The sequence below is a fragment of the Actinomadura sp. KC06 genome, from assembly GCF_004348735.1.
GTDB lineage: Bacteria > Actinomycetota > Actinomycetes > Streptosporangiales > Streptosporangiaceae > Spirillospora.
This window is the reverse complement of sequence record NZ_SMKT01000031.1, coordinates 1-56,563: the sequence shown is the minus strand read 5'-3', so window position 1 is coordinate 56,563 and position 56,563 is coordinate 1. Positions and strand designations below refer to the sequence as shown.

The 56,563-nt window shown below is 71.8% G+C and carries 54 protein-coding genes and 1 pseudogene; 33 read left to right on the top strand and 22 right to left on the bottom strand.

The features are described 5' to 3' along the window. The first annotated feature begins 49 nt into the window (after positions 1-49). Positions 50-562 (top strand): DUF6328 family protein, encoded by a 513-nt coding sequence (locus E1287_RS13170; RefSeq protein WP_131965189.1) that lies wholly within the window; start codon positions 50-52, stop codon positions 560-562. A gap of 88 nt (positions 563-650) precedes the next feature. On the opposite strand, the gene proS is transcribed toward E1287_RS13170, so the two are convergent. Further along, entirely contained in the window at positions 651-2,105 is a 1,455-nt protein-coding gene (gene proS, locus E1287_RS13165; RefSeq protein WP_347813969.1) for a proline--tRNA ligase, read from the bottom strand. Positions 2,106-2,198: 93 nt separating this feature from the next. On the opposite strand from proS, the gene E1287_RS13160 reads away from it, so the two are divergent. The 4 genes from E1287_RS13160 (at position 2,199) to E1287_RS13145 (ending at position 7,432) form a co-directional block, all read left to right on the top strand. Next, positions 2,199-3,893, top strand: a complete 1,695-nt coding sequence (locus tag E1287_RS13160; protein ID WP_131965188.1) for a proline--tRNA ligase — start codon at positions 2,199-2,201, stop codon at positions 3,891-3,893. Between the two features lie 43 nt (positions 3,894-3,936). Next, on the top strand, positions 3,937-4,827 hold the full coding sequence (locus E1287_RS13155; RefSeq protein ID WP_131965187.1) for a DUF4429 domain-containing protein: 891 nt from the start codon (positions 3,937-3,939) through the stop codon (positions 4,825-4,827). Between the two features lie 67 nt (positions 4,828-4,894). Then, on the top strand, positions 4,895-6,544 hold the full coding sequence (locus E1287_RS13150) for an ATP-binding cassette domain-containing protein (RefSeq protein WP_131965186.1): 1,650 nt from the start codon (positions 4,895-4,897) through the stop codon (positions 6,542-6,544). Between the two features lie 39 nt (positions 6,545-6,583). Beyond that, a complete protein-coding gene (locus tag E1287_RS13145) occupies positions 6,584-7,432 on the top strand; it encodes an SAM-dependent methyltransferase (protein ID WP_131965185.1) in 849 nt (282 codons plus the stop codon). 25 nt (positions 7,433-7,457) lie between these two features. Here the strand turns inward: E1287_RS13145 and E1287_RS13140 are convergent, their stop codons facing one another. Continuing rightward, on the bottom strand, positions 7,458-7,925 hold the full coding sequence (locus tag E1287_RS13140) for a cupin domain-containing protein (RefSeq protein ID WP_131965184.1): 468 nt from the start codon (positions 7,923-7,925) through the stop codon (positions 7,458-7,460). Positions 7,926-8,035: 110 nt separating this feature from the next. Here E1287_RS13140 and E1287_RS13135 point away from each other — a divergent pair, with 110 nt between their 5' ends. The 7 genes from E1287_RS13135 (at position 8,036) to E1287_RS13105 (ending at position 13,988) form a co-directional block, all read left to right on the top strand. Further along, positions 8,036-8,698, top strand: a complete 663-nt coding sequence (locus tag E1287_RS13135; protein ID WP_131965183.1) for a TetR/AcrR family transcriptional regulator — start codon at positions 8,036-8,038, stop codon at positions 8,696-8,698. Between the two features lie 79 nt (positions 8,699-8,777). Further along, positions 8,778-9,788, top strand: coding sequence for an NAD-dependent epimerase/dehydratase family protein (locus tag E1287_RS13130; protein ID WP_243718940.1), 1,011 nt, complete (start codon positions 8,778-8,780; stop codon positions 9,786-9,788). Further along, the gene (locus E1287_RS13125) at positions 9,785-10,969 is read left to right on the top strand and encodes a glycosyltransferase (RefSeq protein ID WP_243718938.1); all 1,185 of its coding nucleotides are present in this window, start codon (positions 9,785-9,787) and stop codon (positions 10,967-10,969) included. The genes E1287_RS13130 and E1287_RS13125 overlap by 4 nt, the downstream gene beginning before the upstream one ends. Positions 10,970-10,979: 10 nt before the next feature. Next, positions 10,980-11,708: a hypothetical protein gene (locus tag E1287_RS13120; protein WP_131965182.1), complete on the top strand. Its 729-nt coding sequence runs from the start codon at positions 10,980-10,982 to the stop codon at positions 11,706-11,708. Further along, positions 11,705-12,058 (top strand): hypothetical protein, encoded by a 354-nt coding sequence (locus tag E1287_RS13115; RefSeq protein WP_131965181.1) that lies wholly within the window; start codon positions 11,705-11,707, stop codon positions 12,056-12,058. The genes E1287_RS13120 and E1287_RS13115 overlap by 4 nt, the downstream gene beginning before the upstream one ends. Next, positions 12,058-13,188 carry a glycosyltransferase family 4 protein gene (locus E1287_RS13110; RefSeq protein WP_131965180.1) on the top strand — a complete coding sequence of 377 codons (1,131 nt, stop codon included), beginning with the start codon at positions 12,058-12,060 and terminating at the stop codon, positions 13,186-13,188. Before E1287_RS13115 ends, E1287_RS13110 begins: the two co-directional genes overlap by 1 nt. Further along, positions 13,185-13,988, top strand: a complete 804-nt coding sequence (locus E1287_RS13105) for a hypothetical protein (RefSeq protein WP_131965179.1) — start codon at positions 13,185-13,187, stop codon at positions 13,986-13,988. Before E1287_RS13110 ends, E1287_RS13105 begins: the two co-directional genes overlap by 4 nt. On the opposite strand, the gene E1287_RS13100 is transcribed toward E1287_RS13105, so the two are convergent. The 4 genes from E1287_RS13100 to E1287_RS13085 all read right to left on the bottom strand — a co-directional run bounded on the left by E1287_RS13100 (position 13,985) and on the right by E1287_RS13085 (position 17,541). Beyond that, on the bottom strand, positions 13,985-14,515 hold the full coding sequence (locus tag E1287_RS13100; protein WP_131965178.1) for a YceI family protein: 531 nt from the start codon (positions 14,513-14,515) through the stop codon (positions 13,985-13,987). The genes E1287_RS13105 and E1287_RS13100 overlap by 4 nt on opposite strands. An 18-nt stretch (positions 14,516-14,533) precedes the next feature. Further along, positions 14,534-15,490 (bottom strand): VanW family protein, encoded by a 957-nt coding sequence (locus tag E1287_RS13095; RefSeq protein WP_131965177.1) that lies wholly within the window; start codon positions 15,488-15,490, stop codon positions 14,534-14,536. A 185-nt stretch (positions 15,491-15,675) separates the two neighbouring features. Beyond that, positions 15,676-15,912: a DUF6158 family protein gene (locus E1287_RS13090; protein WP_131965176.1), complete on the bottom strand. Its 237-nt coding sequence runs from the start codon at positions 15,910-15,912 to the stop codon at positions 15,676-15,678. Positions 15,913-15,984: 72 nt separating this feature from the next. Further along, on the bottom strand, positions 15,985-17,541 hold the full coding sequence (locus E1287_RS13085) for a bifunctional phosphatase PAP2/diacylglycerol kinase family protein (RefSeq protein ID WP_243718936.1): 1,557 nt from the start codon (positions 17,539-17,541) through the stop codon (positions 15,985-15,987). A gap of 224 nt (positions 17,542-17,765) precedes the next feature. Here E1287_RS13085 and E1287_RS13080 point away from each other — a divergent pair, with 224 nt between their 5' ends. The 7 genes from E1287_RS13080 (at position 17,766) to E1287_RS13050 (ending at position 24,549) form a co-directional block, all read left to right on the top strand. Next, positions 17,766-18,668, top strand: coding sequence for an ABC transporter permease (locus tag E1287_RS13080; RefSeq protein ID WP_243718934.1), 903 nt, complete (start codon positions 17,766-17,768; stop codon positions 18,666-18,668). Then, positions 18,661-19,458, top strand: coding sequence for an ABC transporter ATP-binding protein (locus E1287_RS13075; protein ID WP_243718932.1), 798 nt, complete (start codon positions 18,661-18,663; stop codon positions 19,456-19,458). The genes E1287_RS13080 and E1287_RS13075 overlap by 8 nt, the downstream gene beginning before the upstream one ends. 342 nt (positions 19,459-19,800) lie before the next feature. After that, positions 19,801-21,066 (top strand): extracellular solute-binding protein, encoded by a 1,266-nt coding sequence (locus E1287_RS13070; RefSeq protein WP_207934187.1) that lies wholly within the window; start codon positions 19,801-19,803, stop codon positions 21,064-21,066. A gap of 7 nt (positions 21,067-21,073) precedes the next feature. Then, positions 21,074-22,150 (top strand): ABC transporter ATP-binding protein, encoded by a 1,077-nt coding sequence (locus E1287_RS13065; protein WP_131965172.1) that lies wholly within the window; start codon positions 21,074-21,076, stop codon positions 22,148-22,150. Beyond that, on the top strand, positions 22,147-23,091 hold the full coding sequence (locus E1287_RS13060; protein ID WP_207934186.1) for a sugar ABC transporter permease: 945 nt from the start codon (positions 22,147-22,149) through the stop codon (positions 23,089-23,091). The genes E1287_RS13065 and E1287_RS13060 overlap by 4 nt, the downstream gene beginning before the upstream one ends. Further along, a complete protein-coding gene (locus tag E1287_RS13055; RefSeq protein ID WP_131965171.1) occupies positions 23,088-23,969 on the top strand; it encodes a carbohydrate ABC transporter permease in 882 nt (293 codons plus the stop codon). The genes E1287_RS13060 and E1287_RS13055 overlap by 4 nt, the downstream gene beginning before the upstream one ends. Positions 23,970-24,027: 58 nt before the next feature. Next, positions 24,028-24,549 (top strand): YbhB/YbcL family Raf kinase inhibitor-like protein, encoded by a 522-nt coding sequence (locus E1287_RS13050; protein WP_131965170.1) that lies wholly within the window; start codon positions 24,028-24,030, stop codon positions 24,547-24,549. On the opposite strand, the gene E1287_RS13045 is transcribed toward E1287_RS13050, so the two are convergent. The 5 genes from E1287_RS13045 to E1287_RS13025 are packed head-to-tail and all read right to left on the bottom strand — an operon-like array spanning position 24,550 to position 29,269. After that, positions 24,550-25,326, bottom strand: a complete 777-nt coding sequence (locus E1287_RS13045) for an ABC transporter ATP-binding protein (protein ID WP_131965169.1) — start codon at positions 25,324-25,326, stop codon at positions 24,550-24,552. Continuing rightward, entirely contained in the window at positions 25,323-26,342 is a 1,020-nt protein-coding gene (locus E1287_RS13040) for an iron chelate uptake ABC transporter family permease subunit (protein ID WP_243718929.1), read from the bottom strand. The genes E1287_RS13045 and E1287_RS13040 overlap by 4 nt, the downstream gene beginning before the upstream one ends. Before the next feature lie 50 nt (positions 26,343-26,392). Beyond that, complete coding sequence (locus E1287_RS13035; protein ID WP_243718928.1) at positions 26,393-27,436, bottom strand: iron ABC transporter permease; 1,044 nt, start codon at positions 27,434-27,436, stop codon at positions 26,393-26,395. Next, positions 27,420-28,277: a siderophore-interacting protein gene (locus E1287_RS13030; protein ID WP_243718926.1), complete on the bottom strand. Its 858-nt coding sequence runs from the start codon at positions 28,275-28,277 to the stop codon at positions 27,420-27,422. The genes E1287_RS13035 and E1287_RS13030 overlap by 17 nt, the downstream gene beginning before the upstream one ends. Then, positions 28,274-29,269: an ABC transporter substrate-binding protein gene (locus E1287_RS13025; RefSeq protein WP_131965166.1), complete on the bottom strand. Its 996-nt coding sequence runs from the start codon at positions 29,267-29,269 to the stop codon at positions 28,274-28,276. The genes E1287_RS13030 and E1287_RS13025 overlap by 4 nt, the downstream gene beginning before the upstream one ends. 114 nt (positions 29,270-29,383) lie before the next feature. Between E1287_RS13025 and E1287_RS13020 the strand changes: the two genes are divergently transcribed. Continuing rightward, a complete protein-coding gene (locus tag E1287_RS13020) occupies positions 29,384-30,208 on the top strand; it encodes an AraC family transcriptional regulator (protein ID WP_207934185.1) in 825 nt (274 codons plus the stop codon). Here E1287_RS13020 and E1287_RS45580 read toward each other — a convergent pair. After that, entirely contained in the window at positions 30,163-30,501 is a 339-nt protein-coding gene (locus tag E1287_RS45580) for a winged helix-turn-helix domain-containing protein (protein ID WP_243718924.1), read from the bottom strand. The genes E1287_RS13020 and E1287_RS45580 overlap by 46 nt on opposite strands. Positions 30,502-30,682: 181 nt before the next feature. Between E1287_RS45580 and E1287_RS13010 the strand changes: the two genes are divergently transcribed. Continuing rightward, positions 30,683-31,873: an MFS transporter gene (locus E1287_RS13010; protein ID WP_131965164.1), complete on the top strand. Its 1,191-nt coding sequence runs from the start codon at positions 30,683-30,685 to the stop codon at positions 31,871-31,873. 42 nt (positions 31,874-31,915) lie between these two features. Here the strand turns inward: E1287_RS13010 and E1287_RS13005 are convergent, their stop codons facing one another. Next, positions 31,916-33,232: a lysine 2,3-aminomutase gene (locus tag E1287_RS13005; RefSeq protein WP_131965163.1), complete on the bottom strand. Its 1,317-nt coding sequence runs from the start codon at positions 33,230-33,232 to the stop codon at positions 31,916-31,918. A gap of 382 nt (positions 33,233-33,614) precedes the next feature. Between E1287_RS13005 and E1287_RS13000 the strand changes: the two genes are divergently transcribed. The 6 genes from E1287_RS13000 to argS all read left to right on the top strand — a co-directional run bounded on the left by E1287_RS13000 (position 33,615) and on the right by argS (position 39,184). Continuing rightward, on the top strand, positions 33,615-34,334 hold the full coding sequence (locus tag E1287_RS13000; protein WP_131965162.1) for a DUF998 domain-containing protein: 720 nt from the start codon (positions 33,615-33,617) through the stop codon (positions 34,332-34,334). Beyond that, positions 34,331-35,203 (top strand): alpha/beta hydrolase, encoded by an 873-nt coding sequence (locus E1287_RS12995; protein ID WP_131965161.1) that lies wholly within the window; start codon positions 34,331-34,333, stop codon positions 35,201-35,203. The genes E1287_RS13000 and E1287_RS12995 overlap by 4 nt, the downstream gene beginning before the upstream one ends. After that, complete coding sequence (locus tag E1287_RS12990; RefSeq protein WP_131965160.1) at positions 35,200-35,556, top strand: hypothetical protein; 357 nt, start codon at positions 35,200-35,202, stop codon at positions 35,554-35,556. The genes E1287_RS12995 and E1287_RS12990 overlap by 4 nt, the downstream gene beginning before the upstream one ends. A 134-nt stretch (positions 35,557-35,690) precedes the next feature. Next, positions 35,691-36,095, top strand: coding sequence for a hypothetical protein (locus E1287_RS12985; RefSeq protein ID WP_131965159.1), 405 nt, complete (start codon positions 35,691-35,693; stop codon positions 36,093-36,095). Between the two features lie 119 nt (positions 36,096-36,214). Further along, positions 36,215-37,363, top strand: coding sequence for a phosphate acyltransferase PlsX (gene plsX / locus E1287_RS12980; protein WP_243718921.1), 1,149 nt, complete (start codon positions 36,215-36,217; stop codon positions 37,361-37,363). Between the two features lie 75 nt (positions 37,364-37,438). Beyond that, positions 37,439-39,184: an arginine--tRNA ligase gene (gene argS / locus E1287_RS12975; protein WP_131965158.1), complete on the top strand. Its 1,746-nt coding sequence runs from the start codon at positions 37,439-37,441 to the stop codon at positions 39,182-39,184. Between the two features lie 3 nt (positions 39,185-39,187). Here the strand turns inward: argS and E1287_RS12970 are convergent, their stop codons facing one another. From E1287_RS12970 to deoC, 6 genes are all read right to left on the bottom strand, one after another. Further along, entirely contained in the window at positions 39,188-40,105 is a 918-nt protein-coding gene (locus E1287_RS12970; protein ID WP_131965157.1) for an LLM class flavin-dependent oxidoreductase, read from the bottom strand. Next, positions 40,102-40,350, bottom strand: a complete 249-nt coding sequence (locus E1287_RS12965) for a DUF2630 family protein (protein ID WP_207934183.1) — start codon at positions 40,348-40,350, stop codon at positions 40,102-40,104. Before E1287_RS12965 ends, E1287_RS12970 begins: the two co-directional genes overlap by 4 nt. 18 nt (positions 40,351-40,368) lie before the next feature. Beyond that, positions 40,369-41,295, bottom strand: a complete 927-nt coding sequence (locus E1287_RS12960) for a hypothetical protein (protein WP_131965155.1) — start codon at positions 41,293-41,295, stop codon at positions 40,369-40,371. 82 nt (positions 41,296-41,377) lie between these two features. Next, positions 41,378-42,232 carry an aldehyde dehydrogenase family protein gene (locus E1287_RS12955; protein WP_131965154.1) on the bottom strand — a complete coding sequence of 285 codons (855 nt, stop codon included), beginning with the start codon at positions 42,230-42,232 and terminating at the stop codon, positions 41,378-41,380. Beyond that, positions 42,225-43,655 (bottom strand): aldehyde dehydrogenase family protein, encoded by a 1,431-nt coding sequence (locus E1287_RS12950; RefSeq protein ID WP_131965153.1) that lies wholly within the window; start codon positions 43,653-43,655, stop codon positions 42,225-42,227. The genes E1287_RS12955 and E1287_RS12950 overlap by 8 nt, the downstream gene beginning before the upstream one ends. A gap of 2 nt (positions 43,656-43,657) precedes the next feature. Then, positions 43,658-44,581 carry a deoxyribose-phosphate aldolase gene (gene deoC / locus E1287_RS12945; protein ID WP_131965196.1) on the bottom strand — a complete coding sequence of 308 codons (924 nt, stop codon included), beginning with the start codon at positions 44,579-44,581 and terminating at the stop codon, positions 43,658-43,660. A gap of 116 nt (positions 44,582-44,697) precedes the next feature. Here deoC and E1287_RS12940 point away from each other — a divergent pair, with 116 nt between their 5' ends. From E1287_RS12940 to E1287_RS12930, 3 genes are read left to right on the top strand one after another with little or no spacing between them, the layout of a single operon-like run. After that, positions 44,698-45,102: a GntR family transcriptional regulator gene (locus tag E1287_RS12940; RefSeq protein ID WP_207934182.1), complete on the top strand. Its 405-nt coding sequence runs from the start codon at positions 44,698-44,700 to the stop codon at positions 45,100-45,102. Continuing rightward, positions 45,099-45,977, top strand: coding sequence for an ABC transporter ATP-binding protein (locus E1287_RS12935; protein ID WP_131965152.1), 879 nt, complete (start codon positions 45,099-45,101; stop codon positions 45,975-45,977). Before E1287_RS12940 ends, E1287_RS12935 begins: the two co-directional genes overlap by 4 nt. Next, complete coding sequence (locus E1287_RS12930) at positions 45,974-47,023, top strand: ABC transporter permease (protein ID WP_131965151.1); 1,050 nt, start codon at positions 45,974-45,976, stop codon at positions 47,021-47,023. Before E1287_RS12935 ends, E1287_RS12930 begins: the two co-directional genes overlap by 4 nt. A 39-nt stretch (positions 47,024-47,062) precedes the next feature. Here the strand turns inward: E1287_RS12930 and E1287_RS12925 are convergent, their stop codons facing one another. After that, positions 47,063-47,821 (bottom strand): IclR family transcriptional regulator C-terminal domain-containing protein, encoded by a 759-nt coding sequence (locus E1287_RS12925; RefSeq protein ID WP_131965150.1) that lies wholly within the window; start codon positions 47,819-47,821, stop codon positions 47,063-47,065. Between the two features lie 199 nt (positions 47,822-48,020). On the opposite strand from E1287_RS12925, the gene E1287_RS12920 reads away from it, so the two are divergent. Both E1287_RS12920 and E1287_RS12915 read left to right on the top strand, forming a co-directional pair. Next, on the top strand, positions 48,021-49,967 hold the full coding sequence (locus E1287_RS12920) for an acyl-CoA dehydrogenase family protein (RefSeq protein ID WP_131965149.1): 1,947 nt from the start codon (positions 48,021-48,023) through the stop codon (positions 49,965-49,967). A gap of 180 nt (positions 49,968-50,147) precedes the next feature. Beyond that, a complete protein-coding gene (locus E1287_RS12915; RefSeq protein WP_131965148.1) occupies positions 50,148-50,969 on the top strand; it encodes a class I SAM-dependent methyltransferase in 822 nt (273 codons plus the stop codon). A 272-nt stretch (positions 50,970-51,241) separates the two neighbouring features. Here E1287_RS12915 and E1287_RS46310 read toward each other — a convergent pair whose 3' ends face one another. Next, positions 51,242-54,154 (bottom strand): helix-turn-helix transcriptional regulator, encoded by a 2,913-nt coding sequence (locus E1287_RS46310; protein ID WP_279504514.1) that lies wholly within the window; start codon positions 54,152-54,154, stop codon positions 51,242-51,244. A gap of 122 nt (positions 54,155-54,276) precedes the next feature. Between E1287_RS46310 and E1287_RS12905 the strand changes: the two genes are divergently transcribed. Beyond that, positions 54,277-55,989, top strand: a complete 1,713-nt coding sequence (locus tag E1287_RS12905) for an LLM class flavin-dependent oxidoreductase (RefSeq protein WP_131965147.1) — start codon at positions 54,277-54,279, stop codon at positions 55,987-55,989. 106 nt (positions 55,990-56,095) lie between these two features. Here the strand turns inward: E1287_RS12905 and E1287_RS43665 are convergent. Continuing rightward, positions 56,096-56,563: pseudogene (locus E1287_RS43665) on the bottom strand (hypothetical protein); the annotation flags it as partial.

Sequence of the window (56,563 nt, the reverse complement as noted above, 5' to 3'; positions counted from 1 at the left end):
CAGGCCCCTTGCCGGACTGATGACCGTTTTGTGGGGTAAGTCGGGGTTCATGAGCGTCGACCCTTCGGACAAGCCTCGCAACGAGACCCGGCACGAACGGCTGGACCGGCAGCTGATGGAGCTCCTCCAGGGGTTCCGCGTCGCGGTCACCGGCGTGCAGGTCCTGTTCGCGTTCCTGCTGACGGTGCCGTTCGCGGCCGGATTCGACAAGGTGGACGGCCACGGCCTGCCGCTGTTCTACATCTCGCTGTTCGGTGCGGCGCTCGCGTCCATCTGCTTCATCGCGCCGGTGTTCCAGCACCGGATCCTGTTCCAGCTCGGGCAGAAGCCGCTGCTGATCAAGCGCGCGAACCGGTTCGGGATCCTCGGCGCGTTCGCGCTCGGCGTCTCGATCACCGCCGCGACGACACTGATCGTCGAGACGCTGGAGGAGGAGGCGGCGCTGACGGTCGTCACGGCCGTGATCGTCCTGATGCTGTGCGGGTGGGCGTGGTTCGTCCAGCCCTATCTGACGCGGCTGACCGCGAACAACCGGTCGGACGGCGACGACGACGATTCCTGATGCCCGGCCTATGAGCCCGCTAGGGCCCTGACCGCGCCCCGCGCGGCCAGGGCCCTGGCGTAGCTGCTCTCAGTAGGCGCGGCCGTGCTCAGTAGGCGCGGCCGAAGATGACTCGCTTGCCGTACTCGGACGGGCGCCCGCACTTCACGCACTCGCCCGTCTCCTCGGGCGCGTCGGCCGGGATGACCCGGGGCGTCGCGGCGGTCTCGGCCTTGATGTCGTCCTCGCAGGCCGTGTCGCCGCAGTGGAACGCCCGCGCCCAGCCGGTCGCGACCTGCGCGGTGAACGCGTCCCAGCCGTCCACGGCGGCGGTGTGGTCGTCGCGGAACTTCTCGGCCCTGGCCAGCAGGAACGACTGGAAGTCGGCGAGGATGCCGGGCAGCAGCTCGGGCAGCTTCTCCAGCGGGATCTGCTCCTTGCCCTGCCCCTCGACGGTCGGCAGCCGCCGGACGAGGGTGCCCACCCCGGCCTCGATGTCGCGCTTGCCCAGCTCGATGCGGACGGGGACGCCGCGCATCTCCCACTCGTTGTACTTGAACCCGGGCGAGAGCTGCGGACGGTTGTCGTCCACGTGCACGCGGATGCCCATCGACTTGATCGCCGCGCCGAGCCTGCGGGCCTCCGCCGCGGCCTCCTCGCCCTGCTCCTTGCGCCCGATCGGGACGATCACGACCTGGTACGGCGCGAGCCGCGGCGGCAGGACGAGCCCCTTGTCGTCCCCGTGCGTCATGATCACGCCGCCGATCATGCGGGTGCTCATCCCCCAGGACGTGGTGTGCGCGAGCGTCAGCTTGCCCGCCTCGTCCTGATACTGGATCTCGAACGCCTTGGCGAAGTTGGTGCCGAGGTAGTGCGACGTCCCGGACTGCAGGGCCCGGCCGTCCCGCATCATGACCTCGATCGTGTACGTGCGGACGGCGCCCGCGAACCGCTCGCCGGGCGTCTTCTCCCCCGCCACGACCGGCATCGCCGCGAGCTCCTGCGAGACGCCCGCGTAGGCGTCCAGCGCCCACATGGTCTCGCGCATCGCGTCGTCCTCGTCGATGTGCGCGGTGTGGCCCTCCTGCCAGAGGAACTCGGTCGTCCGCAGGAACAGCCGGGGCCGCATCTCCCAGCGGACGACGTTCGCCCACTGGTTCAGCAGCAGCGGCAGGTCACGGTGGGAGTCGATCCACTTGGCCATGTACTCGCCGATGACGGTCTCGGACGTCGGCCGCATGACCAGCGGCTCGTCCAGCTCCTTGCCGCCCGCGTGCGTCACGACCGCCAGCTCCGGGGAGAAGCCCTCGACGTGCTCGGCCTCGCGCTTGAGGTAGGACTCCGGGATGAGCATCGGGAAGCAGGCGTTGTCGTGCCCCGCGTCCTTGATGCGCCGGTCCAGGTCGGCCTGGAGCAGCTCCCACACCCGGTAGCCGTACGGCCGGATGACCATCGTGCCGCGAACCGGTCCGCGGTCGACGAGCTGAGCCTGCACGACCAGCTCGTTGTACCAGGCGGAGAAATCCTCGCTCTGCGGCGTCACACCTTCTCGACTCACGGCCATCAGGGTACTGACTGCCGCGACGGGGCACGAACGCTTTCACCCGCTCATGGCCGCTTCGCCACCCGCTCACGGGCGCTTCGCTACTCTCGCGTGATGCGCTGGTCCCAGATGTTCGCGCCCACGCTCCGCGACGATCCCGCCGAGGCGGACGCGCCGAGCCACCGGCTGCTGCTGCGGGCGGGTTACGTCCGGCAGCTCACCGCAGGTCACTACTCCCTGCTGCCACTGGCGGTCCGCGTCCGGGCAAAGATCATCGGGATCGTGCGGGAGGAGATGGCCGCGATCGGCGCGCAGGAGATGCTGCTGCCCGCCCTGCACCCGGCCGAGCCGTGGAAGCGCTCCGGCCGCTGGGAGCTGATGGGTCAGGAGATGTTCCGCCTCCAGGACCGGCGCGGCGCCGACCACGCGCTCGGCATGACGCACGAGGAGATCTTCGCGACGGTCGCCCGCGAGCTGAACTCCTACCGGCAGCTCCCGCAGCAGTGGTACCAGTTCCAGACGAAGTTCCGGGACGAGCCGCGCCCCAAGGGCGGCCTCATGCGGACCCGCGAGTTCACCATGAAGGACGCCTACAGCTTCGACATCGACCGTCCGGGACTGGACGCCTCGTTCGAGGCCTACCACGGCGCCTACACGCGGATCTTCGAGCGGCTCGGGATCCCGGCGCTGCCGTGCGAGGCGTCCAGCGGGACGATGGGCGGGTCGGGCTCGACCGAGTTCATGTGCCCGTCCGACGTCGGCGAGGACGTCGTCGTCCACTGCCCGGCCTGCGGTTACGCCGCCAACATCGAACGCGCGACGTCCGTCCTGCCCGCCGCGTCCGACGGCCCCGGCCTCCCCTCCCCCGAACGCTTCGACACCCCCGGCGTCCGCACCATCGAAGACCTGCTGGCCTATGACGCGCCGGCCGACCGCCAGATCAAGACGCTCGTCTACATTCTGGACGGCACCCTCACGCTCGTCCTGCTGCGCGGCGACCACCCGCTCAACGAGCAGAAGCTCATGGACGCGACGGGCGCCGCCGAGATCCGCGCCGCCGGGCCGGCCGAGATCCAGGACGCGCTCGGCGCGCTGCCCGGCAGCCTCGGCGCGGTCGGCGCGTCCCTGCCGGTGATCGCAGATCATGCACTGCGCGGCCGCCGCGACATGTTCACCGGCGCCAACACCGACGACGTCCACCTGCGCGGCGTCGACGTCGGCCGCGACATCGACGCCGGCCTGTGGGCGGACCTGCGCGAGGTCGAGGCGGGCCAGCCCTGCGTCCGCTGCGGCGGGCCGCTGGAGACCCGCCGCGCCATCGAGATCGGGCACATCTTCAAGCTCGGCGACCGCTACGCTCGCGCCCTCGGCGTCGAGGTGCTGGCCCCGGACGGCCGCCGCGTCCCGGTGATCATGGGCAGCTACGGCATCGGGATCGAGCGCGCGATGGCCGCGATCGTCGAGACGCACCACGACGACCGCGGCATCGTCTGGCCGCTGGCGGTGGCCCCGTTCCAGGTCGCCGTAGTCGCCGCGCAGTCGGACGACGCCGACGTGGCCAAGGCCGCCGAGGACGTCTACGCGGCGCTGTCGTCCGCCGGGGTCGAGGTCGTGATCGACGACCGTCCCGAGCGCGCGGGCGTGAAGTTCCGCGACGTGGAACTGACCGGCATCCCGTTCCGCGTCACGATCGGCCGCCGCGGCCTGGCCGAGGGCGTCGCCGAGGTCACGTCCCGCGCCACCGGCGAGACGGAGAAGCTGCCGCTGGACGCCGTCGCCTCCCACGTCCGGTCCCTCGCCGGTCGTTGACAATGGTGGGACCGCACCTGGGTCGATCCATCGGGAAGAGGCCATGGCAGAGATCATCGGGTCCGACGGGACCTGGACGTTCGACGGCGAGGTGCTGCGCATCGTGCCCGGCCACGGGCGCGGCGTGCACCGGCTGCGGCGCCTGCTCGGCGAGCTGACCGTCCCGCTGGCGGCCGTCGCCGGGATCGCGGTGGAGCCGGGGTCCAAGGGCGGTGTGCTGCGGGTGCGGCTGAGGCAGGGCGCCGACCCGCTGCTGCAGGCCGCCGCGGGCGCGCTGAACGACGTGTCCGACCCGTACCGCCTGAACGTGGAAGGCCGCCGGACGTCGGTGGCCGAGTACCTCGTGGACGAGGTGCGGAACGCGCTGCTGATCGAGGAGATCGGCGGCGGCCCGGTGGACCGCTATCTGCTTCCCGGGCCGGATGTACCGATTCGCGCGTCCGGGGGCGACGGATCGGCGGCGTTCGACGGCGAATCCGTCCGGCTGGAGTGGAACTGGATGGCCGAGGCCGTCAAGAAAGAGGCCGGGCCCCAGCATTTGCCGCTGCGGAATATCGCCAGCGTGGAACTGCATCCCGCGATCGGCCTGGACAACGGCCACCTGCGTTTCCGGGTGGACGACGGCGCCGAGCGGCCGGAGCCCATCCTCGATCCCCGCTGCGTGATGCTGTGGGGTTTCAAGAAGGAGGCGGCGGCCGCGATCGCGCTGGCCGCGGCCGTGGTGGCGCGGCTCCCGCATCCGAACGCGGTCGACGATCCGCCGCCGGACGCGGTGGACGCCCCGCCATCGCCGCCCGAACTCCAAGCTGCCCCCGCGGACGACCACGACGCGCTCTTGCGGCGGCTCCGGGAACTGGGCGATCTGCACAAGGAAGGCATCCTCACCGAGGAGGAATTCACCGCCGCGAAGCAGGCCGTTCTCCGGCGCATGTGAGCCGAAAACCGTTTGACGGGCACCCGGGGATTTCCCAGACTCGGCACGTATCGAAGGGGGGATCGCCGTGGGCCACGTCGAGGTGGGGCACGTCCGCCATACCCTGCCGGACGGGCGCGTCTTGCTCGATGACGTGTCGTTCCGGGTCGGGGACGGTGTGGTCGCCGCGCTGATCGGGCCGAACGGCGCTGGGAAGACGACGCTGCTGCGACTCATCGCCGGGGACGTCGCGCCGCAGGAGGGGACCGTCGCGCACAGCGGCGGGCTGGGCGTGATGCGGCAGTTCATCGGGGGGATCCGGGACGATTCGTCCGTCCACGATCTGCTCCTGTCGATCGCGCCGCCGAGGGTCCGGGAGGCCGCGGCGGCGGTCGAGGCGGCCGAGCTGGCGATGATGGAGCGCGAGGACGAGCCGACCCAGCTCCGCTACGCCACGGCCCTCGCCGGCTGGGGCGACGCGGGCGGCTACGAGATCGAGGTGCTCTGGGACGCATGCTGCGTCGCAGCCCTCGGTCACCCGTACGATTCGTGCCGTTGGCGCGAGGTCCGCACCCTTTCCGGCGGCGAGCAGAAACGCCTGGCGCTGGAAGCTCTGCTGCGCGGCCCCGACGAGGTTCTTCTTTTGGACGAGCCCGACAACTATCTGGACGTCCCCGCCAAGCGGTGGCTCGAAGAAAGATTGCGGGAAACGTCCAAAACAGTCCTGCTGGTGTCGCACGACCGTGAGTTGCTCGACCGTTCCGCCGACCGGATCGTCACCGTCGAAGCCGCCCAGGTCTGGATCCACGGCGGCCGTTTCTCGACCTATGCCGCCGCCCGCCGCGACCGCAACGAACGCCTGGAGGAGGTGCGCCGCCGCTGGGACGAGGAGCACGCGAAACTCAAAGAATTGGTCAGCACCCTCCGCAACAGGGCGTCGGTCTATGACTCGATGGCGGCCGGAGCCCGCTACCGCGCGGCCCTGACACGCCTTCGCAAGTTCGAGGAAGCGGGCCCGCCCGAGATCCCGCCCCGCGACCAGAACATCAAGATGCGCCTGCGTGGCGGACGCACCGGAAAACGCTCGGTGATCTGCGAGCGCGTGGAACTGACGGGCCTCATGAGGCCGTTCGACACCGAGATCTGGTACGGCGAGCGCGTCGCCGTTCTGGGCTCCAACGGCTCGGGCAAATCACATTTCCTGCGCCTGCTCTCCGCCGTCGCGGAGACCCTTCCGCGCGGCGCGACCCCGGCCGCCCCCGTCGCCCACACCGGCCGGGCCCGGCTGGGGGCACGCGTCGTCCCCGGCCTGTTCGCGCAGACGCACGCCCGTCCCGACCTGGCCGGACGCACTCCCTGCGAGATCGTCATGACCGAGCACGCCCGCCTCCGCAACGACGCGATGAACGCCCTGGCCCGCTACGAGCTCAACCGATGCGCGGAGCAGCCCTTCGAAACCCTTTCCGGCGGCCAGCAGGCCCGCCTGCAGATCCTCCTGCTGGAACTGGGCGGCGCCACGCTGCTCCTCCTGGACGAGCCCACCGACAACCTCGACCTGGCCAGCGCCGAGGCCCTCCAGGAGGGTCTGGAGACCTACGAGGGCACCGTCGTCTCCGTGACGCACGACCGCTGGTTCGCCCGTTCGTTCGATCGCTTCTTGGTCTTCGGTGCCGACGGCTCCGTCTACGAATCCTCTGAACCAATATGGGATGAGGCCCGCGTCACCCGCCCGTCGTAGGATCCTCGAAGGCGGCTACGACGAGGCGAGGAGTCGACGATGCCCCGACCCCCCGGCGGCACCCCACCGGCGGATCAGCCTCCCCGCCTGCCCGACGACGCCCAGGCCCGGTTCCGGACGGACGTCCCGTCCCCCGCACGGACGTGGAATTACTGGCTCGGCGGCAAGGACAACTACGAGGTCGACCGGGTGGTCGGTGACGCGACCGCGGCGGTGAACCCGGAGCTCATCCGGCAGGCCCGGGAGGGCCGCAAGTTCCTGATCCGCGCGGTGCGCTACCTGGCGGCCGAGGAGAAGATCCGCAATTTCCTGGACATCGGGGCCGGGCTGCCCACCGAGTCCAACACCCACCAGATCGCGCAGCAGACCGCGCCCGACGCCCGCATCGTCTATGTCGACAACGACCCGATGGTGCTCGTGCACGCACGTGCCCTGATGCGGGGCACGACGCCCGAGGGCGTCACCGGCTACTTGGACGCCGACTTCCACAATCCGGGGCGGATCCTCGACGAGGCCGCCAACGTCCTGAACTTCACGGAGCCGATCGCGGTGATGTTCATGGGCGTGCTCGGGTTCTGCCAGGACTACCCGACCGCGAGGCAGATCGTGGCCGACACCATGGCGGGCGTGCCCTCGGGCAGTTTCCTGGTCCTGTGGGACTGCACCGATACCTCTGAGGAGGCCAGGCGCAGCACCGAGAAGTACGCGGAGTCGGGCACCGTCCCCTACAACCTGCGCAGCGTCGAGCAGCTCGGCGCCTACTTCGACGGTCTGGAGATGGTCGAGCCGGGCCTGGTCACGATCTCGCGGTGGCGGCCCGACCAGGCCGAAGGCGAGGCCGAGCCCGAACACGTCCACGGGTACGGCGCCGTCGCGCGCAAACCGTGACCCGGAAGGCTCAGCGCGGCGGGGGTCAGCGCGGCGGGCCGACGACGACCTGGCCGTAGGCGTCGGCTGCGGCGGACAGGGCCTCCTTGGAGATCTCGAAGCCGTCCGGCCTGGGCGTGGACAGGTCGCGCCCGGCCTGGCGGAACATCCCCTCGATCCCGCCGGGCGTGGCGATCATGAGCAGGTCGGCCCGGTCGGACGTGATGCGGTAGCCGTGCGGGATGTTGCGCGGCAGGTAGACGATCCCGCCCTCGGACAGCTCCATCTCGTCGTCACCGGCCCACAGCAGCGCGGTGCCCTTGATGAGCATGAAGATCTCGTCTTCGCGGGTGTGCATGTGGAACGGCGGCGCCTCGCCCTTGCCGACGTCGAAACGGCCCACGGTGAGCTGGCCGTCCGTCGCGGCGGAGTCCAGCAGGACGGAGAAGGTGCCGCCGTCCAGCCATTCGAGCTTCTGCTGCTGTTCGGGCTGCGCCAGATAGGGGATGGACATCGTTCTTCCTCCGAGATAAGCGGAACATTTCGTCCGCTTCAACGTGCGGCGGTGCGGTCTGATTCCCGGCGGCCGGGGCTACCGTTGATCGGGAAGGGAGGGCGCGTCCCATGAGCGACGAGGGGCAGGCGCGGCGGCGGCCGCGCCGCGACGCCGAGGCCAACCGGGAGCGGCTGCTCGCCGCCGCCGTCACCGTGATGCTGAGGGAGGGACGCGACGTCCCGCTCGCCGCCATCGCCGCCGAGGCCGGGGTCGGCATCGGGACGCTGTACCGGAGGTACGCCGACCGGCAGGCCCTCCTGCACGCCCTCGAACACCGCGCCTACGACCTGCTCGTCGGCATCCTGGAGGAGATCGGCGAGCTGCCGGGCACCGGCCTTGAGGCGATCGGCGAATACCTGACCCGCTGCTTCGCCGTCGGGGACCAGCTCGTCCTGCCGCTGCACGGCGCGCCTCCGCTGATGACCCCGGAGGCGGTCCACGCCCGCCGGACGATCGATCGCCGCCTCGACGGCCTCCTCGAACGAGGCCGCAAGGACGGCAGCGTCCGCGCGGACGCCAACGCGACCGACGTCATCGTCTTCGCCGCGCTCATCACCCAGCCCCTCTCCTACGGGCCGGACTGGCCGCGGCTGGCGCGGCGCCAGATCACGCACTTCCTGAACGCCCTGGCCGGTGACGGCCCGCTCGACGTTCCGGGCCCCCAGATCGGGCAGGGCGACATCGAGGACGCCTTCGCACGGACCGCCGCCGCGGCCAAGCGCCGGAGATGACCGCACCCGGCCTGTGTCCCGTGTGACCAGGGACGGGAGATGCTGTCCACATTGGTACGGCGGTGGGTAGGGTGCCCGGGTGCGGGTGGTTGTCACGGGTGCGGCGGGGTTCATCGGGAGCCATGTGGTCGATGCGTTCTCGGCCGCCGGGCATGAGGTGCTCGCCGTCGACGCGCCCGGGCGGTCGCCGACCCCGGACGTGGCGCGGCGGACGTGGGCCCGGGTGGCGGCCCGCCCAGGGGTCGTCGCGGCGGAGATCGACCTCGCGGCGCACGATCTGGGCACGGTGGCCGCCGCGGACGTCGTCGTCCACCTCGCGGGACGGCCCGGCGTCCGCGACTCGTGGGGCGCCGGACGGGCCGTAGCGGAACGGGACAACGTGCTGGCGACACGGCGGCTGCTCGCGTCCTGCATGGGACGCCCGGCGCGGCGCAGACCCCGGGTGATCATCGCGTCGAGCTCGTCGGTGTACGGGTCGGCCGGGCGGCGGCCGAACCGGGAGGACGACCCGCTGAGCCCGGCGAGCCCGTACGCGGTCAGCAAGGTCGAGGTGGAGCGGCTCGCGGGCCTGGCGGCGCGGGACGGGCTGCGCACCGTCCTGCTCAGGTACTTCTCGGTGTACGGGCCCCGGCAGCGGCCCGACATGGCGTTCCACCGGTTCGCGGAGGCGGCGCTGGACGGACGCCCGCTGCCCGTGTTCGGCGACGGCCGCCGCACGCGGAGCTTCACGCACGTCCAGGACGTGGTGGCGGCCACGCTGGCCGCGGCGGCCGAGGAGCTTCCGCCGGGGATCGCCGTCAACGTCGGCCATGCCGAGCCGGTGGCGGTCACGGACGCGATCGGGCTGCTGACCGGCGTCCTGGGCGTCCGGGCGGAGATCCGGCGGGAGGCGCCGGTGGCGGGCGACGCCGAGCGCACGTGGGCCGACACGGGCCGCGCCCGGCGGCTCCTCGGGTGGACGGCCACGACCGGGCTCGCGGAGGGCCTCGCCGACCAGATCGCCTGGCACCGCGAGCTAAGGGCCCTTCCGGGGGGTGTGGGGGGTCGCCCCCCACAAACGGGTCGGTCGGAGGAGGTGCGGGTCGGATGATTGATGCGGGTCCGATGATGAGGCACCGGGCGGCCTATGTCGCGTTCGACCGGTTCCCGTCCAGCAAGGGGTCGGCGGTGCACATCGCGCAGATGGCCGACGAGCTGTTCACGCGGTTCGGCGGCGGGCTGCTCGGCGTGATCGGCGGCGGTGACCTGCCGCGCTACCAGCGGGAGGGGACGCGGGAGATCGCCCGGTTCGACGCGCAGGTGCCGAACCTGATCGACCGGGCCGAGGCGTTCTCGCGCTGGGTCGCGGGGCATCTGGAGCCGCACTGGGACACCCTGGAGGTCTGCCACGTCCGGGACCCGTGGAGCGCGCTGCCGGCGATCGCGGACGGCCGCCGCCACAAGGTGGTGTACGAGGTCAACGGCCTGCCGTCGATCGAGATGGCGCACACGTGGCCGTGGGCCGCGCCCAGGACGCTCGACAAGATCCGCGAGCTGGAGCGGTACTGCCTGGAGCGCAGCGACGCCGTCGTCGTGCCGTCGCGGGTGATCGGTGCGGCCGTCGCCCGGTTCGGCGTCCCGGAAGGCAGGATCCATCTCGTCCCGAACGGGGCCGAGATCCCGGAACAGCAGCCGCAGCGGCCGGTGGACGCGCCCGAGCGCTACATCGTGTACGTCGGCGCGCTGCAGCCCTGGCAGGGCCTGGACGTCCTGACGCGTGCGTTCGCGCGGCTCGCCGATCTGCCCGAGCTGCGGCTGGTGATCTGCGCGTCCGTCCCGGAACGGCGGGCGAAGCCGGTGCGGCGGCTGGCCGAGCGGCTCGGCGTCGCCGGGCGGACCGACTGGCGGTTCATGCTGCCGCACCGGGAGATCGCGGCCTGGCTCGCACACGCCGAGGTCTCGGTGGCGCCGCTGACCGGCTGCGCCCGCAACCTCGACCAGGGCTGCGCGCCGCTGAAGGTGATCGAGTCCATGGCGGCGGGCGTGCCGGTGGTCGCCTCCGACCTGCCGGCGGTGCGGGAGCTGATGACGGACGGGGAGCACGGACGGCTCGTCCCGGCCGACCGTCCGGCGGAGCTGGCCAGGGCGGTCCGGATCCTGCTGGAGTACCCGGACGAGGCCGCCGCGATGGGCCGCAGGGCCCGGCGGCGCATCGAGCGGGACCTGACCTGGACACGTTCACGCGCGCTGCTGGCCGATGTCTACCGTACGATCGCGCCGTCTGATCGATAGGTGGTTCGTCATGTTCTGGCGTAAGCAGAAGGCCGCCATCGAGCGGTTCCACCCGCTGCACCGGGCGCTGACCCTGGAGAAGGGCTTCGCGGTCTCGCTGCGGCGGGACGAGTGGGAGCCGGTGATCCAGAGCCTCGCGCGGCACCGCGCCGAGATCCGGCGGCGCAAGTGGCTGCTGCCGGACCGGGTCCCGGGCGTGCTCGTGCCGATGCTGCGGGTGCTGGCGTCCGACATGCGGCCGGACGGGGTGCTGTCCGTCGCGGCGGACATGCGCGGCCCGCAGCTCCCGGAGAAGACCGGGCCGCAGTACGAGTTGCCGGTCCAGCGCCCGGTCCTGTCGATGAGGCAGTGGTACGCGATGGACCCGTGGCTGCGCCTGCGGGCGGAGCTGCGGGACGGCAGCGTCCTGGAGCTGTCGGTCACCGACCGGGTGCGGTACCGCCGCCGCCGGAAGCGCAACCCGCGCGGCAAGGTCAAAATCAAGACGAAGACGAAGACGACGCATCTGGTGCGGGTCACCCGGCGGCTGGCGAAGGGCGCGGCCGTCCAGCGTCCGGGCACACCGCCGCCGCCCTGGATCAGGGTGCGGATCAGGCAGGGGAGCCGGATGCTGTTCCGCGCGAGCGGCAAGCTTCCCGGCCCGCTCGGCGAGGCGGAGCTGACCGACCGGATCCTGCACGTGTCGACGGAGCCGTTCCGCTGGACGCCGCCCGGCCGGGCCGCGGGGAGGAATTCATGAACCGCTGCACCGTGACCACCGGCTTCTTCGTCCTCGGACGCTGCGGGCAGCAGGCGGTCGCGTCGTGCCCGCAGTGCGCGCGGCCCGTCTGCGCCGCGCACGCCGGGCCGGGCGGGCTCTGCAGCGAATGCGCGACGGCCCAGGGCTACGGCACGCACGACCCGCATCACCCCGCCTGGACGGGCGGTTTCCGGCGCCGCTACTACCAGGGCAGTTCCCATGTCTACGGCGATGCCTACTGGTATTCGTCGTTCGACGACTACGACCGCGGCGCGTTCAACCCGGGCGACGACTACTCGCACGGAGGCGACTGGAGCGGCGACGACGACACCGGTTTCGTGGACAGCTGATGCATCGCGTCCTGTGGATCACCGAGCACTATCCGCCCAGCCGGGGCGGCATGTCGCAGTCGTGCGACCGGATCGTGCGGGGCCTGCGCGCGGCCGGGGTCGAGGTCGACGTCGCGCATCTGACGCGCCGCGCCCGTCCTGCCCGCCCCTGGGGCGTCACCCGCGAGCACGGCGGACGGCTCATCTCGGCGCCGCTCGGCGACGATTCCGAGCACGCGCTGCGGCGGCTGTGGACGACGATCACAGCCGAGGACCTCACCGGCTACACCCATGTCGTCGCGTTCGGCGGCGTGTACGCGACGCTCGCCGCGCCCGTCCTGTCCGCGCTGCTGGACGCGCCGCTGGTCACGCTGCTGCGCGGCAACGACATCGACGTCGGCGTGTTCTCGATGCGGCGGCGCGGGGTGCTGGCGGACGCGCTGCGCGCCTCGTCCCGCGTGTGCGTCGTCGCCCGCTCGCACGCGCCGCTGGTGTCCGCGCTGGCCCCGGACGCGGCGGTGACGTTCGTGGCCAACAGCGTCGACACCTCGCAGTGGCGGGTCCTGCCGTCCGAGCGGGAGCGGGGCCGGGCGTGGCGGGACGCGAACGTCCGGGCGGGACGCCGCACGATCGGCCTCATCGGGCAGCTCAAGGTCAAGAAAGGCGTCGGGTTCTTCCTGGACGCGCTGGCCGCGTCCGGGCACGCGGACGCGTTCCACCTGCTGCTGGTCGGCGAGGTCGAGGAGCCGGTGACGGAATGGCTGGCCGAACGCGAGGATTCCGTCCCGCACTCGTTCCTGCCGTTCCTTGAGCGCTACGACCTTCCGGCCGTCTACGCGAGCTGCGACCTGGTCGCCCTGCCGTCGTTCTACGACGGGATGCCGAATGTGGCGCTGGAGGCGGCGGCGCTTGGCGTGCCGCTCATCGCGTCGGACGGCGGCGGGCTCGCGGACGTGGCCGACGACGAGATCGGCTTCACGTTCCCGGCGGGCGACGCGCACGCCTGCCGCGCCGCGATCGACCGCGCGGCCCGCGCCGGGGACGAGCAGCTCGCGAAACTCGGCGCCGCGGGCGCGGAACGCATCCGCCGCGACTTCACGCCCGCCGCCGAGACCGCCGGTTACCTCGACGTCCTCGACGCCGTCCGTTGATCGTCTGCTACGCGGCCGGTGACGGCCTAGGGCACCTGACCCGCCTCCGGTCCGTCCTGCACACCCTGCGCTTGGACGGCCCCGTGACCGTGGTGACGGCCTCGCCATTCGCGAACGACCCGCGCGTCACCGGCGGCTGGCGCATCGTCCCGTCCATCGATGCCGCCGACACGGAGGCGGACGAGGTGATCATCGACGCCTTCCCCGCCGGGCTGAAAGGCGACCTGACGCGCATCCCCTCAGCCCCCAGGGTCACCCACCTGGCGCGCCTCCTGCGCTGGGACGCCTACGAGCCGCTCCTCCCCGCCGACCCGCCACACTTCGACCGCACATTCGTCCTCGAACCGCTTGCCCAGCCGCACCACGCCTACCTGCACACGGTCTCCGACGAGGTCACCCCTCTAGCGCTCACCGATCCTCCTTCGGAGCCGCTAGACGTGGACGGCTGGCTCATCGTCCACAGCGGGCCCGCCCCAGAGACACTCGAACTCGTCGCATACGCGCGTGACATGGCGTCCGTCGAAGGCGTCCGTCCGCCGATGACCCTGGTGTCGCCCCAGAAGCCGGACGGTCTGCCCCCAGGCGTCGCGCACCTGGACGCCTATCCCGCGTGCCCGCCGGGCCCGAACGTCGAACGCATCGTGACCGCCGCCGGTTTCAACGCCGTCCGGCAGTTCGCACCCTGGCGGGACCGGCACCGCGTACTACCGTTCCCCCGCACCCTCGACGACCAATTCACCCGCGCCGCCCGCACCGCCCGCGCAAGCACGCCCTCGGCGGCTGATCAGGCAGCGCGCTAGGCGGGGAGGGCGATGTCGACGGCGATCTCGACGTCGTCGGCGAGCCTCAGCGCGCCGAAGAACGCCGAGTACGGCTTGATCCCCCACCGGCTCTGCGTCACGGTGACGCCGCCCCGCACCCGTCCGTCCTCCAGGACGGCCCCCACCCGGACCGGCTTCACCCGGCCCATGATCGTCAGGTCGCCCTCGATCGCGTCCGCGCCGATCGCCGACGACGTGAAGGTGATCTCCGGGTAGCGGCGGGCGTCGAGCACCTCGCGCAGCGTCTTCTTGATCTCGGCGCGGTCCTGGTCGGTGAGCGGCTTGACGCCTCCGGTGCCCTCCCGGACCTCCAGGCCGTCCACCTCGACGGTGACCCTGACGGACGACGCGTCCAGCGGCTCGCGGGCCTCGACCGCCGCCGTCCAGCGCGTGGCCGCGATGGTCAGGTCGTGGCCGGCGCGGCGTCCGAGCCCGCTGCGGCCCGTCCTGACCAGCAGCGTTCCGTCGTCCGGCCCCAGCTCGTAGGTTCCCTCTCGTACCGCCATGCCTTCACCATCGCACGCTCAGACGCATCGCACCTGCGGCTGCGGACGGTATTCGGTGTGGAACCTCTCCCGGCGGACCTTGCGGCCGTGCTGCAGCAGCGTCCGCCACACGTCGATCTCGAAGCCCCTGCGGCCGGCTGTGGGCACGCATTCCGGTCCCCGTCCCGCACCTCTCGTGTACGGGACGAACCCGTACCGCTCGGACGTCTTCGACCGCACCTGGTATCTGCGTTCGCCGTACAGGCTGACGGTCAGCGACGACGCCGTGGACGAGACCTGGAGCCGGACAGGACGTCCGGTGTCGTTCCGCCAGGTGAAGTCGAGGGCCGGGTACGACACGGCGGCCTCCCGCCCCGCCGGGTACTCCGGCATGTGCATGCTGTGCGCGCGCGCCTTCCGGATGTCCAGGCCCGCCCGGAACACCGCGTTGAACAAGGTCGCCGACACCTGGCAGATGCCGCCGCCCACGTCGTTCACCAGGCGCGGCCCGACGATGGCGGGCGCGGGCACGTAGCCGCGGCTCTCGGTGCGCGGGCCGACGACGGCGTTGAAGGAGAACGTCGTGCCGGGGGCGACGGTGTGGCCGTCCAGGATGTGGGCGGCGAGCTCGATGTTGCGCACCCGGGGCTCGCCCGGCTTGAACCGGGTGGTGTAGGTGCTCATCGGCCGCACGGACGGCGGCCGGTACGGCACGATGTTCTTCGGTAAGGAGCGGTCCGGTGGGGACGCGCCGAGCACGGCCAGGCTCGCGGACGCGCCGGGGTCCCGGGGAACGCCCAGGTAGGCGCCGAGCAGGAGCCCGGTCGTCGCCAGCGCGCCCGCGGCGAACGGCCACCACCGCCGGACGTACTCGCGCAGCTCCGACTGGCGGCGCCCCTGGCACCGCCGCCTGCGGCCGGCTCGCCTCCCTCCGGCGCGCCTGGCACCGGGTCTCCTCCGGCCGGGTCCTTTCCGGCCGGGCCGGGTCCGCCCCACAGATCACACCCCCCGAAGATCCCCGAACGGGATCCTGCAACGGACCCTGCCCCGGCCCCACCGCCGACGCCCGTGGCTTTACCCGAAGAAGACCCGAACAAGAACGAAGCCGGGCCCGTCAGCGGGCGGGGCCCCGTCGGCAGGCCGGGGAGGTCAGCGCGCCCGGACGTCAGCGCGGCCGGACGTCAGCGGGCCCGGGCGCCCTCGCGCAGCCGTTCGGGGTCGATCTCGCGGCCCGGGAACCTCCGCAGGTACTCGGCCTCAAGCTGGTTCATCCGCCGCGTGTGCTCCCCGTACGCCTGGTCGGCGGCGTGCCTGAGCGCGTCGAGCCTCGTCGCGTAGAGATGGCCGAGCTCACGGAACAGGTCGTCGTCGGCGAGGTCGCCAGGGTCGACTCCCAGAATGGTGTCGTCACTCGTCATGTCCGCTCCCTCCTCCGCGGGCCTCCGCCGGCCTCCGGGCGGCCTTCGTGGATCTCCGTGGGCGCCCGTCCCCTACCCGGCGTCGTCCGGCGTGAACACCGCGAGGGCCCCCGCGTGCTTGCCGAACCGCACCGCGGCGGGCAAGGACGACACCTCGCCGTCGCGCGCCAGCCGCAGATCCCCGGAGCGCGACACCACCTCCACCCCGGTCGCCCGCCACGCCCGGTACCCGGGGATGACGTGCAGGTGCCCGGCCAGGACGGCGGCGACCGCGCGGACGCGCGGAACGCGGCGCCCGGTCGCGATCATCCGGACGTCGAGCCGCCCGTCGTCGAGCCGGTCGCGCCACGTGGGCGCGGCGCCGCGCGAGCCGTAGACGCAGTTGCCGACGAAAGCCAGCCAGACGCGCCGCTCCCGGCCGTCCACGGTCAGCGCGACCGGTTCGGAGTGCCGCAGCGTCCGGACGGCGGCGACCGCGAGCGCGGGCCACTTCCCGATCCGCTTCTCCAGCCGCTCCCGCCGGACGACCAGCTCGGTGTAGGCGCCGAGGCTCGCGGTGTTCAGGAACAGCCGCTCCTCCTCGCCCGCCGGATCACCGGAGACCGGGGTGACGTAGGACACGTCCACGCGGCCGATCCGCCCGCCCCGGTAGGCCGCGATCGCCTCCGCCGCCGACTCCACGCCGATCGCCCGCGCGAAATGGTCGAACGTCCCGGTCGGGACGACGAGCAGCGGCACGCCGTGCTCCAGCGCGGCCCGCGCGCCCGCGTTCACGGTGCCGTCCCCGCCGATGACGGCGAGCACCGCGGCCCGTCCGGCGGCCTCGCCGAGCACCTTGTCGGCGTCCTCGTCCGGTCCCAGCCGGACGATCTCCGCCGCGGGCAGCTCCCGTTCGAGCAGCTCGATCGCCAGCTCCGGGCGGCCGGGCAGGATCGCCGCCGTCGCCCCGCCGGTGGCGCCCGACCCGGGGTTGACGACCGCGACCAGGCCGGTCCCGTCCTCGGCGACCGGTTCCGCCGCGTCCTCGGCGGGGGCGACGCGGGCCACCGGAGGACGGGCGGGCCAGACCAGGCGCGTCCCGAGCGCGGCGGCGGCCCCGATCCCGACCCCGGCCAGGACGTCACCCGGGTAGTGGGCACCGGTGTAGACGCGGGAGAACGCGACCGCCGACGCCGTGACCGCGACCGGCACCGCCACCCGGCGCGGCGCCTCCAGCGCTACCCCGGCCGCGAACGCCGCCGCCGACGCCGAATGCCCCGACGGGAACGCATGCGATGTGGGCAGCTTCCATCTGATCCGGATCGGCGGCACCAGATCCACCACGGGACGCTTCCGGCGGAACGCGTGCTTGCCGAGGACGTTCACCGCCGGGCTCGCCACCGCGATCGCGATCGACCCGCGCAGCGCCGCGCGCCGCAACCGGGGCCGTCCGGTCGCGCCCAGGACGCCCGCCGTCGTGAACCACAGCACCCCGTGGTCGGCGAACCGCGACAGCCGCGGCAGGACGTACTCCAGCCCGGGCAGCCGCGCGGCCGCCACCCGGTCGAACGCCCACCGGTCCGCCCGCCCGAGCCTGCGCAGCAGGCCGTATCGTGGTTCCGGAACCCTCTGGCGACGTCGCGGTATCACGGTCCGTGACGGCACGGACCTATGCCGTGCATGGTTGACGCGCATGCCCCGGGTATCCCCATGGACGGCGACATGATTCCGTAAAGATCTCAAATCGGGGGTCACATGCGGGCGAACGTCACGCTCGAGTCAGCGACTGCAATAGGCTTCCCGGCATGAGTCACCCGGAACGGCTCGGTTCCCCGGGTGGCGAGTCGGTCGGAACGATCGCGGAGCCTCCTCACGTGAACGAGACGCTGGCCGACTACGCCGCCCGCCATGGGCTGAGGCAGAGCGCCGCGCGCCCCCCGCTGCGCAAATACCTCCAGAGCGTGTGGGCGCGCCGGAACTTCATCTGGGCGTTCGCGTCCGCCAAGAACATCTCGATGTACACCGACTCGCGGCTGGGTCAGGTGTGGCAGCTGCTGACGCCGCTGCTGAACGCGGCGGTCTACTACCTGATCTTCGGGCTGCTGCTGGACACGAGCCGCGGCGTTCCGGACTTCATCCCGTTCCTGGTGACCGGCGTCTTCCTGTTCGGCTTCACGCAGCGGTCGGTCACCGCGGGCGCGAAGTCCGTCGGGGACAACCTTTCGCTGATCCGGGCGCTGCACTTCCCGCGCGCCACCCTGCCGCTGGCGATCGCGGTCGTCGAGCTCCAGCAGCTGCTGATGGCCCTGGTCATCCTGTTCGCGATCATCGTGGCGTTCGGCGAGCCGTGGAGCTTCAACATGCTCCTGTTCGTGCCGGTGGTGTCGCTGCAGCTCATGTTCAACGTCGGCATCGGCATGGTGATGGCCCGGCTCGGCGCGTTCAACCGCGACATCACCCAGCTCCTGCCGTTCGTCATGCGCACGTGGCTCTACATGTCCGGCGTGATCTTCAGCCTGCCGTCGCTGATGGAGCCGGGCTCCAAGCTGGCCAAGTACCCCGTCCTCGGCGAGCTGCTCCAGCTCAACCCGGCGTACGTGTACGTCGAGCTCAGCCGGTACGTGCTCCTGGGCGAATACCGCGACCATGTGACGCACGACCTGAAAATGAACGAGGCGGGGCAGTTGTGGCTCTCCGCCGGCATCTGGTCGGTGGTCATGCTGGTAGGCGGGTTCATCTACTTCTACAGAGCCGAGGAGCGGTACGGCCGTGGTTGACACTGACACGAAGGTCCGCGGCGCCCTCGAGATCGACCCGCACCGGGAGCCGATCGTCGTCGTCGACGACCTGCACATCGTGTACCGGGTGTACGGCGCGGGCGGCAAGGGCAACGCGGCGACGGCGTTCTCCCGCATGCTGCGCCGCCAGCACCGCCCGTCCATGACGGAGGTCCACGCGATCAAGGGCCTGTCGTTCGTCGTCTACCGGGGCGAGGCCGTCGGGATCATCGGCAGCAACGGCTCCGGCAAGTCGACGCTGCTCAAGGCCATCGCCGGGCTCCTCCCGCCGCACCGCGGCGGCGTCTACACCGACGGCCAGCCGTCCCTGCTCGGCGTGAACGCGGCCCTGATGAAGGACCTCACCGGCGAGCGCAACATCGTCCTCGGCTGCCTCGCGATGGGCATGTCCCCGTCGGAGGTCAAGGACCGGTACGGGAAGATCGTCGACTTCGCCGGGCTCAAGGAGGGCTTCATCCAGTACCCCATGCGGACGTACTCGTCCGGCATGGGCGCCCGGCTCCGGTTCGCGATCGCCGCGGCCAAGACCCACGACGTGCTGCTGATCGACGAGGCCCTCGCCACCGGCGACGCCAAGTTCAGGGTCAAGAGCAAGCGCCGGATCGAGGAGCTGCGCAACGAGGCGGGCGCGGTGTTCCTGGTCGCGCACCAGCTCGACACGGTCAAGGACATGTGCGACCGCGTCATCTGGATCGAAGAGGGCCGGATGCGCATGGACGGCGACCCCGAAGAGGTCGTCGCCGCCTACACCGAGGCCACCGGCAAATAGCGGGCCACGGCAAGTAAAGCGGGCCACCGGCAAGTAGAGCGACGCGTGTGACTGGAGAGGTCACAGTGACGCGGAGTTACCGGATCGTCTCTGGATGAGACGGCCTCGCCGATCTACCTTCAAGGGAGACCCACGGCGACGGAGGCTCCCATGGCCGACCGGTTCAGTACTCCCCGAGGGGGGACGACCCCCCACACCCCCCGGTCCGACTCCGTCGGGCTCAATAGACGAGGCTTCCTATCCTCCACGGCGCTCGCGGCAGGCGCTTACGGTGTCCTGGCGGGGTGCGCCAGCGAGACCAGCGGCCCACAGGCGAAGAACTCCGGGAACGCTCCGAAGGAGGTGTTCACCTCCCCGGCGAAGAAGCTGAGCGGCTCCCTCAGCATCCTGATGTGGAGCCACTTCGTGCCCCGGCACGACAAGTGGTTCGACAAGTTCGTCGCCGAGTGGGGCAAGAAGGTCGGGGTGGACGTCCGGGTCGACCACATCAACACGGTGGACGTCCCGCGCCGCGCCGCGTCCGAGATCCAGGCGGGACGAGGCCACGACCTCATCCAGCACATCGCGCCGTTCTCGCAGTACGAGCCGTCCGTCCTGGACCTGTCCGACCTCGTCCAGGAGGCGAACCGGCGGTGGGGGCAGCAACTCGAGCTGTGCCGCAAGTCGAGCTACAACCCCAACACTAAGCGGTTCTACTGCTACTGCCCCGGCTGGTCGCCCGACCCCGGCGACTTCCGCAAGTCGATGTGGGAGAAGGCCGGGATGCCGAACGGCCCGGTGACCTGGGACGATCTGCTCCGCGGCGCCACCGAGATCAAGAAGCAGACCGGCGTGCCGTGCGGGATCGGGCTGTCGCCGGAGACCGACTCGAACATGGCGGCGCGGGCGCTGCTGTGGTCGTTCGGCGGCTCCGTCCAGGACGAGAACGAGCGGGTCGTCCTCAACTCCGACGCGACCGTCGCGGCCGTCGAGTACATGGCGCGGCTGTTCAAGGACGCGGAGACCAGCGAGGTGTTCTCGTGGACGCCGGCGTCCAACAACCAGGCCCTCATCGCGGGCAAGTCGTCGTACATCCTGAACTCGATCTCGGCGTGGCGCACCGCGATGGGCACCAACCGGAAGATCGGCGACGACATCTTCTTCGTGCCCGCGCTGCGCGGGCCGAAGGCGGCGCTGGCGGCGCAGCACGTCATCCAGCAGTGGATCGTGCCGAAGTACGCGGGGAACCCGGACGCGGCGAAGGAGTTCCTGCTGCACTACACGGCGAACTTCCCGGCCGTGACGTACCACTCCGAGCTGTACGACCTGCCGGGGTGGCCGTCGCTCGTCCCGCAGCTGCACGGCTGGCTGGACAACGACCCGTGGGGCGCGAAGCCCGCCAACAAGCTGAGCCTGCTGAAGACGGCGACGTCGTGGAGCGCGAACATCGGCTATCCGGGCCCGTCCAACCCGGCGATCGGCGAGATCTTCAACACCAACGTGCTGCCGACGATGTTCGGCCGCGCCGCCCGCGGCCAGACGTCCCCGCGGCAGGCGGTCGCGGAGGCCGAGGGACGCGCCAACGCGATCTTCAAGAACTGGCGTTCCCGCGGTCTCGTCGGCGGCTGAGGCGCGGATGAACACCGTAGAGGTGAAGGGGCTGGTCAAGACCTTCGACGGGCATGTGCGGGCCCGGCGGCGGGGGCGCTCTGACCAAGTCCGGGCGCTGGACGGCGTCGATCTGGCGGCCGAGCCCGGGGAGTACCTGGTGCTGCTCGGGCCGTCCGGGTGCGGGAAGACGACGCTGCTGCGCACGATCGCGGGCCTGGAGCAGCCGACCGAGGGCGAGGTGCTGATCGGCGGGAACGTCGTGAACGGGCTCCCGCCGCGGGTCCGGCAGATCGCGATGGTGTTCCAGTCGTACGCGCTGTACCCGCACAAGACGGTGATGGACAACATCGTCTTCCCGCTCCGCGCGGAGGGGATGCCCAAGGACGAACGCGACCGCAAGGCGAAATGGGCCGCCGAGCTGCTGGACATCCAGCCGCTGCTGCGCCGCAAGCCGCGCCAGCTGTCGGGCGGTGAGCGGCAGCGGGTGGCGCTGGCACGGGCGCTCGTCCGCGACCCGGCGGTGTTCCTGCTGGACGAGCCGCTCTCCAACCTCGACGCGAAGATGCGCGCGACGGCCCGCGACGAGCTGAAACGCTTCCAAGAGCGCGTCGGCACCACCACGATCTACGTCACGCACGACCAGGCGGAGGCGATGGGGCTCGGCGACCGGATCGCGGTGCTGGAGCACGGCCGCGTCCGGCAGGTCGGGACGCCGCAGGAGGTGTACGACGACCCGGCCGACACGTTCGTGGCGACGTTCATCGGGTCACCGCCGATGAACCTGGTCAGGCGGGACGGGCGGCTGGTGGGGTTCCGTCCCGAGCATCTGCTGCCGGTGGAGAACGTCCAGGCGAAGGCGCGGGTGACGATGCCGTTCCAGGTCGAGCGGATGGAGTACCTGTCGGGCGACCGGCACGTGTACGGGACGGTGACCGGCATCGGTGAGGAGACCCGCGTGATCGCGCGGCTGCCCGCGACCGTCGGCACGCCGCTGGAGGCCGGGGAGACGCACGAGTTCGCCGTCCCGTCCGAGCGGCTGCGATTCTTCGACGCGGACGAGGGGAAACGCGCCGCGCCCGTGCCGATCGGGGAATCGCCGTGACGACCGGGCTCAAGCCGTCCACGGAGCTCAAGCGGCCGACGAAGCCCAAGCGGTCGAAGGCGGGGCTCGCCGACCGGGACGGGTTCCTCGCGTGGGTGATGCTGCTGCCGTCGGTGGTCTACATCATCGCGCTGGTCGGCGTCCCGTTCCTGCTGGCCATCGCGTTCGCGTTCTCCGACGTCACCACCGGCGACCCGTCGTTCGACTTCGTCGGTTTCAGCAACTTCTCCGAGGTGTTCGACGACGGCGTGTTCTGGCGCTCGCTCCGGAACACGCTGTTCTTCACGGTGGTCAGCATGGTGCTGATCGTGGTGTTCGGGAAGATCCTCGCGAACATCCTGGTCGCGGACTTCCACGGCAAGTGGTTCGTCCGGTTCCTGGTGCTGCTGCCGTGGACGACGCCGGTGGCGCTGTCGACGGTGTCGTGGCTGTGGTTCCTGGACTCGATCTTCTCGCCGGTCGACTGGGTGCTCCGCAACCTCGGGCTGATCGACGCGAACGTCGTGTGGCTGGGCCGTCCGGGCACGGCGATGGCGTCGGTGATCATGGTGCAGGTGTGGCGGCTGACGCCGCTGGCCGCGGTGATCGTGATGGCGGGGCTGGTCGCGATCCCCCGCGACATCGACGAGGCGGCGCGGATCGACGGCGCCGGGTTCTGGCGGCGGATGTTCGAGGTGACGATCCCGCTGACGCTGCCGGTGATCGCCGTCGCCGGGCTGTTCGGCGCGATCATGACGTTCACGGACATGACCGTCCCGTACGTGCTGACACGCGGCGGCCCGACGCATTCGACGGACGTGCTGGCCTCGTGGGCGTACTTCCGCGGCATCGAGGGCGGGGACGTCGGGCAGGGCGCGGCGATCGCGCTGTTCCTGTTCCCGCTGCTGTTCGCGGGCGCGATAGCGATCCTGCGCGCCGTCCGACGGCTGGAGGCCCGATGACGACCGCGATCGACGTCGAGGGCCTGCGGAAGCGGTATGCGCGGCGTCATGTGGCTGCGCGGTGCGGGGTGTACGGGGCGGCGGTCCTGGCGGCGCTGGTGTGCGCGATGCCGTTCCTGTGGAGCGTGATCAGCGCGTTCAAGCAGAACCAGGACCTCTACAACCCCGAGAGCAACCCGTTCTTCTACAACAAGCCCGCGACGCCCGACCATGTGACGTTCCTGTTCACCGACACGCCGTTCCTGACGTTCGTGGTGAACACGCTGATCGTCGGGGCGGTGGTGGTGGCGATCACGCTGGCGCTGTCGCTCCCGGCGGCGTACTCGCTCGCGCGGCTGGACCGTCCGTGGGGCACCCCGATGGGCATCGCGATCTTCCTGGTGTACCTGGTGCCGCCGTCGCTGCTGTTCCTGTCGCTGACCCGCGTCGTGGTGTGGCTGCGCCTGGAGGACACGCTCTGGTCGATGATCGTCGTGTATCCGACGATCACAGTGCCGGTGTCGGTGTGGCTGCTGATCGGGTTCCTGAAGGCCGTCCCGAAGGACATCGAGGAGCAGGCGATGGTGGACGGCCACAGCCGCCTCGGCGCGTTCCTGCGGGCCGTCCTGCCGCTGGTGTTCCCGGGGATCGTCGCGGTCGTCGTGTTCAGCTTCACGCTCACGGCCAGCGAGTTCGTGTACGCGCTGGCGTTCGTGTCGGCGAGCCCGGAGATGGTGGTCAGCACCGGCGTCCCGACGCAGCTGATCCGCGGGGACGTGTTCTTCTGGCAGTCGCTGCAGGCGTCCACGGTGATCACGGCGGTGCCGATCGCGTTCCTGTTCAACCTGTTCCTGGACCGTTTCGTCACCGGGTTCACGATGGGGGCCGTCAAGACCTGACCGGCCCCTGATAGAGATGGAGGAGCACACAGCCGATCCCCGTCCTAGGAGGGCCGCCATGCCCGGCAAGCCGCCGCTTCCGCACGAGTTCCTGCCCGAGGTCCCGTCGTTCACCGTGACCAGCGACGATGTCACCGAGGGCGAGCGCCTCCCCGACAAGCACGTGTTCAGCGACTGGGGCTTCGGCGGCGGCGACGAGTCCCCGCACCTGAGCTGGTCGGGGTTCCCCGCCGAGACGAAGAGCTTCGCGGTGACCTGCTACGACCCGGACGCGCCGACCGGCAGCGGCTTCTGGCACTGGTCGCTGTTCGACATCCCCGCGGACGTGACGGAACTGCCGACCGGCGCCGGCACGGAGGACGCCAAGGTCGGGATCCAGGCCCGCAACGACTACGGGACGAAGGCGTTCGGCGGCGCGGCCCCGCCGCCCGGTGACCCGCACCGCTACGTGTTCACCGTCCACGCGCTGGACGTGGAGACGCTCGGCATCGACTCCGACGTCTCCCCCGCCGTGGCCGGGTTCAACATCACCGCCCACACCCTGGCCCGCGCCTCGATCATCCCCGTCTACGGGACCTGATCAGGCGTCCGGGACGATCATCGGGGTGCCGGTGACCGGGTCGGGCACGATGACGCACGACAGGTCGAACACCTCCTTGATCAGGGCGGCGTCGACGATGTCGGCGGGCGCGCCCTCGGCGACGATCCGCCCGTCCCGCATGGCGACGAGGTGGTCGGCGAACCGGCACGCCTGGTTGATGTCGTGCAGCACCGCGATGATCGTCCGGCCCTCGTCGCGGAGCCGGGCCAGCAGCGCGAGCAGCTGGTACTGGTGCGTGATGTCGAGGAACGTGGTGGGCTCGTCCAGCAGCAGGTAGGACGTCTCCTGGGCGAGGACCATCGCGATCCACGCCCGCTGCCGCTGCCCGCCGGACAGGCTCTCCACCGGCCGTTCGGCGATGTCGGTGACGCCGGCCGCCGCCATCGCCGCGGTCACGGCCCGCTCGTCCTCGCGCGACCAGGTGGACAGCAGCGTCTGGTGCGGGTACCGGCCCCGCGCGACGAGCTGCCGCACCGCGATGTTCTCCGGCGCGACGAGGCCCTGCGGCAGGAACCCGACCTCGCGGGCGATGGCCTTCGGCCGGTAGTCGCGTACGTCCCGGCCGTCGAAGCTCACCCGGCCCGACGACGGCGCCAGCAGCCGCGCGAACGAGCGCAGCAGCGTCGACTTGCCGCACGCGTTGGCGCCGACGACGGCGGTGAACGCGCCGTCCGGGACGTCGACGGTCAGGTTCGCCGACACGACCCGGTCGCCGTAGGCGAGGGTGACGTCGGCGGCGGTCAGGCGTCCGTTCACGGCCTTCTCATCTCCATGATCAGGAGCCAGCTGAGGTAGACGCCGCCGATCACCGTGGTGACGACCCCGACGGGCAGCTGGACGGGGGCCACGACCGTCTGGGCGGCGAGGTCGGCGGCGAGGAGCAGCAGCGCCCCGGTCAGCGCGGCGGGCAGCGCCGGCGTCCCGGCGGCGCCCGCGACCCGGCGGCCGATCTGCGGCGCGGCGAGCGCGACGAACACGATCGGCCCGGTCGCGGACGTGACGGTCGCGGTGAGGCCCACGCCCGCCAGGATGATCAACAGCCGGTACCGGTTCAGCGCCACCCCCGACGCCGCGGCGACGTCGTCCCCGAGCGCGGCCTGCCCCGTGGTCCGGGACAGGGCCGCCGCCAGCAGCCCCAGCGCCGCGAGGATGAGGAACGGGAGGCGGACCTCGTCCCAGTCCAGGCCGTTCAGGGAGCCGGCGCTCCACGCGGTCGCGGCGGTCGCCACCTCCAGCTGGGCGAGCAGCACGATCCACGAGTTGAGCGCGGTCAGCATGGCGTTCACCGCGATCCCGATGACGACGAGCCGCAGGCCGCTGAGCCCGGACCGCAGCGACAGCGCGTAGACGGCGGCGGCCGAGGCGAGCCCGCCCGCCAGCGAACCGGCGGCGAGCCCGGCCGCCGTCCCGCCGAAAACGGTGATCGCGATCAGCACGCCGGTGTAGGCGCCGGCGTCCAGGCCGATCACGTCCGGGCTGCCGAGCGCGTTCCGGGTCACGTTCTGGAAGATCGCCCCGGCGGTGCCGAGAGCCGCGCCGAAGACCAGCGCCCCGGCCACCCGGGGCAGCCGCCACTCCTGGACGACCAGCGCCGCGTCCCCGTACCCGGCGAGCCCGGCGAGGACCTCGCCGGGCGGATCCCAGGAGTTCCCGCGGCACAGTGCGACGAAGGCCAGCGCCAGGGTGACGCCGGCCAGCGCGATCGACGTCACCGCGGTCCGCCGCTCGATCAGCGCGGACACCCGTCCCGCGCGGATCACCAGCACGCTCACGCCTGCTCGTTGTGGGGGGTCGACCCCCCACGCCCCCCGGTTCGCTTCGCTCATGCCTCCACCGCCCCGTACCTCCGGACCACCCAGATCAGCGCCGGTCCGCCGAGGAACGCGGTGACGACCGCCACCGGCACCTCGCCCGTCGGCAGCAGCACCCGCGACCCGATGTCGGAGACGAGCAGCAGGATGGGGCCGAGCAGCATCGTGTAGGCCATCAGCCACGGCACCGACCCGCGGGCCGCCCGCCGCGCCAGATGCGGGACGATCAGCCCGACGAACACGATCGGCCCCGCGATGGCGGTGGCGGCGCCGGCGAGGACGGTCACGAGCGCGAGCACCGCCACCCTGATCCGCGCGACGCGGGCGCCGAGCGCGTGCGCGACGTCCTCGCCGAGGGCGAGGCCCGCGAGGGGGCGGGTGACCAGCATCGCGCCGGCGAGGGCGAGGACGATCGCCAGCAGCGGCAGATCGAACGGCGTCTGCTCGCGGCCGGCGAGCGACCCGACCGACCAGAACCGGTACCGGTCCAGGACGTCGGGGTACACCATGCGCAGCCCGAGGGATATCCCCGACAGCACGAAGGTGAAGGCGACACCGGCGAGGACGAGCCGCAGCGGCACGGCCCGCCCGATGCCGTACACGATGAGCGACGTGAGCACCGCCCCGGACAGCGCGAGCCCCAGCCGTCCCGCCTGCGACCCGCTGATCCCGAGCACGGTGCCGACCGTGATCGCCAGCCCGGCGCCCGCGGTCACCCCGAGGATGCCGGGCTCGGCGAGCGGGTTGCGGGTCAGCGTCTGGACGAGGGTGCCCGCGGTGCCGAGGGCGGCGCCCACGCAGACGGCGAGGACCGTCCGCGGCAGCCGGACGTCGCGGACGACCACCTGCTCGTCCGTGCCCGCGTAGTCGGTCAGGGCCCGCCAGATCTCGTGCGGCGGGGCGCTGCCCGCCCCGACGGCCAGGCTCACGCCCGCGAGCACGGCCAGGAGCAGGACGGCCCCCAGCAGGACCGCCGCCCGCCGCGCCAGGCCGTCCCGGGGGACGACGCCCAGAACGGTCCGCGCCGGCCGGGCGGGGTCAGTCGTCGTCCTCAAGCCCGGCCACTCCGAGTTTCCAGTAACCCGTGAAAAGCGCATCCAGCCCGTCCGCGCTGTCGTTCGCGCTCTTGCGGTCGCGTGCCCAGGCGCGCAGCGGCCTGATCGCGCCCGTTTCCCCGGCGGCGAACAGGAACGTCCGCCCTCCGGGAAGGTCGAGCGACCGCACGGTGTCGGCCAGCGACGACTCCCGCCCGTCGCGGACGAGCCAGGTGACCTCCACCCCGTCGCGGGCGGCGAGGGGATAGGCGTGGTCGGCGGCGTCGGCGGTCTCGATCACCAGCCGGGCGGACACGTCCGGCGGGGACTCCTCCAGCCACCGAGCCGCCGCGGGCAGCGCGGTGGCATCAACGGCGAACACGTAGTGGTCGTAGTTGTGCGGGAACGCCTTGGCGCCGGGCGGGCCCGCGACCGCGACGTCCTCCCCCGGCTTGACGTCCGCCGCCCACTCCGCGGCCAGCCCGCCCGGGTGCAGGACGAAGTCCATGTCGAGTTCGCCCGCGTCCGCGTCGTAGCGGCGGATCGTGTACCGGCGGCTGGGCGGCGACGGCTTCGGCCAGTCCAGGTCCAGGTCGTGGGTGGGCACGGGGAGGCGGAGGGCGCCGTCCGCGTCGGGGAAGACGAGCTTGATGTGGTCGTCGGCCTGGTAGGTGTGGAATCCCTCCAGCTCCGGGCCGCCGAAGGTCAGCCGCAGCATGTTCGGCGTGAGCCGCTCGCGGCGCAGCACCTGGAGCGTCCGGATGCCGATCGGATACCCGATGCGGCGCACCTCCGTGCCGGTCCGGTGGTGCTCCAGGACGCGGCGGCGCGGCTCGTGGCGTTCCATATGGATCCCGCTCACTTCTTCAGCAGCGGCGCGAGCGCCTTGTCGATCTCGTCCAGGGCCCGCGTGGCCGACTCGTACGTCGCCGCCTCGGTGTAGCGGAGCCCGAAGGTCTGGCCGTCCTTGACCGCGGGCAGGTTCTTCCACAGCTTGGAGGCGAGGACGTACCGCACCGATTCGCCTTGCTTGCCGTCGGGCTCCAGCGTGTAGGTGATCGCGGCGGCCTCGCCGAGACTCTGCGGCAGCTCCTCGATGGACGAGGTCTCGCTGACGTCCTTCGAGCCGCCGCCCTTCTTCTTGACCTGGCCGTAGTAGGTCACGCCGATGTCCTGGGCGATGTTGGTCCCCCACGAGCCGGCGAACTCGCGCATGAACGTCCCGGCCGAGACGTCGCCGTACTCGCCGACGTGCCCGAACTCCAGCCCGGCGAGGGCGTCCTTGTACTTGGCCTTGAGGGCGGCGGCCTTCTTCTCGTACGCGGACTTCGACTCCGCGAGCCGCCCCGCCTGGCCGGCGGCGTCGGCCTGCCGCTGCGACAACTCGCGCCACGCGGACGGCACGGTCGGTCCGATCGCCACGACCGGCGCGATGGATTCGAGGCGCTTCAGGTCCAGGTCGCCCAGGACGGGCTTCGGGACGCCGATCACGATCAGGTCCGGCTCGACCTTGGCGATGGCCTCATAGTTGGTCGACGCGGCCGTCTCATCGGCGATCTTGGTCAGCCCGTCGTACCTCGTGCGGTCCTCCGGGGTCATCATCGCCAGGCCGCGCTTCCAGGACGAGATCCCGACCAGCTTCGCGTCCGCCTCGATGAGGACCGGCACCGCGTACCCGGTCGCGACGACCCGCTGCGGCGCGACAGGGATCGTGACCTTGCCGTTGTCGGCCTCGAACGCCCGTGTCGCGGCGTCGCCGCCGGACCCGGAGTCCGAGCCGGACCCGCAGGCGGTCGCGAGGACGAGCGCGGCGGCCACCGCGCCGGCGAGCCTCCAGGGCTTACGAGAGTGCATGGTCGCGTTCCTAGTTCCAGGGGGTCGGGGGGTCGGCACCCCCGTTGACATGGCCCGATGCCTGGTTAGGTTAGCCTTACTTACCCCGTGCCCATATCGCTGAGAGGACATCCTGTGCCGGTCACACGTCAGCTCGGTCACGATCCCGAGTCCTGCGAGGAGTACGGCTACGGCCTCGGCGCGCCCGGCGGGATCCTCCTGCTCAAGTACCGCTCGTCGGGCGGGCTCACCTTCGGCGAGAGCCGCGACGACTTCCTGCACCAGCTCTACTGGTCCCCGGACGGCGTCCTCGCGACGCTGCACGGCTCGTCCATCCGGTTCACCGGGCCCGGCGAGGCGTTCTGGGTGAGGCGCGCGGTGAGCCACGAGGTGCGCGCGGGCGACCGGCAGACCGTCTACCGGATCTGCCTGCGCGAGGTGCCGCCCGCGCTGGACGCCCTGCGCGCCGGCCCGGCGACGATCGACGACGAGGCCGCACGGCTCATCGAGACGATCGCGCGCCGCGGCTGCGACGAGACCACCGCGCTCAATGCCCGCCGCCGCATCCTGACCGGCCTCGCCGCGCCGCACACCGTCCCGCCGTCACCGGACGTCCACGGCACCGGCTTCGCGCTGACCGTCGCCCGCGCCCTCTCCCACGACCCCGCCGACCCGACCCGCCTCGACGAATGGGCGGAGCACCTGCGCGTCAGCGTCAAGACCCTGCAGCGCGACTTCGTCCGCGAATTCGGCATGCCCTACACCCAATGGCGCACCCGCCTACGCCTGAGCGCCGCCCGCGTACTCCTGAACTCCCACCCGGTGACCAAGGTCGCCCACCAGGTCGGCTACGCAAGCCCGTCCGCCTTCATCACGGCCTTCACCAAGGAATACGGCCACACCCCCGGCCGCCATCAGACCGCACCGACCAGCATGTCCCCGACCGCGGTCCGCCGGTAGAGGACGGATCTGCCGCTGCGTTGCCGGGTGACGAGCCCGGACGCGTAGAGGACCGCGAGGTGGTCGCCGATCCCGCCGAGGCTCATCCGGAGCCGGGCGCTCAGCCACGTCGTCGTGGCCGGTTCGGCGAGCAGCCGCAGCAGGTCGGCGCGAGTGCGGCCGAGCAGCCTGGCCAGGGCGTCGTCGCGGCGCGGGGCCGGGCTCTCCCAGAGCGCCGCCACTCCCCTGGCCCGGTACATCAGCGTGTACGGCCAGTTCTGCTCGACCGCGAGACCGAGTTCCGAGAAGACCACGGGCCTAGTGGACCGGCGGGCACCCGGCCCGCGGCGAGGCCCAGCGCGTTCAGGGTCTCCAGCAGCGGTGCGACGCCGAAGCGGCTGGCCGCCAGGTCGGCCTGGTCCACCTCGATTCGGTTCATTTCGTTCCTCCCCGAAACATTGTCCGTGCCGGGAGCGTGGACGCACAGTTGCGGTCATGAGCGCTCCCCCCGTGGCGTCCGCGCGGTATCGCGACGTGTTCGGCGTGCCTGAGTTCCGGGTCCTGTTCGCGTTGCAGACGTTGCAGGCCGGGGGCGAGGCGATCCGGATCATCGCGCTGTCGGTGCTGACCTATGAAGAGACGGGCTCGTCGCTCGCGGCGGCGGTCGTGTTCGGCGCCGGGATGCTGCCGTACGTGGTGGGCGGCGCGTTCCTGCTGTCGCTTGCGGATCGGGTGCCGGGCCGGCGGCTTCTGACCGCGTTCCATCTGCTGCGGTTCGCGGTGATCGCCGTGTTCGCGCTGGACGTCGTGCCGCTCTCGGTGACGATCTTGCTGCTTGTCATTGTCGGGCTGTTCGCGCCGGTCGGGTCGGCGGCGGTGCAGGGCAGGCTGCCCGTCCTGCTGCCGGGCGACCGGTACGTGCTGGGACGGTCGCTGTTCACGATGACGGCGGCGTGCTCGCAGGTGGCGGGGCAGGGCGCCGGGGGGCTGCTGCTGTCGGTGCTGACGCCGTCCGGGACGCTCTGGCTCGCGGCGGGGACGGCCGCGCTGGCGGCTCTGATCGCCCATCTCGGGCTGCCGGACACGATCATGAAGCGGGGCGGCTCGTCCGGGATGTTGCGGGAGACGTGGCGGGTGAACCGGGTCCTGCTGGGCGGACGGACGACGCGCGGCCTGCTGCTGGCCGTCTGGCTCCCGATCGCCATGTCGGTGGGGGCGGAGGGCGTGCTGGTCCCGTACGCGACGGGCCTCGGCCAGGCCGGGTCGGCGGGGTTGATCCTCGCCGCTGCGGCCGTCGGGATGGGGCTGGGGAACCTTGTGGTGGGTCGTCTTGTGCCTGCCGGACTGCGGTCGCGGCTGACGCTGCCGCTAGCGCTGCTGACCGGGATGCCGCTGTTGTTCTTTGTGCTCGGTCCCGGTCTCGTTGCGGCATGCCTGCTGATGTTGGCGACCACGTGCGGGCTGAGCTACGAGCTGACCGTCCAGCGGCGGTTGGCGGACGCGGTTCCGGAGGAGATCCAGGGGCAGACGATGGGGCTCGCCAACACCGGGCTCATGACCGGCCAGGCCCTCGGGATCGCCGCGGCGGGGGCGCTGGCCGAGTTCGCCGCGCCGGGACGCGTGATCGCGATCTGCGGCGCGGCGGCCATCGCGGTCAGCCTGGCTCTGTACCGGTATCTGCGCTGAACGGCGTGCCCGGAGTCGGTCGTCCGGGCACGCCGTTCAGCGTCACTTCTCCCAGGGGAAACGGTCGGCGAAGGCCGGTTTGAGGTCGTCCAGCCAGACCGCGTTGGGGTCGTACTGCGCGAAGAACGGCTTGCCGACGAGGTCGGCGTCGCGGCACTGGATGAAATGGAGCGCGAAGGCCTTTTCGCCGTTGATGTCGACGACGCCGTCCACGCAGACCTTGCCCGGCGTGGCCGACATGGACGGCCCCCGGACGGTCCGCGACAGCCCGGAGACGTTCTTGTAGGCGTCGCGGAAGATCTCGTACGCGCGGACGAGCGGGACGGCGAAGTAGTCCTGCGGCCCGGTGTCGCGCTCCACGAACATGTAGTACGGGACGAGCCCCATCCGGGTCTGGACGCGCCACATCGTCTCCCAGTCCGCGGCGTCGTCGTTGATCGTCCGGATGACGGGAGACTGGGTGCGGATGACCGCGCCGGTGTCGCGGATGCGGCGGCACGCCTCGGTGACCATGAGCGGTTCGAGCTCGCGCGGGTGCGTGAAGTGCGCCATGAACGCCAGGTTCTTGCCCGACTCGACGACCTGCTCGAACAGCCGGAGCATCTCGTCGGCGTCGGGGTCGGTGACGAACTTCTGCGGCCAGTACGCGAGGGACTTGGTGCCGATCCGGATGGACTCGAGCTGTTCCAGATCCAGCAGCGGCTCGATGTAGCGGCGCAGCACCGGCTCGCCCATGATCATCGCGTCGCCGCCGGTGAACAGGACGCTCGTCACCTCGGGGTGCTGGACGAGGTAGTCCCGCAGGGCGGTGACGTCGTCCCCGGCCATCTTGAGATCGGGCTCGCCGACGAACTGGGCCCACCGGAAGCAGTAGGTGCAGTAGGCGTGGCAGGTCTGCCCCTGCTTGGGGAAGTACAGGACGGTCTCGTCGTACTTGTGCTGCATCCCGGGGATCTTGCCGTCGCCGAAGGACGGGATGTTCAGCTCCATCTGCCCGGCGGGGTGCGGGTTCAGCTTCATCCGCACGGCGTGGGCGGCGGCCTCGATCTCGGCCTTGGGCGCCTCGCGGCGCAGGAGATCGGACAGGTGCGCGACGTCCCCGGCCGGAAGCATGTCCTCCTGCGGGAAGACCAGCCGGTAGATCGGGTCGTCGGGCGCGGCCGACCAGTCGATGAGCTCCTCGATGACGTAGGCGTTCGTCCGGAACGGCAGGACGGTCGCCACCGCCCGGGTCGCGAGCCGCTGCGCGGGCGAGAGCCCCGCGCGAGCGGTGAGCTCGTCGAGGTGCTTCGCCGTGAAGGCGCGGAACTTGCGACCTGTGGATCGCACTGCGGGAGCCGCGTCGTTCACCAGTGTCACGTGTTGGTACTCCTTGCTGTCAGCGGGGAGGCGCACCCCTGAGATGCGGCGTCACGGACCGTGATCGGAACTGCTCAGGACACCCCCTATTCAACCCTTCAACACGGGTTCATGCCGAATTGATGCCCCCTGACCGGTAGGAACAAAAGCTGGTCAAGGACGATCCCGACAAATCGCCCCGACATCATCGTGGACGTCCCGCCCCTAGTACAACGACAACGGCACGTTAACTTCTGCGTCACGAGACTCTGCGACGTCAGATGGCGCAGGCCGCGTCCCGGACGCGCCTGGAACGCGCCCGATCTCCGCCTCCCGTCACGCCACGTCGCGATCTTCGGAAATACTGGGCGGACCGGCGAGGACCGAACGGCGGGAGGGGCTCGTGGACGCCGACGATGGACCGGGCGCCGTCCCCGCCCCCGTGGCCGTCCTGGCGGCCGCGGCGGCGATCACCTACGCCACGTTCCTCCTGGAGGGCCTGCTCGGCCCCGACCTCGACGTCTTCAACGGCTACGTGAGCGAGCTCTCGGCCGCCGACCAGCCGTACCGCGCCGTCTTCGGCGGCGGGGACCTCCTCACCGGCGTCCTGGCGATCATCGTGGCGGCCGGGGCGCTCCGCGCGCTCCGGCGCAGGCCCCTCGCCACCGCCGGATGGACGCTCCTCGGCCTGTTCGGCGTCTGCGCCGTCGGCGACGCCTCCTTCCCGCTGGACTGCGCCCCCAGCCGGGCGACCTGGTGCGCCCTGCGGGAACGCTCGGCGCACGTGTCGTTCTCCCACGAGTTCCACGCGGTGACGAGCAGCGGCGTGGTCATCTGCGGGGTGGCCGCGCTGCTGCTGCTGTCCCTCGCCGCCCGCCGGTACGGATGGTGGCCCGCCCTCGCCCGCTGGGGCCTGCCGCTCGCGCTGGCGGAGGCGGTGCTCGCGGCGGCCATGATGGCGGCGATGTTCACGGGGCAGTGGCTCGGGGCCGTTCAGCGCACGCAGGTCGGCGCCCTGTGCCTGGGGCTCCTCCTCATCGCCTGGGCGCTGCGCGCCGACCGGCGCGGCGCACCGCACGCCGCCGGGCCCGCGGCGATGGCGAGAGACAAGGCACGCGCGTGACCGAGATCGTGAACGCGGGCGGGGAGCAGGTGCACGTCGTCGAGTCCGGGCCGGTGGACGGCGTCCCGCTGCTGCTGACGTCCGGGCTGGGCGGCGCCTGGTTCGACTGGGACCCGACCGTCGAGCTCCTCCGCGACGGGTACCGGATCACCGTGTTCGACCGTCCGGGCCTGGGCCTCAGCCCGGCCGCGGCCTCCCGGCCCACGCTGCGCCGCGACACCGCGATCATGGAGGCGCTGGCGGAGCGGGCCGGACGGCCGGTGATCGTCGTCGCGCACTCGATGGCCGCGTTCCCCGCCGAGGCGCTGGCCAGGACGTCGCCCGAGCGCGTCCTCGGGGTGGTGCTCGCCGATCCGAGCTGCGAGCGCGTCCGTCCTGGGGCGACGGTCCCCCGGCTCGGGGCGGTGCTGACCCCGCTGGCGGCGGCGACCGGCGCGGTGCTCGGCGCGACCCGGCTCGCGACGGTCGCCGGGCCGTTCGGACGCCGGCAGATCCTCCGCCGCACCAGCCGCCGCGGCGAGGCCGTCCCGGACGAGGTCGTCCGGTCCGTCTACCGGCGCGGAACGGTGATCGGCACGGTCATCGCGGAGGAGATCGCCTACCGGGAGATGGCCGCCGACCTGGCGCGGCTCCGCGACCGCCGCCCGTTCCCGCCCGTCCCCCTGGTGGTCGTCACCGCGCTCGGGGACCTCGACACCCCCGAGAAGCGGCGCGAATGGGCCGAGGGCCATGCGGAGCTCGCCGCGATGACCCCGCACGGCCGCCAGGTCGAACTGCCGGACGCCCTGCACATGGTCCCGCTCGACCGGCCCGACGTGCTCGCCGACGCGGTGTCCGAGATCCACCAAGCGTCGTCGGAGACAGCGTGAAGAAAGTCCTGGCCGTGCTCCTCGCCCTGCCCCTGGTCGCCGGGTGCGAGGTGACGCAGCGGATTTCCGAAGGGGCGTACCGCAACGCCGTCAGCGACGGCGTCGAGAACGAGCTGCAACGGCAGGGCATCGAACTGCAAGAGCGTCCCCTGTGCACGACGCCGCAGACCAGCGCCGACTCGGTTGTGCGCGTGAACTGCACGGCCCTGACCCAGACCAGCGAACCGGTCATCGTGCGCGGCGTCGCCTACAACGCGGACACCGTCCGTCCACGCGAGTCCTACGTCGTCACCGTCGCCGGACGCGAAGTGCTGCGCAAGAACTGCCTCTCCCTGGGCTGCGGAAAGCGCTGACAAAGCGCTGGCAGAGCAACGAATCCGCATACGGAGCGGAAAAATCAACCACCCAACGCATATGCCCACGCACTGTCGGTGACGTTGCTGGTGTGGATATACGTCGCAAGGCCGTGGAGATGAGTCGCCGGGTCATGGGCACGAACCGCAAGAAGGCCCTGATCCTGGGTTCCGCCGCGCTGCTCGTGCTCGTCCTGGTGGGCGGCGGTGTGGCGTTCGTGGTGACCGGCGGCGATGAGCTGAAGTACCAGACGCAGTCCGCGCTGCGCAAGGCGATGCCCGCGACGGCGGCGGCCGAGCTGCAGAAGCGCGGCGTGACGCTGGCGTCCCCGCTGAAATGCGAGGACCTGCCCGGCTGGACGAAGACGAAGATGCGCGTGTCCTGCACCGGGACGACGTCCGACAAGAAGCCGGTCGAGGTCATCGGCAGCGGCGAGCAGGAGACGGACAAGAGCTACTACACGATCCTCGTGGACGGGCAGCCGCTCGTGGAGAACGTGTCGTGCCTGGGCGCGGACTGCGACACGCAGGACGGCTGAGGGTGACGATCGCCACCTCCGGCCCGGCACCGTCAAGACGGGTGAGGGAACGTCCTACGATGCGATGAGCTGCGTCGTCACGGCGCATCGCATTTCCCTTCACCCCTCCTGGAGCGGCCATGACCGGCACTGGGACGACGCCGCCTCATCCCGGGGCGACCGTGCGTCCGCTGCCGATCGCCGTCGACACGATGGGCGGCGACCACGCCCCCGGGGAGATCATCGCGGGCGCGGTGGACGCCTCCCGCGAGCACGGCGTCCGGCTGGTGCTCGTCGGGCAGGCCCCGCGGATCCGCCGGGAACTCGACCGGCACGGCTTCATGGGCAAGATCCCGATCGTGCACGCCGACGAGGCCCTGGACATGGGCGAGGGCGCGCTGGCGAGCTGGCGCAAGCCCCGCTCCTCCATCGCGATCGCCTGCCATCTGATCAGGCAGGGGCGGGCGTCGGCGCTGGTGTCGGCAGGCGGCACCGCCGGGGTGGTGGCGACGTCGCGGCTGCGGCTGAAGGGCCAGCAGGGCGTGATGCGCCCGGCGATCGCGGTGACGCTGCCGACGCGTCCGCGCCCGACGATCCTGCTGGACGCGGGCGCCACCACGGACGTCAAGCCGGAGGGCCTCGTCCAGTACGCGGCGCTCGGCACCGCCTACGCGCAGATCCTGCTGGGCCTGGACCGGCCCACGGTCGGGCTCCTCAACATCGGCGCCGAGCCGGGCAAGGGCGGCAAGCTGACGAAACGCGCCCATGAGCTGCTCGCCGGAGGCAGCCACGGCATCGAGTTCGCGGGGAACGTCGAGGGCCACGACCTGCTGAGCGGACGGGTGGACGTCGTCGTCGCCGACGGGTTCACCGGCAACGTCGCGCTCAAGACCATGGAGGGCACGATCCGGACGGCGTTCACCGAGGTCCGCGACGTGATGTCGGACGGCGCGGCGGCCCGGCTCGGCGCGCTGCTCCAGCGTCGCCGCCTCCAGGACCTGCGGGACCGGCTCGACCCGGACACCTACGGCGGCGGCGTCCTGCTCGGCCTGAACGGCACGGTCGTGATCGCGCACGGCGCCTCGCAGGCCCGCGCGATCACGTCGGCGTGCGAGCTGGCGCACCGGCTCGCCGCCGGGCGGATCGTCGAGCGGATCCGCGAGCAGGTCGCGCTGACCCGCACGTCCAGGTTCGGCCGCCGGACGACGCACGCCGACCGCGACGGCGCCGAGGCGTCCGCGAAGGAACCGGACGCGCCCGAGGCCAAGGAACCCCCGGCCGGCGCTTAGGCGCGGCGCGGACGCGGCGCCGGGCGCGGCGAAAACCAGGTCCGGGTCCTGGCGCGACGCCGATAGCCTTGGAACATGCCCGATCCGCAACACCTACTCGCCGCCCGGGTCCAGGCCGCGCTGGCCGCCGCCTTCGGACCGTCGTACGCGGACGCCGACCCGGTCATCCGGCCGTCGTCGTTCGCCGACCTTCAGGCCAACGTGGCGCTGCCGCTGGCCAAGAAGCTGGACCGCAAGCCGCGAGACGTGGCCGAGGAGATCGTCGCGAACCTCGACACCGCCGGCGTGGTGTCGGACGTGCAGGTCAGCGGCCCGGGCTTCATCAACCTGACGCTCAGCGACGGCTGGATCGCCGCCGAGGCGCAGCAGATCCTGCACGACGACCGGCTCGGCGTCCCGCCCGCCGACAAGCCGCAGAAGGTCGTGGTCGAGTACTCCTCGCCGAACGTGGCGAAGGAGATGCACGTCGGCCATCTGCGGACCACGATCGTCGGCGACGCGATCGCCCGCATCCTGGCGTTCCTCGGGCACGACGTCGTCCGCGACAACCATGTCGGCGACTGGGGCACCCCGTTCGGGATGCTGATCGAGCACCTGCTCGACCTCGGCGAGGACGCCGCCGCGCGGGGCGACTCGTCCGTCAGCGACCTGACCGCGTTCTACCAGGCCGCGCGGCAGAAGTTCGACGGGGACGAGGCGTTCGCCGACCGGTCCCGGAGCCGGGTCGTGGCGCTCCAGGCGGGCGACCCGGAGACGCTGCGGCTCTGGAACGTCCTCGTGGACGTGTCCAAGCGGTACTTCAACGCCGTCTACGGGCAGCTCGGCGTCACGCTCACCGACGACGACATCAAGGGCGAGAGCTTCTACAACGACCTGCTCGCCCAGACCGTCCGGGAGCTGGAGGACAAGGGCATCGCGGTGATCAGCGACGGGGCGCTGTGCGCGTTCCCGGCCGGGTTCACCGGACGCGAGGGCGAGCCCCTCCCCGTGATCATCCGCAAGAGCGACGGCGGCTACAACTACTCCACCACCGACCTCGCGACGATCCGGTACCGGGTCGACACCGAGCACGTCGACCGGATGATCTACGTGGTGGGCACGACGCAGGCGCTGCACTTCCAGATGGTGTTCGCGGTCGCGCGGGAGGCCGGCTGGCTGAGTGGCGACGTCCAGGCCGAGCACGCGCAGATCGGCAGCGTCCTCGGCACCGACGGCAAGCTCCTGCGGACCCGGGCGGGCCGCACCGTCAAGCTCTCCGAGCTGCTGGACGAGGCCGTCGAGCGGGCCGGGGCGGCGTTCGACGACGTCCAGCACGACGCCTCGTTCGACGCCGCCGACCGGGTCGCGATCGTCCGGGACGTGGGCATGGGCGCGGTGAAGTACGCCGACCTGTCGGTGGCGCGCGACAGCGAGTACACCTTCGACTTCGACCGGATGATCTCGTTCCACGGCAAGACCGGCCCGTACCTGCAGTACGCGACGGCGCGGATCCGGTCGATCTTCCGGAAGGGCGGCGTCGCCCCGCAGGACGCGGCGGGCCCGATCGTCCTCGGCCACCCGGCCGAGCGGGCGCTGGCGCTGGAGCTGCTCCGGTTCGGCACCGTCGTGCAGCAGGCCGGCGACACGGCCGAGCCGCACCGGCTGGCGAACTACGTCTTCGCGGTCGCGGACGCCTACACGACGTTCCACGAGAACTGCCCGGTCTTGAAGGCGCCTGACGAGGAGACCAAGGCATCCCGGCTGGCGCTGTGCGCGGCGACGCTGCGCACGCTCGTCACCGGCCTCGACCTCCTCGGCGTCCCGACCCCGGAACGCATGTGAGGGTCAGGCCCTGAGCGAGACCCCGCGTTCGCGGGCGATCTCTTCGCGGACGGCCGGGACGACCTCCAGGGCGAACTCGGCCATCTGCTCCGGGCGGCCGCCGAACAGGAACGAGTCGACGCGGTGGCCGATCGCCAGCTCGGTCAGCTCGTAGATCCACTGGCGCGGCGGCCCGTGCAGGAAGCCCCGCGATTCCCCCGACGCGGCGGCGCCCTCCACGATGGACCCTTCGAGGACGTAGACGCGGCGGATCTCATCGGGGTCGCGGCCCGCGCGGGCGGCGGCGTCGTCGAGGCGCTGCTGCCCGTCCGCGAGCCGTTTCGGCGGGACGAGGGACGACGGCGCGATCCAGCCGTCGGCGACGCGTCCGGCCAGGTCGAGGCCGCGCGGCCCGGTGACGCCCAGCCAGACGCCGATCTGGTGGACGGGCGCCGGACCGGCCTGCAGCGCGGTGAACCCGTAGTGCTCGCCCTGGAACCGGAGCCCGCTCTGGTCGCTCCAGTGCAGCCGGATGATCTGCACCGCCTCTTCGAGCGCACGCCGCGCCGCCGCCGCGCTCCGGAACGACGTCCCGCCGTACGCCTCGACGCCGTCCCAGGACGTGCCCGCGCCGAGGCCGAGCTCGACGCGGCCGCCGCTGAGCCGGTCCATCGTCGCGACCGCCTTCGCCAGGACGGCGGGCGGCCGCAGCGGCAGGCACGCCACCGCGGGCAGCACCCGGATCCGGGACGTGGCGGCCAGCGCGGCCGCCACCAGCGTGAGCGCGTCGGCGGTGTCGCGCCGGTACGGCCGGTCGCGGACGCCGAGGAGGTCGAGCCCGAACCGGTCCGCCTCCTGGGCGGTGCGCAGCAGCGGGACCGACGCGTCCGGTGCGAGGGACACGCCGAACCGCAGCGGCCCGCGCCCGCTCGCGGGCGTCACTGCAGGTAGCCTTCGACCTCGTCCGGCGGCCTGACGTCCTCCTCGGCGCCCGGGTCCGCGCCCGCCTCCAGCCGGGCCCGGCGGCGGCGCAGCAGGTCCCAGCACTGGTCGAGCGCGACCTCCAGCCGCTCCAGCCGCCGGTGCTCCTCCTCGCGGCTCAGCTCGCGGCGCTGGTAGCGCTCGCGGAGCCGCTGCTCCTCGCCGACGTACTCGTTGATGCGCGCCAGGATGTCGTTCTCATCCATCGGCATCGCGGATCGGCCTCAGCGCCCGCGGCCGGAGCCGGTGAGCCCGCTCAGGAACCCGCCGTCCGTCCGCGTCGAGTGCTGGAGCGAGCCGGTCTTCGGCTCGACCATGGGCGACGCGGAAGGCGCGGTCGCGGCGGCGCTGCGGGCCGCGTCCACGGCTCGTCCCGCGGGCGACTTGCGGGCCGCCGTCCGGGACGTGCCGGACTTGGCGGCCGTCCGCCCGCCGGACCGCTTCGCGGTGCCGGTCCTGGCGCTCGCGGTCGTGCGCGACGCCGGCTTGCGGGCCGCGGCCGTCCGCGACTTGGGCGCGGTCTTCTTCGCCGTGCCGCTCCTGGCCGTGCCGCTCTTGCCGGCGGTGCTCTTCGACGCGGTCGACTTGCGCGCCGTGGAGCCCGTCCGCGCCGAGGCCGTCGACCGGGACCGGCCGGACGCCGCCGTCGACTTGCGCGCCGTCCCGGACCTGGACGCCGTGCTCTTCTTCGCCGCCGCGCTCCTGGTCCCCGAGGACCTGGCGGTCGTCGACTTCGCCGTCGTGGTGATGACCTTCGCGGCGGCGTCCATCGCCTTGGCGGCGTCGGACATCGCCTTGGTGGCGCTGGTCATGGCCTTGGTCATCGCCGTCATGGCCTTCGCCGACGTGGACGCCTTGGTCGCCACCGACTTCATCTGCGTCGCGGCGGTCTTGGCCTGGCTCGCGGCCTTGGTGACCCGGGTCGCGGCCGCCGACGACGTCCGGCTGGACGCCGCCGACGTCGACTTGCGCGCCGTCCCGGACTTGGCGGCGCTGCTCTTGCTGCCGCCGCGCTTCGCCGCGGTGGTCCGGCTCGTGGTCGCCCGCGTGGACGACTTCGCGGCCGACGTGCGCTTGGCCGCCGGCTTCCGGGTCGTGGTGGACTTGGTCGCTGATGTGCTCTTCGTACGTGAAGCTGTCTTGGTAGGCACTGATCTCCCCCCAGTGATGATCAGTTACGGGGAGATCTATTCCACGGTTTGTGACGCTCTACACACGCGGAGTCATATCAGCTCAGAGGCCCACGGGATGCCAGACGGTCTTGGTCTCCAGGAACGCGGTCATGCGGGCGGTTCCGGGGTCGCCGGCCCACGCGCCGTCCGCGGGCCGCAGGACGCGCTTCAGGTTCTCGGCCGCCTTGCCCTCCAGATCGGGGACGAGGTCGCCCGTCGCTCCGGTGAGGTCGATGCCGTTGACGTCCATGTGCGAGGCGAGCCACGGCGCGACCTCGGCCCGCCGCCCGGTGAGGACGTTGACGACCCCGCCCGGCAGATCGGACGTCGCCAGCACCTCGGCCAGCGTGATGGACGGCAGCGGCGCCGGCTCGGACGCGACGGCGACGCACGTGTTCCCCGACACGATCACCGGGGCCACCACGGAGACGAGCCCGAGCAGCGGCGAGTCCGGCGCGATGACGGCGACGACACCGGACGGCTCGGGCGTCGAGAAGTTGAAGAACGGCCCCGACACCGGGTTCGACGCGCCCGCCACGGCCGAGAGCTTGTCGGCCCATCCGGCGTACCAGACCCACCGGTCGACGGCCGCGTCCACCTCCGCCGCCGCGCCGCTCTTGGACGCGCCCGCACGCCGGAGCTCGTCCGCGAACTGGTCGCGGCGGCCCTCCAGCATCTCCGCGACGCGGTAGAGGATCTGGCCGCGGTTGTAGGCGGTGCGCCGGGACCAGCCGGGGAACGCCTTGCGGGCGGCGGTGACGGCGTCGCGGGCGTCCTTGCGCGACGCCTGCGAGGCGTTGGCAACGAATCGTCCCTTCGCGTCCGTCACCGCGTACGACCTGCCGGATTCCGATCGGGGGAACGCGCCCCCGATGAACAGCTTGTACGTTTTGCGCACGGCCAGCCGCTCAGACATTGAGGTAGCCCTCCAGCCCGTGGCGTCCGCCCTCGCGGCCGAACCCCGATTCCTTGTAGCCGCCGAACGGGGAGGCGGGGTCGAACTTGTTGAACGTGTTGGCCCACACGACCCCGGCGCGCAGCCGCTGCGCCGTCCACAGGATCTGCGAGCCCTTCTCCGTCCAGACTCCGGCCGACAGCCCGTACGGGGTGTTGTTGGCCTTGGTGACGGCCTCGTCGGGCGTCCGGAATGTCAGCACCGACAGGACGGGCCCGAAGATCTCCTCCCGGGCGATCCGGTGCGACTGTGCCACGCCCGTGAAGACGGTCGGCGCGAACCAGAACCCCTGCGCGGGCAGCTCGCACGGCGGCGACCAGCCGGTGGCGCCCTCGGCCTCCCCGGCGGCCGACAGCTCGCGGATCCTGGCGAGCTGCTCGGCCGAGTTGATCGCCCCGATGTCGGTGTTCTTGTCGAGCGGGTCGCCGACCCGCAGCGTCGCCATCCGCGTCTTCAGCCGCTCCAGGACCTCCTCGGCGACCGATTCCTGGACGAGCAGCCGCGACCCCGCGCAGCACACGTGCCCCTGGTTGAAGAAGATCCCGTTGACGATGCCCTCGACGGCCTGGTCGAGCGCGGCGTCCGCGTAGACGATGTTGGCGGCCTTCCCGCCCAGCTCCAGCGTCAGCCTGGTGTCACGGCCCGCCAGGACGCGGGCGATCTGCCGTCCGACCTCGGTGGACCCGGTGAACGCGACCTTGTCGACGCCGCCGTGCGCGACGAGCGCGCGGCCGGTCTCCCCCGCGCCGGTGATGATGTTGACGACGCCCGGCGGCAGCTCCGCCTGGCGGCAGATGTCGGCGAACAGCAGCGCGGTCAGCGGCGTCGTCTCTGCGGGCTTCAACACCACCGTGTTGCCGCAGGCCAGCGCTGGCGCGATCTTCCACGCCAGCATCAGCAGCGGGAAGTTCCACGGGATGACCTGCGCCGCAACGCCCACCGGCTTGGGGTCGGGCCCGAACCCGGCGTACGGGAGCTTGTCGGCCCATCCGGCGTAGTAGAAGAACCACGCGGCGACCAGCGGGACGTCCACGTCCCGTGACTCGCGGATCGGCTTGCCGTTGTCGATGGACTCCAGCACGGCCAGCTCCCGCGACCGCTCCTGGACGATCCGGGCGATGCGGTACAGGTATTTGGCGCGTTCCCGTCCGGGCATCGGGCCCCAGACCGTGTCGTAGGCGGTCCGGGCGGCGGCTACGGCGCGGTCGACGTCCGTCTCGTCGGCGCAGGCGATGTCGGCCAGGACGGTCTCGTCCGCCGGGTTGATCGACTTGAAGGGCTCGCCGCGGCCGTCCACGAACTCGCCGTCGACGAACAGCCCGTAGGAGGCGCGGATGTCGACGACCGACCGTGACTCCGGGGCGGGCGCGTACTCGAAAACCATGATCAGTCCAGCGTGAAGTAGTCGGGACCGGAATACACGCCGGTGGCGAGCTTGCGGCGCTGCATGAGCAGGTCGTTGAGCAGGCTCGACGCGCCGAGCCTGAACCATTCGGGCGTCAGCCAGTCCGGCCCGGCGGTCTCGTTGACCAGCACCAGGTACCGGATCGCGTCCTTGGTGGTGCGGATGCCGCCCGCCGGTTTGACGCCGACCTGGCGTCCCGTCCGGGCCCGGTAGTCGCGGACGGCCTCCAGCATCACCAGAGTGACCGGCAGCGTCGCCGCTGGGGACACCTTGCCCGTCGAGGTCTTGATGAAGTCGGCCCCGGCCCGCATCGCCAGCCACGACGCCCGCCGGACGTTGTCGAGCGTGGCCAGCTCGCCCGTCTCCAGGATCACCTTCAGATGCGCCGAGCCGCACGCCTGCTTGACCGCCGTGATCTCGTCGAACACCTTCCCGACGTCGCCGGCCAGGAAGGCGCCCCGGTCGATCACCATGTCGATCTCGGCCGCGCCGGCGGCGACCGCCGCCCGGGTGTCGGCCAGCTTGGCCTCCAGCGGCGCCCGCCCGGACGGGAACGACGTCGCGACGCTCGCCACCCCGATGCCCGTCCCCTCAAGAGACCGGACGGCGACGTCCACCAGGTCCGAGTACACGCACACGGCCGCCACCCGCGGCACCGACCCGTCGGACGGATCGGGACGGGCCGCCTTCGCGCACAGCGCCCGCACCTTGCCCGGCGTGTCCGCGCCCTCCAGCGTGGTCAGGTCCACCATCGAGATGGCCAGGTCGATGGCCTCGGCCTTCGCCGTCGTCTTGATCGACCGGGTCGCCAGCCGGGCGGCCCGCTCCTCGGCCCCCACCTGGTCGACGCCCGGCAGGCCCTGCAGGAACGCGCGCAGCTCAGCGGCGGCGTTCGGCGTCGTCATCGACGCGGTCTCCGTTGACACGCTCCCAGCATCGCCGAACGAGGTCCCCTGCACAAAACGGATGTCCGTTGACAGCCGCCAGTGCCATACAGCTAAAGTACTAACATGATAGTTCAATGGAGGTTGCGGTGATCGAGTTCCATCTGGACTCCGGCTCGGGGGTATCGCCGTACATGCAGCTCGTCCAGCAGGTGAAGCACGCGCTGCGGCTCGACCTGCTCCAGGAGGGCGAGCAGCTCCCCACCGTCAAGGACGTGGTCGCCCAGCTCGCGATCAACCCGAACACCGTGCTCAAGGCGTACCGGGAGCTGGAGCGCGAGGGGCTCGTCGCGCCGCGCCCCGGCCTCGGGACGTTCGTGACGCGCACGCTGGCGGGCGAGTCCCTCGCCGCCCACGGCCCGCTCCGCAAGGACCTGGAGCGCTGGCTCGCCAAGGCCCGGCTCGCCGGGATGGACGACGAGAGCATCGAGGCGTTGTTCATGACGACCTTTCGGTCCGCCCGTCAGGAGGACATAGCATGACCGCGCTTGAGGCCCAGGGACTGGGCAAGAAGTACGGGCAGCGGTGGGCGCTGTCCGACTGCACGCTCGATATCCCGGCCGGGCGGGTCGTCGGCCTCGTCGGGCCGAACGGGGCCGGGAAGACGACGCTGCTGAACCTGGCCGTCGGGCAGATCCGGCCGAGCGCGGGCAGCATCCGGGTGCTCGGGGGCCGCCCGGCTGAGGGTCCCGCGCAGCTCGCCAAGGTCGGGTACGTCGCCCAGGACACCCCCACCTACGCCGGATTGAGCGTCGCCGACCACCTCAAGCTCGGCGCGCGGCTGAACGCCACATGGGACGACGCCCTCGCCCGCGAGCGCATCTCGCGCCTCCGCCTCGACCCCGCGCACAAGGCCGGGAAACTGTCGGGCGGGCAGCGCGCCCAGCTCGCCCTCACGCTCGGCATCGCGAAGCGCCCCGAGCTGCTGATCCTGGACGAGCCCGTCGCCGCGCTCGACCCGCTCGCCCGCCGCGAGTTCCTCCAGGGCCTCATGGAGGCCGCCGTGGAACACTCGCTCAGCGTCGTGCTGTCGTCCCACCTGGTGTCCGACCTGGAACGGACGTGCGACTACCTGATCGTCCTCGTCGAGTCCAGGGTCCGGGTGGCCGGGGACGTCGACGACCTGCTCGCCACCCACCACCGGCTGACGGGGCCGCGCCGCGACTCGTCCAGCCTGCCCGCGGACCAGCACGTCGTGTCCGAGAGCCACACCGACCGGCAGAGCACCCTGATCGTCCGCACGGACGCCCCGATCCACGACCCCGCGTGGACGGTCGGACAGGTCGGGATGGAAGACCTCGTCCTCGCCTACATGAGCGCCCAGGAGGCGCGTCCCGCCTTGGAGGCCGTCCGATGATCTGGCTGACGTTGCGGCAGTTCCGCACCCAGGCCGCGGTGGTGTTCGGCGGGCTCGCCGTCCTCGCCGCCGCCCTCCTGATCACCGGCCCCGGCCTGGCGGACGACTACGACACCGGAATCGCGTCCTGCGGCTCGCCGGACAACTGCTCGCAGTTCTCCCAGCTCTTCTTCGGGGACCATCAGGGCTACTTCAGCATGCTGGCCGCCGCCGTCGTGGCGCTCCCCGGCCTCATCGGGATCTTCTGGGGCGCGCCGCTCATCACCCGCGAGCTCGAGCACGGCACGCACCGGCTCGTGTGGAACCAGAGCATCACCCGGACCCGCTGGCTGAGCGTCAAGCTCGGCCTGATCGGCCTCGCCGCCGTCGCCGCCGCGGGGCTCGCGGTGCTCGCCGTGGACTGGTGGACCGACCCTCTCGACAAGGCGGCGAGCAACGAGTTCGCGCGCATCACGCCCCTGGTCTTCGTGGCGCGCGGCGTCGTTCCGATGGGCTACGCGGCCTTCGCCTTCGCGCTCGGCGTCACCGTCGGGGTCATCCTGCGCCGCACCCTGCCGGCCATCGCGGTCACGCTGCTCGTCTTCGTCGCCGTCCAGATCGCGGTACCGCAGTGGGTCCGGCCCCACCTCGTTCCCTCCGAGACCAAGATCGTTGAGATCACGGCGCAGAACCACGGGGAGATGTCGCTGAACCACAACGGCAAGACGGCGATCCTCCAGGTGGAGGTGGAACCGGAACAAGGAGCCTGGACGATGGTGAACGACACGGTCAACTCGTCCGGCCGCAAGGTGGACGAGATGTCCATCTCTGCCGCCGCCGGGGCGCCGTGCGCGCCGCCACCGCCGGACGCGAACGGCGAGCCGCCCGAGGGCCCGCCTCAGGCGTGCTTCGACTACATCAAGCAGCAGGGGTTCCGGCAGAAGGTCGTCTACCATCCCGCTGATCACTTCTGGCGGCTGCAGTGGGCCGAGACCGGGCTGTTCGCCGTCCTCGCCCTGGGGTTGACGGGGTTCTGCTTCTACTGGACGCGCCGCCGCAACTTCTAGCCGCCCGTCGTGACCCCCGTCCCGCCTACGGGACGGGGGTCAGGACGAGAGGGTCAGGGCGCGCTGGAGGCGGTCGGCGCTCGCGCGCATCCGGTGCGCCAGCCTCTCGATCCTGGCGAGCCTGCCGGGACGGCAGGAGATGGCCAGGGCGCCGAGGACGGCCCCGGACGCGTCCGCGACCGGCACGGCGGCGCAGCCGGTGCCGAGGGCGTACTCCTCGCGGTCGAACAGCAGCCCGGCGGACGAGTCGAGCGAGCGGATCAGCCGTCCGGGCTCGGTGATGGTGTGCGGGGTCAGGTCGACGAGCGGATGCCGGGACAGGTAGTCGCGGCGGCGGTCGTCGTCGAACTGGCTCAGCACGCACTTGCCGAGGGCGGTGGCGTGCGCGGCGTCCTCGAACCCGACCCACAGGTCGACGCGCGGGGCGCGCGGGCCGTCGGCGACGTCGATGAGCTGGATCTCGGCGTCCACGTGCATGCTGAAGTAGGCGGCGGCGCCGAGCTCGTCCCGCAGCGCCATCAGGGACGGGCGGACGTGGGCGAGCAGCCGCTGCGTCCGGCTCCGCCCGTGCAGGGCCCCGACGCGGTCGCCGAGCACCCAGGCGCCGTCCGACAGCCGGATCGCATAGCCCTCGTGCGCGAGCGTGCGCAGCAGGTGGTAGGTGGTCGCGAGCGGGAGCCGGGCCTCGCGGGCCAGCAGCTTCGCGGGCGCTCCGCTCGGATGCGACGCCACAGCCTCCATCAGATGCAGAGCACGCTGCACCGAGGCTATGAGTGTCGGCTTGCGTGTCTCACTCATCACGCACAGCGAACCCTTCAGCCCTGGTCCGGTCAAGGGCTTCGGCGACAGTCCAGCCCATTGGATCACTTCTGCTGTCCGGCGGGGCAGTGTTTCCCGATCCCGCCACGGGAAAGGCCGTGCTCATGTAAGGACCGCTCCGCGGGACGACCGTGGAGCGTCACTCCGGGACACGGGCACGTCTCCACAGGGAGCACGCATGAGCCAGACGCAGCGGAGCCGCGGGCACGTCGACGAGCGGACGGCCCGGAAGGTCGCCGAAGAGGCGCGCGAGGCCGAATGGCGGCTGCCGAGCTTCGGCAAGCAGCTCTTCCTCGGCGACTTCCGGCTCGACCTCGTCCATCCGCATCCCCGCCCGGACGCGGAGGCGCGGCGCAAGGGCGAGGAGTTCCTGGCCGCGCTCACCGGGTTCTGCGCGTCCAGGATCGACCCGGCGGCGATCGAGCGGGAGTCGCGCATCCCGGACGACGTCGTCGCGGGCCTGCGGGACCTCGGCGCGCTCGGCATGAAGATCCCGGAGAAGCACGGCGGGCTCGGGCTCAGCCAGCTCTACTACGGCCGCGCGCTGATGGTCGTCGGCTCCGTCAGCCCGGCGCTCGCCGCGCTGCTGTCGGCGCACCAGTCCATCGGCGTCCCGCAGCCGGTCAAGTTGTTCGGGACGCGCGAGCAGAAGGACGAGTGGCTCCCCCGCTGCGCCCGGCAGGTCAGCGCGTTCCTGCTCACCGAGCCCGACGTCGGCTCCGACCCGGCCCGGCTGCGCGCCACCGCCGTCCCCGACGGGGACGACTACGTCCTCAACGGCGTCAAGCTGTGGACGACCAACGGCGTCGTCGCCGACCTCGTCGTCGTCATGGCCCGCGTCCCGAAGTCGGACGGGCGCCGCGGCGGCATCTCCGCGTTCGTCGTGGACATGGCCACGCCCGGCATCACCGTGGAGAACCGCAACGCGTTCATGGGGCTGCGCGGCATCGAGAACGGCGTCACGCGCTTCCACGACGTCCGCGTCCCGAAGGCCAATCTGATCGGCGCCGAGGGCGCGGGCCTCAAGATCGCCCTGACCACGCTCAACACCGGGCGCCTCTCCCTGCCCGCGATCTGCGCGGCGAGCGGCAAGTGGGCCGCCAAGATCGCGCGGGAGTGGTCGCGGGAGCGGGTGCAGTGGGGCCGTCCGATCGGAGAGCACGAGGCCGTGTCCAGGAAGGTCGCGTTCATCGCGGCGACCGCGTACGCGATGGAGGCGATGCTCGACCTGTCCGGTCAGCTCGCGGACGACGAGCGCAACGACATCCGGATCGAGGCGGCCCTCGCCAAGCTGTGGACGTCGGAGATGGCCTGCCGCGCCGCGGACGAGCTGATCCAGCTTCGCGGCGGCCGCGGCTACGAGACCGCCGAGTCCCTCGCGGCGCGCGGCGAGCGCGGCGTGCCCGCCGAGCAGCTGCTCCGCGACCTGCGCATCAACCGGATCTTCGAGGGCTCCACCGAGATCATGCACCTGCTGATCGCGCGGGAGGCCGTGGACGCGCACCTGTCGGTCGCCGGCGACATCATCGACCCGGACGCGTCCACCGGCCAGAAGGCGCGGGCGGCGGCCAAGGCCGGCGGCTTCTACGCGCGCTGGCTCCCGACGCTGGTCACCGGGGCCGGGCACCGCCCGTCCTCCTACGGCGAGTTCGGGCCGCTGGCCAAACATCTCCGCTACGTCGAGCGCGCGTCCCGCAAGCTCGCCAGGTCGATCTTCTACGCGGCCGGACGCTGGCAGGGCGGCCTCGAATACCGGCAAGGCTTCCTGGGCCGGATGGTCGACATCGGCGCCGAACTGTACGCGATGAGCGCGGTCTGCGTCCGCGCCCAAGCCGACTCGTCCGCCGAGCGGCCCTTCATTTCTGGCGGCGCCGTCCCCGGGATGTCGGCCGTCCGGCTGGCGGACGCCTTCTGCCGCCAGTCGCGCGTCCGCGTCGAGGAACTGTTCGACGGCCTGTGGCGCAACACCGACGCCATGGACGTGAAGCTCGCCCGCTCCGTGCTGGCGGGCGACTTCGCCTGGGTGGAGGAGGGCGTCCTGGACCCGTCCATCCCCGGTCCCTGGATAGCCCCCTCCGACCCCGGCCCGAGCCAGAAGGACGACGTCCACCGCACCATCCCCTGACCGGGCCCCGCGCGCGGTTCGCGTCCGCGCCGCGCGGCTTGCGTGCCGTCCGGCGGAGGGATCTACGCGGGGGTAGACTGGCGCGACCTTCGCGCCGGAGATCGAACCGTCCTTAGCGGATCAGGTCATTCGGTCCGGCGAACGAGAGCCGAACGCCAACGCACCCAGCGAGCGGGAAGTATGCAGTCACCTGGTCAGAAGAAGTCCATCGCAGCAACCCTCCTCAACCTCGTCGGGAGCCGTCCGAAGAAGGCGGGGCCCGCGCAGGGGCCCGCGCCGGACGGCGACGTCGTCCAGCCGGCCGCCGGGGAGGGGTCGCTGGAGAACCATCTGGGCGGGGACGAGGCCCGCAACTACCGCAAGTACGAGTTCGACACCGTCGCGCCGCACGTCGGACGGTCGATGCTGGAGGTCGGCTCCGGCCTCGGGCACTTCTCCGAGCAGTTCGCCGGTCGCCTCGACTACCTCGTCGTCAGCGACAACGACCCGTACTGCGTCGGGGAGCTGCGCAAGCGCTACGACGGCAGCGACGACGTCGAGGTCATCGACCTGGCCCTGCCCGCCGAGATCGAGATCCGGCAGAAGGTCGACACGGTCGTGATGATGAACGTCCTGGAGCACATCAAGGACGACGCGCAGGCGCTGCGCGACCTCGCCGCCGTCACCCAGCCCGGCGGCCGCATCGTGATCTGGGTGCCCGGCTACATGCAGCTGTATGGGGACTTCGACCGGAAGGTCGGGCACGTCACCCGGTACACGCCGTCGACGCTGGAGGAGACCGTCCGCGCGGCGGGGCTCGTCCCCGAGGTGCTCAAGCCGATCAACTTCCTCGGCGGGATCGCCTGGTGGTTCGCCGTCCGGCGCGGCGGCGCGGGCTACCCCGACCCGAAGCTCGTCAAGATCTACGACCGGACGGTCGTGCCCGTCACCCGCACCATCGAGCGGTTCGTCCGGCCGCCGTTCGGGCAGACGGTGTTCTGCGTCGCGCGCGTTCCCCGCTGACGGGAGCTTTTCGGCGACGGGAACGGATCACGAAAAGCGGTCCGTTCCCGTCGCCTTTTTCCGTCCGGTCAAGCGGTATGTCTTTCGGCGCGGCGGGGCGGTCCGGCCACGACACTGGGCAGTGGCCGGAACGGTCCCGGGCCCGCCTCTCCGGGCGGAGAAGCACCGCCCTGCTTCCGCGTGCCGCGATCGCGACGGCCGGCCACGAAGTTCCCGTGTGGTCCGACGGTCCGGAGGCGGGGATCCTGGGAGGGGAGATCCCCGCCGCCGGATCAGGCGCGTACCCGCCCGTTCCTTGTGAACAGCGACAGGCGGTGCGCGGTGGCGGCGGCTTCACCGCGGCTCGTCACGTCCAGCTTCCCGAGGATGTTGGAGACGTGGACGCTGGCCGTCTTCACCGAGATGAACAGCGCCGCCGCGATGTCGCGGTTGCTGCGGCCCTCCGCGACCAGGCGCAGGACCTCGAACTCGCGGGGCGTCAGGCCGAGCGGCGCGGAGTCGTCGAGACGGCGGGTCCGGGTGCGGCGCCGCAGGTCGGCGATGTGCTCGCCGAGCGGCGCGGCGCCGAGGCGGTCCGCCAGGTCGGCGGCGATGTGCAGCCGTCCGGCCGCGCCGTCGTGGTCGCCGCCCGCCACCGCGGCCTCCGCAGCGCGGAGCAGCGCCCTCGCCCGGTAGTACGGGTTGCCGAGCGCGTCCCACGCGGCCGCGGCCTCGTCCCAGGCCCCGAGGTCGAGGACGCCGCTGGCCCGGGCGTGCTCGGCGTCGAACGTGAGGCGGTGCGCCTGCTGGAGCGGGCCGCTGACGTGGAGCCGGGCGGCGCGTTCCCCGATGCGCCGCAGGTCGGCGGCGGCGGCGTCGCCCAGCTCGGCGCAGACCGAGGCGCCGACCGCCAGCGCGGGCAGGGAGTAGCGGGCGTCGTCGGGCAGGCCGCCGAGATCGAGGACGGGACGGACGGCGTCCAGCGCGTCCTCCGGGCGCCCCTCGGCGAGCGCGAGCTGCGCCTCGAGCCAGAGCGTGGAGAAGTAGTCCTGCGCCTTGAGCCACTTCATCTTGAGGTTCATGATCTCGCGGGACATGACGAGCCGCTTGGACGCCGTCGCCAGGTCGCCGCGCGCCAGCGCCACCCACCCGGACAGGACGAGCAGCGACGTGCGCGTGGTGACCGCGGGGTCCTGGTCCATGGCGTGGTCCAGGACGGCCAGGGCCTCGTCCCACCGGCCGAGCGACACCAGCGGCTCGGCCTGGTTGATGGACATGAACGTGCCCTGCGTGCGGGCGACGCCGTACTCGCGGGCGAGCTCCTTGCCGCGGCAGGCGATGGCCGCGGCCCTCTCGTGCCGCCCGCAGCCCTCCAGGAAATGCGACTTGATCACGTGGTAGCGGAGCAGCACCTGGTGGTGGCCGCTGCGCTCCACCGCCTCCTCGACCTCGGCGAGCGCGGCGTGGTTGTCGTAGTCGATGTCGGCGCAGAACCGGCTGATCAGCGCCTCGGCCTCGGTGACGGGGTCGTCCAGCCCGCGCGCGATGGCCAGCGACTCGGCCGCCGCCCTGCGCGCCTCGGCGATGTCGCTGGTGATGCGGATGTAGTTCCCCAGCGTCGCCAGCGCCCGCGCCCGCAGCGCGCTCGGCGGGTCGGCGGGCAGCGCCTCGATGGCGGCGCGCATGTCCTCGACGAACCCGGGCCGCGCCATCTGGTAGCGCATCCGGCCGCGCAGCTCCAGCAGCATCGCCTGCAGCGACGGGTCGGCGGGGGCCCCGCCCTCGACCGCGGCCTCGGCCTCGCGGAGCGCGGCGGTGACGAGCTTGATGCCGCGGTCGTACTCCCCGGCCTTGTCGGCGGCGGTCGCGGCGTCCCGCAGGACCATGATGTGGTTCGCGCCGATACGTTCCTCGGCGTCGGGGACCTGGTCCCACAGTTCCAGGACGCGCGACAGCATCGCCAGGCACTCGGCGTAGGCGAGGGCCTTGCGGGCCTCGGCGGCGGCGCGCCAAGACGCGACCAACGCCCACGTAATGTCGTGTGCCGCGTTCCAGTGGTAGCTCAGCTCGACCCACAGCCGTCCGGGCGGAACGAGCCCGGCGTCGTCTTCGAGGGCTTCGGCATAGCGCTTGTGCAGCCGCGTGTACTCGCCCGGCAGCAGATCGTCGTGGACGGCCTCGCGAATCAGAGCGTGCCGGAACGCGTAGCCGTCGCCGTCCACGACCAGGACGTTCGCCGCCACGGCAGGGCGGAGTACACGGGTCAATGCCGCGTCCTCAAGGCCGGTCACGGCCGCGAGCAGCGCGTGCTCGATACGGGTGCCGCCGCCGCTGGCGTCGCGCAGCACCTCCTGCGTCTCCTCGGGAAGCCGCTGGACGCCCGCGAGCAGCAGATCCCGCATCGATTCGGGCAGCTCGCACGCGAGCGTCCCGTCGTCGTCGAGCAGCGCCTCGATGAACAGCGGGTTGCCCTCGCTCCGCGCCGCGATCCGGTCGACGAGCCCGGCGGGCGGCAGCTGCCTGTCGTCCAGCAGCTCGGTCACGAGGTCGGCGACGTCGGCCCGGGACAGCGGCGCGATCTCCATCCGCCGGACGCGCTCGACCCGTTCCAGCCCGGCCAGCAGCGGGCGCAGCGGATGGGTGCGGTGCAGCTCGTCCGACCGGTACGTCATGACGATCAGCACCGGCGACGTGCCGAGGTTGCGGATCAGGAACGCCATCAGGTCGCGGGTGGACCGGTCGGCCCAGTGCGCGTCCTCGATCACCAGCACGACCGGGCCGCGCTCCGCCAGCCGCTCCAGCAGCGTCAGCATGACCTCGAACAGCCGCGCCCGCTCCTCGCCGGACGCGGCGTCGGTCTCGGGCTCCCCGAACTCCGGCAGCAGCCGGGCGAGCCCGCCGGTGTCGCCGCGCGGCACGAGCCCGGCGACGCCGTCGATGCCGATGTCGCGGACGAGCCCCCGCAGCACGGTCGTGAACGGCGCGAACGGCAGCCCGTCGGAGCCGAGCTCCAGGCAGCCCCCGGCGAGCACCCTGGCCCGCTCCCCGTCGACGGCCGTGGTGAACTCGCGGATCAGCCGGGTCTTGCCGAGACCCGCGTCCCCGCCGACGAGCACCGCCCCGGGCGCGCCGGCGAGCGCGGCCTCCAGCTCCGCCAGCTCGGCCGACCTGCCGATCAGGACGGGACTCATCGCACGTGGGCTCACGCCCCAAGCATGCCAAACAGATCGGACAATCCCACCTGAATATCACTCCGCGAGACGCGCCGCGCGGCCCGCCGGCTTGTTGACGCCGCGTCCAATCGGGGTGAGGCTGGACCGACCGGGAGGTGATCGCGATTCGTTTCGGTCTGTTCTACGAGCACCAGTTGCCGCGGCCGTGGGGGGACGGGCAGGAGCTGAAGCTCTACCAGGACGCGCTGGACCAGGTGGAGATCGCCGACCGGGTCGGCTTCGACTACGTGTGGGAGGTCGAGCACCACTTCCTGGAGGAGTATTCGCACTCGTCGGCGCCGGAGGTGTTCCTCGCCGCCGCGTCGCAGCGGACGAAGCGGATCCGGCTCGGGCACGGGATCGTCCAATTGCCGCCCGCCGTCAATCATCCGGCACGGATAGCCGAACGCGTCGCGACTCTCGATCTCGTTTCCAACGGGCGGGTGGATTTCGGGACGGGCGAGTCGAGTTCGAGCGCGGAACTCGGCGGGTTCGGCGTCCGCCGCGCCGACAAGCGCGCCCAATGGCAGGACGCGATCGACGCGATCACCCGGATGTTCGTCGAGGAGCCGTTCGCCGGATGGAACTCTGCCGACATCAGGATGCCGCCGCGGAACGTCCTGCCGAAGCCGGTGCAGAAGCCGCATCCGCCGCTGTGGGTGGCGTGCTCGCGGCGGGAGACGATCCAGTTCGCGGCGCGGAACGGCATCGGCGCCCTGTCGTTCTCGTTCGTCGAGCCGGAGGACGCCGGCCAATGGGTGGACGACTACTACCGCATCATCGCGTCCGGCGAATGCGTCCCGGCGGGCTTCGCGGTGAACCCGAACGTGTCGGTGGTCCTGCCGATGATGCTGCATGAAGACGAGGCCACCGCCATCGACCGGGGCATCGACGGGGCGCATTTCTTCGCCTTCGCGCTGGCGCACTACTACGGGACGACGCCGCACGACCCCGGACGCACCAGCGTCTGGGACGAGTTCCTGGAACGGCGCGATTCCCGCGGCTTCTCCCGCGAGGAGATCATCGCCAATGCGGAGAGCCTCAACGTCAACGTCGGGTCGCTTCGGGGCGCGGTCGGCACACCGGACCAGGTCGCCGAGCTGATCCGGCGGTACGAGTCGGTCGGCGTCGACCAGATCTCCTTCGTCCTGCAGGCGGGGCCGAACAAGCACGAGCACATCTGCGAGTCCCTCGAACTGTTCGGGAAATCGGTGCTGCCGCGTTTCGCCGAAGGACGGGACGAACGCGAAGCCGCCAAGGCGGAACGCCTGGCGCCCGCCATCGAAGCGGCTCTCGCCCGCCGCGAACCGGCACGGAGACCGCCGCCCGGCTACCGCATCGACGAGGACGCGGAAGTGGCCCGCGTGCATCGCCCGTCCCGGCGGCCTCTCCGCCGCCCGGACATCCGCACGGCGGCCCGGCGGCGGTTCCAGCGGGGCTTTTACAAACTCGTCCACGGACGTTCCGACGCGCAGATCGAAAAGCGTTTCGGCCCGGGCGCGCAACGCGTGTTCTTCGCCGGGATGGCACGCGCCTTCGACCCGTCCGCCTCGGCCGGATTCACCGGCGAACTGGAGTTCCGCCTCAGCCGCGCCGAAGGCCGGACCGTGTGGACGCTGCGGATCGAGAAGTCCCGCGCCCGCGCCCGGTCGGGCCCGGCGAAGGACCCGGCGCTCACCCTCACGATGGCGACGGCCGATTTCCTGCGAATCCTCGCGGGCGACGCCAACCCGGCGTCACTCCTCATGGACGGCCGCCTCGAACTGCGCGGCGACCACTACCTGGCGCCGCGCCTGAGCGAGATGTTCGGCGGGCCTTCGCCCTACTGATCTGGGGTGGCCGTGGTCCCCCGATGTCCACGGCCACCACACAGTCAGACGTCCACAACCCCGGTAATAGTTCGCGGTCCTTCCAGAAAAGATCCACGGTCACCCGCTAGCCGGACGGACGTCCGGCGACGAGATCGCTCAGCCAATCCCCGAACCGCTGGACGGGCCGCCGATACCGGCGCTCGCGCGCCTTGGCGCGCCGCTCCTTCCGCGACCCCTTCGCGTACCGGCGCTGCGCCCACAAGGAGTCAGGACGGGCCAGCCGGACGGCCCCGACGAACGCCACCACGCCGATGAACAACCCGAAGATCCCGGTCCAGACCTTCCCCTTCAGAAGCGCGACGAAGGCCAGGCACAGATCGAGGACGAGGATGAACGCGATCGTCCACATCCCGTCCCCGGCGACGTCGTCCATGCCCAGGGGCCGCAGCCCCAGCAGCAGCAGTCCGCACAAGGCGATGGTGATGAACACGACCTCGACCGACAGGCGGCCCTGCTCGCTCCAGTAGACGTCCTTCAAGTGGAGGACGAGCGCGAACTCGTCCAGCACCAATGCCGTGCCGACCCCGAATAC

Bases quoted from the DNA above. Each gene is read 5' to 3' on its own strand.
- E1287_RS13160 (WP_131965188.1), top strand. From the start codon at position 2,199: ATGCGCTGGTCCCAGATGTTCGCGCCCACGCTCCGCGACGATCCCGCC.
- deoC (WP_131965196.1), bottom strand. From the start codon at position 44,581: ATGACGACGCCGAACGCCGCCGCTGAGCTGCGCGCGTTCCTGCAGGGC.
- E1287_RS12935 (WP_131965152.1), top strand. From the start codon at position 45,099: ATGACCGCGCTTGAGGCCCAGGGACTGGGCAAGAAGTACGGGCAGCGG.
- E1287_RS12965 (WP_207934183.1), bottom strand. From the start codon at position 40,350: ATGGATGAGAACGACATCCTGGCGCGCATCAACGAGTACGTCGGCGAG.
- E1287_RS13125 (WP_243718938.1), top strand. From the start codon at position 9,785: ATGATTGATGCGGGTCCGATGATGAGGCACCGGGCGGCCTATGTCGCG.
- E1287_RS13100 (WP_131965178.1), bottom strand. From the start codon at position 14,515: ATGGCGGTACGAGAGGGAACCTACGAGCTGGGGCCGGACGACGGAACG.
- E1287_RS13140 (WP_131965184.1), bottom strand. From the start codon at position 7,925: ATGTCCATCCCCTATCTGGCGCAGCCCGAACAGCAGCAGAAGCTCGAA.
- E1287_RS13135 (WP_131965183.1), top strand. From the start codon at position 8,036: ATGAGCGACGAGGGGCAGGCGCGGCGGCGGCCGCGCCGCGACGCCGAG.
- E1287_RS13010 (WP_131965164.1), top strand. From the start codon at position 30,683: ATGAGCGCTCCCCCCGTGGCGTCCGCGCGGTATCGCGACGTGTTCGGC.
- E1287_RS13050 (WP_131965170.1), top strand. From the start codon at position 24,028: ATGCCCGGCAAGCCGCCGCTTCCGCACGAGTTCCTGCCCGAGGTCCCG.
- E1287_RS12985 (WP_131965159.1), top strand. From the start codon at position 35,691: ATGGGCACGAACCGCAAGAAGGCCCTGATCCTGGGTTCCGCCGCGCTG.
- E1287_RS12925 (WP_131965150.1), bottom strand. From the start codon at position 47,821: ATGAGTGAGACACGCAAGCCGACACTCATAGCCTCGGTGCAGCGTGCT.
- E1287_RS13115 (WP_131965181.1), top strand. From the start codon at position 11,705: ATGAACCGCTGCACCGTGACCACCGGCTTCTTCGTCCTCGGACGCTGC.
- proS (WP_347813969.1), bottom strand. From the start codon at position 2,105: ATGGCCGTGAGTCGAGAAGGTGTGACGCCGCAGAGCGAGGATTTCTCC.
- plsX (WP_243718921.1), top strand. From the start codon at position 36,215: ATGACCGGCACTGGGACGACGCCGCCTCATCCCGGGGCGACCGTGCGT.
- E1287_RS12920 (WP_131965149.1), top strand. From the start codon at position 48,021: ATGAGCCAGACGCAGCGGAGCCGCGGGCACGTCGACGAGCGGACGGCC.
- E1287_RS13025 (WP_131965166.1), bottom strand. From the start codon at position 29,269: ATGCACTCTCGTAAGCCCTGGAGGCTCGCCGGCGCGGTGGCCGCCGCG.
- argS (WP_131965158.1), top strand. From the start codon at position 37,439: ATGCCCGATCCGCAACACCTACTCGCCGCCCGGGTCCAGGCCGCGCTG.
- E1287_RS13155 (WP_131965187.1), top strand. From the start codon at position 3,937: ATGGCAGAGATCATCGGGTCCGACGGGACCTGGACGTTCGACGGCGAG.
- E1287_RS12915 (WP_131965148.1), top strand. From the start codon at position 50,148: ATGCAGTCACCTGGTCAGAAGAAGTCCATCGCAGCAACCCTCCTCAAC.
- E1287_RS12955 (WP_131965154.1), bottom strand. From the start codon at position 42,232: ATGTCTGAGCGGCTGGCCGTGCGCAAAACGTACAAGCTGTTCATCGGG.
- E1287_RS13110 (WP_131965180.1), top strand. From the start codon at position 12,058: ATGCATCGCGTCCTGTGGATCACCGAGCACTATCCGCCCAGCCGGGGC.
- E1287_RS12930 (WP_131965151.1), top strand. From the start codon at position 45,974: ATGATCTGGCTGACGTTGCGGCAGTTCCGCACCCAGGCCGCGGTGGTG.
- E1287_RS12940 (WP_207934182.1), top strand. From the start codon at position 44,698: ATGGAGGTTGCGGTGATCGAGTTCCATCTGGACTCCGGCTCGGGGGTA.
- E1287_RS13055 (WP_131965171.1), top strand. From the start codon at position 23,088: ATGACGACCGCGATCGACGTCGAGGGCCTGCGGAAGCGGTATGCGCGG.
- E1287_RS13145 (WP_131965185.1), top strand. From the start codon at position 6,584: ATGCCCCGACCCCCCGGCGGCACCCCACCGGCGGATCAGCCTCCCCGC.
- E1287_RS13065 (WP_131965172.1), top strand. From the start codon at position 21,074: ATGAACACCGTAGAGGTGAAGGGGCTGGTCAAGACCTTCGACGGGCAT.
- E1287_RS12950 (WP_131965153.1), bottom strand. From the start codon at position 43,655: ATGGTTTTCGAGTACGCGCCCGCCCCGGAGTCACGGTCGGTCGTCGAC.
- E1287_RS13120 (WP_131965182.1), top strand. From the start codon at position 10,980: ATGTTCTGGCGTAAGCAGAAGGCCGCCATCGAGCGGTTCCACCCGCTG.
- E1287_RS13170 (WP_131965189.1), top strand. From the start codon at position 50: ATGAGCGTCGACCCTTCGGACAAGCCTCGCAACGAGACCCGGCACGAA.
- E1287_RS13090 (WP_131965176.1), bottom strand. From the start codon at position 15,912: ATGACGAGTGACGACACCATTCTGGGAGTCGACCCTGGCGACCTCGCC.